Here is a 40,374-nt window from a genome sequence, read left to right on the forward strand (position 1 = left end):
GAGACGAGCCGGCCGGGATCTCTCCCGGCCGGCTCGTGCGGTCGCGACGGCGGGCACATCGGGACCATGATCAGGGCGTGCGCCTCGCCACGTTCAACATCCAGCACGGCCTCGGCCCTGACGGCCGCGTCGACAACCAGCGGCTCGCCGGTGCCGTCGCGGCGCTCGACGCCGACGTCGTCGGGCTGCAAGAGGTCGACCTGCGGCAGGCCCGGTCCGGGGGAGCCGACCAGGCACGGCTCTGCGCGGCGGCCATGGGCGCGGTCGACCACCGGTTCCGACCCGCGCTCGCAGGCCCGTTCCGCTACCCCGGCGTCCGACGCCGAGCCCGCCGCGCGGAACGGCTCGACGCCCCCGGCTACGGCATAGCACTGCTCTCCCGCTACCCCGTGCGGAGCTGGCACACGGTGCTCCTGCCGCCCGCGACCCCGTGGGTGTGGGGCAGGATCCAGCTCGGCACCGACGAGCCACGGGTGGCGCTCGCGGCCGAGGTCGACGCACCCTCGGGTCCGCTCACGGTCGTGTGCACCCACCTCAGCGTGTACCGGTTCCCGTCGGCCACCTGGGCGGGAGGCCTGACCCGGCGCGCTGTCGGATACCGCCGTGGCACGCCGGGCGAGCGGCACGCGGAACGCCAGGTCGACCACCTGCGGAGCCGGCTCGCAGGGTTACCCCGGCCGCTGGTGCTGCTGGGGGACTTCAACCTTCGCGGTTCGGTGCCGGCCGACCGCACCGGCTGGCGTCCGCTCGCGACGGGCGACACCTTCCCCCGGCACGACCCGCGGTTCCAGATCGACCACGTCCTGTGGGACGGCGGGACCGCCCTGCCCGACGGCGCAGGGTCTACCTCGAGCGGGACGCCGATCGCAGAGGGCAGGGTGGTGGACACGGGCGTCTCGGACCACCGTGCCCTGGTCGTGGACGTCGACTGGTGAAAGCCGTGGCCGGGTGAGCGGCGCTCGGCCGGTCCTGACGTCCCGGTCGGTCAGTGAGTGCTCGGGTCAGCCCACGAAGATGCAGAAGGTGTGGCCTGCCGGGTCGGCGAGTGCGTAGAGCGGTTCCTCCGGGTCGTCCGACCGGTCGTAGCGCAGGGTCGCACCGAGCGCGAGGGCGCGGTCGCGCGCCTCGGCGAGGGCGGTGACGTCGGGCACGGTGGTGTCCAGATGGAGCTGCTGCGGTACGCCGGGTTCCGGCCACGTCGACCTCGGTAGCTCGTCGACCTGCTGGAACGCGAGGGGAACGCCGTCGTCGTTCCGCAGGACGAGCCAGTCGCGGCCCTTCGGGTCCGGCGCGCCGGACGGCGGCGGCTCGTCACCGGGACGGTAGGAGAGCTCGAAGAGCTGCCGGTAGAACTCGGCGAGGGCACGTGCGTCGGTGGTGTCGAGCACCACCTGTTGGATGCGCGGGTTCATCTGGACAGCGCACCACATGCGGCGCCACCCGCAAATGCTGCCCGGCCGCACAGACCGCGCGAGGCCCGGCGCCGCGGCGCCGGACCTCGCGAGGACCCCAGGAGACGGGAAACCGTCAGGCGGCCTCGGCGTAGGCGCGGTGGCCGACGGCGGCCTGTGCGGCCGGCTCCTGGTCGTCCTGCTCGATGTCCTCGACGACGGTCAGCGTGGGCGCGCTCTCCGTCCGCCGCTTCTTCGCGCGGACCACCGTGGCGACGGCGTTCGCGCCGATCAGGATCGCGGCGATGTTCGCGGCGGCGGACGGCCAGACGCCGTTCGACGCGGCGACCGTCAGCATGGTCACGGCGGCAAGCATGTTGGTGCCCTGGAACGCGAGGGAGTCGGCGTTCCAGCGCCCACGGCTGACCATGGCGTAGGCCACGAGGCCGGCGAGCGCGCCGACCCAGCCGAGAGCGGTGGCAACCATCATGAGGGACATGGCAATACTCCTGGGAAACTGGAATCGAAACGATTCGAGGATGTGCTGGAGACCGGGAGCCGGAATCCATGTGGGGGTGGTGGCGTGTGGTCCGGGAGGAGCATGCTCCGACCGCCGCCAGGATCAAGCATGGGGCAGATTCGCGTTCAGCACAATCGAATGTTCGTGACTCCGGCATGTAGCATTGCTACATGCCGACGGACCCGCGAAGACTCGCTTTTCTCCTCGCCGTGCACCGCGCCGGCGGAGTGCTCGCAGCCGCTGATCTCCTGCACGTGACGCCCTCCGCCGTCTCCCAGCAGATCGCCCGCCTGGAGGCCGAGGAGGGCATCGACGTGCTCGACCGCGGACCTCGTGGAGTGACCCTCACGCCGGCCGGCCGGGTGCTCGCCGACGCGGCCGAGAGCATCGAGGCTGAGCTGGTCCAGGCGCGCCAGGCCGTCGCCGCTCTGGGCGGGGAGCTGACGGGGCGGGTGTCGGTCGGGTCGATCCAGACCGCCATCCGTACGGTCGTCGCACCGATGCTCGTCTCGCTCGCCGAGCGCCACCCGCACATCGAGGTGGACGTGCAGGAGTACGACCCGCCGGAGGCGACCCGCCGGCTGCGCGCCGGCGACCTCGACGCGATCGTGCTGGAGCGGGATGTCGACGTCGATGCCCCGGCACCGCGCGGCGCCCACGACGTCCCGCTGCTCGACGAGCCCTGGCGCATCGTCGTCCCGACCAGCCTGCCCGAGCCGGAGCGCATCGACGACCTCGCGGGTCTCATGTGGGTCGGTCCGCAGGCAGGCTCGGCCGCGGACCGCGCGCTCGGCCGCCTGGCCGCCCAGCTCGGCACGACCTTCGAGACCCGGCACGCCTACAACGACTTCGACACCGCCATCTCCCTGGTCGCCGCCGGCCAGGGGGTGGCGATGCTGCCCGCCCTGGCCCTGCAGCAGGAGGTGCCCGACGGCGTCGCCGTGGTCGCGCTCGCGGGTCTCGGTTCGCGGCGCATGGTGGTGCGGCACCGAAAGAACAGGCACGAGCCAGGGCCCGCGGTCCGGGCGGTCGTGGACGAGATGGTCGCCGCGGCGCGCGAGATCGACCTCGGATAGTCGCCGAAGCGATCGGGAGCGACTGTCAGTACGGCGGGGCCAGGTCGGGAAACATCGGGAAGTGCTTGATGTTTCTCGTCCAAAGATCTGCGCCAGTGGTGAGCGTCGAGGCCGCTATGACGTAGTCGGCGATGTCGATCCCCGAGTGGGACGTGCGGTAGGAGCGCGCGAGCCGACCTGCCTCGTCGGCGATCGTCTGGTCGACGTCCACCCACTCGATGACGTCCAGCAGCTTGCGGGTGCGGGTCTTCTCCGGTGCTCGCATCCCGCCCAGGATCTCGGTACGGGTCAGCACGGATCCGGTTACAGACCGCCCGAACTGGCGGGCGCCGGCCAATACGTCACGGGACATCTCATTGCCGCGCAGCAGGTCGATGAGCACCGAGGTGTCGACCAGGATCGGGGACCCGGTCACCATTCACCGAACCGGTCGGCGCGTGCCGTACGGATTCGTTCCACGTACGCCTCACCGTCGGCATCTCGCTCGGACCACGCGCCGAAGGCCTGGTCAACGGCGTCGCGAAACTCTTCCGTCCCGGACCGGCCGTAGGTCTTGTCCACTGCGCGGCGCACCAATTCGGCGAGGCCCAAACCAGTCTGGCGCGCCTCGGCCAGGAGGCGCTCGTACTGCGCATCCTCCAGCGTGATCTGCGTGCGATGGCTCATGATGTAAGGCTACATCACCTTGGCGAGAGGCTCCAGCGGGGGTGCCACGCCGCTACGATGTGCGCATAACTGAAGATCTTCAACGGTCCCGGGTGACGACAGCTCGATCACCAGGACCGTGCCGCCAGAACCGTGACGGGAGAGTCCGGCCGGGTGCGCACCACCGCCGTCGGGCGAGGCGCCTCCGGAGCACCCGGCGCCGAAGGAGCAATTTCCTCCCCGGGAATCTCTCAGGCCCCCGTACCGTCACAGCGAGGCAACTCTGGAAAGCGAGCCGCCGCCGCGGGCAACCGGGCGCGGAGGCTCCACCGACGGTGCAAGTCGGCGCGTCCCGTCCTCCTCCCGGACCTCCGGGCAGGGACACGACGGACCGGCAAAACTCTCAGGTAGACGTACGCCCGCGAGCCGGGCAGCGCGTCCGATGACAGAGCGGGGAGGGACCGCAGTCGTCCCCACGCCCTCGGACAGCCAGGAGCCCGCCGTGCGCACGCCCCACAACCCCGACGTCTTTGCCGACCGGCATCTCGGCCCCCGCGGCCGCGAGGTCAGCACCATGCTGGACCAGCTGGGCATCGACACCATGGACGCCCTCGTCGACCGGGCGGTGCCCAAGGCGATCCGTAGCCAGGCGCCGCTGAACCTGCCGGCTGCCCGCACGGAGCCCGAGGTGCTCGCCCACCTGCGTGAGCTCGCGGGCAAGAACCAGGTCAAGACCCAGATGATCGGCCAGGGCTTCTACGGCACGCACACACCCGCCGTCATCCGCCGCAACGTGCTCGAGTCTCCCGCCTGGTACACGGCCTACACGCCGTACCAGCCGGAGATCAGCCAGGGCAGGCTCGAGGCGCTCCTCAACTTCCAGACCGCCGTCGAGGACCTCACCGGGCTGGAGATCGCGAACGCCTCCCTGCTCGACGAGGCCAGTGCCGTCGCCGAGGCCGTCGCCCTCATGTGGCGGGCGTCGCGGGCCAAGGAGGGGTACGTCGTCCTGGACGCCGACCTGTTCGGGCAGTCGCTCGCGGTGGCGAGGGGGCGTGCCGAGGCGATCGGCCTCCCCGTGGTGGTCGCCGACCTCAGCCAGGGGCTGCAGGCGGGCCTGCCCACCGAGCTCCCCCCGGGCCAGCTCGTCGGCCTCGTGGTCCAGCAGGTCGGCGCGTCCGGCCGGGTGCTCGACGCCCGCGGCGTGGTCGCCGAGGCCAAGGAGGCCGGGGCGCTCGTCACCGTCGCCACCGACCTGCTCGCCCTCACGCTCCTGGTCAGCCCGGGCGAGCTCGGCGCCGACATCTCGGTCGGGTCCGCGCAGCGCTTCGGCGTCCCGCTCTTCTACGGCGGCCCCCACGCCGCCTACATGGCGGTGAGGAAGGGACTGGAGCGGCAGCTCCCCGGCCGCCTGGTCGGTGTCTCGATCGACGTCGACGGCGCTGCCGGCTACCGTCTCGCCCTGGCCACCCGTGAGCAGCACATCCGCCGCGAGAAGGCCACGAGCAACATCTGCACCGCGCAGGCGCTCCTGGCCATCGTGGCCAGCATGTACGCGGTCTACCACGGCCCGGACGGTCTCAAGGCGATAGCCGCCCGCGTCCACCAGCACGCGGCAGACCTCGCCGACACGCTGCGCACAGCGGGCGCCACGGTCGAGCACGACGTCTTCTTCGACACGATCCGCGCCGTCGTCCCCGGCAAGGCCCAGGCCGTAGCGGCCGCGGCAGCCGACGCGGGCTACAACCTCTTCGTCCCGGACGCCGACCACATCCAGATCACCACGGACGAGACGACGACGGCTCAGGACGTCGCAACAGTCGCCACCGCCCTCCTCACCACCCTGGGTCTGGAGACGAAGCCCACTGCAGAAGCCAACGAGGTGCAGGGAGCGTTCGCCGACTTCCCCGCGGACCTGACCAGGAAGACGGAGTACCTCACCCACCCGATCTTCCACACCCACCGCTCCGAGACCAGCATGCTCCGCTACCTGCGCAAGCTCTCCGACAAGGACCTCGCGCTCGACCGCACGATGATCCCGCTGGGCTCCTGCACCATGAAGCTCAACGCCACCGCCGAGATGGAGGCCATCTCCTGGCCCGGCTTCGCGGACATCCACCCGTACGCGCCCGTCGACCAGACGCAGGGCTACATCGAGCTCGTCTCCGCGCTGGAGGACCAGCTCGCCGAGATCACCGGCTACGCGGCGGTCTCGCTCCAGCCCAACGCGGGCAGCCAGGGCGAGTTCGCGGGCCTGCTGGCGATCAAGGGGTACCACGCGTCGCGTGGCGACGAGGGGCGCGACATCGTGCTGATCCCGGCGTCGGCCCACGGCACCAACGCGGCGTCGGCGGCGCTGGCGGGCCTGCGGGTCGTGGTGGTGGCGACGGCGGACGACGGCGAGATCCTGCTGGACGACCTGCGGGCCAAGCTGGACCAGCACGGCCCCCAGGTGGCGGGCATCATGATCACCTACCCGTCCACGCACGGCGTGTACGAGGAGCACGTGCGCGAGGTCTGTGACCTGGTGCACGACGCCGGTGGCCAGGTGTACATCGACGGCGCCAACCTGAACGCGCTCGTGGGTCTGGCACGCCCGGGCGAGTTCGGCGGCGACGTCTCGCACCTGAACCTGCACAAGACCTTCTGCATCCCGCACGGCGGCGGTGGTCCCGGCGTCGGGCCGGTCGCGGTGGCCGAGCACCTCGTGCCCTTCCTTCCCGGTGACCCGACGCCGGGTGTCGCGACCGGTGCGACCGACGGCTCGGCGGGCATCCCCGTGGCGTCGACGCGGTACGGGTCCGCCGGCATCCTTCCGATCTCGTACGCCTACGTGGCGCTGATGGGACCGGACGGGCTGACCGAGGCGACCAAGGCCGCCGTCCTCACGGCGAACTACGTGGCCTCACGTCTCGACCCGTACTTCCCCGTGCTCTACACGGGCCCGAACGGGCTGGTGGCGCACGAGTGCATCCTCGACCTGCGCAAGATCACCGCCGAGACCGGCGTGACCGCGGAGGACGTTTCGAAGCGGCTCATGGACTACGGCTTCCACGCGCCCACGCTGGCGTTCCCGGTGCCGGGCACGCTCATGGTGGAGCCCACCGAGTCGGAGGACCTGGCGGAGCTCGACCGGTTCATCGACGCCATGATCGCCATCCGCGGTGAGATCGACGCCGTCGCGGCCGGCCGCTGGAGCGCCGCGGACTCGCCGCTGCGCGGGGCGCCGCACACGGCGGCGTCGCTCATGACGGACGTGTGGGACAAGCCCTACTCGCGCGAGCTCGCCGCGTTCCCCGTGGCGAGCCTCCGGGCCACCAAGTACTGGCCGCCGGTGCGCCGCATCGACGGTGCCAAGGGTGACCGCAACCTGGTCTGCTCCTGCCCTCCCGTCGAGGCCTACGCGGAGTAGTTCTCTGTTGTGGGCGTGATCGTTGCGCCCAAAAGGACAGGTAGTCGCACGAAACACGCCCACAACCAAGGAGAGTCTGTGGCTGACAAGACCACCCCGCTGCACGACGAGCACGTCGCGCTCGGAGCTTCGATGACGCCGTTCGGCGGCTGGCTGATGCCGCTGCGGTACACGTCCGACCTGGCCGAGCACCGCGCGGTGCGCGAGGCCGCCGGCCTGTTCGACCTGTCGCACATGGGCAACATCAACGTGACCGGGCCTGACGCCGCCGCGTTCCTCGACCACGCGCTCGTCGGGTACATCTCCAAGGTCCGGGAGATGGGCGCGCGCTACTCGATGATCTGCGCCGAGGACGGCAGCGTGCTGGACGACCTGATCGTCTACCACGTCGCTCCCGGTGAGTACTCGGTCATCGCGAACGCCGCGAACGCGGAGCTCGTGCTCGCGAAGCTGCAGGAGCGCGCCACCGGGTTCGACGTGGCGCTCAAGGACGTGCAGGCCGGCCAGGCGCTGATCGCGGTGCAGGGTCCGCGGGCCGCGGAGATCATGCTCGCCACCGCCGGTCTGGCGGAGGACGCCGAGATCTCCGGCGGCACGGCGTTCGCCGACCTCAAGTACTACGCGTGCCTGCGCATGCGCTTCGAGGGCGAGCCCCTGCTCGTGGGCCGCACCGGGTACACCGGCGAGGACGGGTTCGAGATCTGGGTCTCGGCGGGACAGGCCGTCGCGCTGTGGCGTGCGCTGCTCGCTGCGGGCGAGCCGGTGGGCCTCGTCCCGGCGGGACTGTCGGCGCGTGACTCGCTGCGCCTCGAGGCCGGCATGCCGCTCTACGGCCACGAGCTCGACACCACCACCACGCCCTTCGAGGCGGGGATGGGACGGGTCGTGCGCCTCGACAAGGCGACCGACGACGGCACACCGGTTCCCTTCGTGGGCCGTGACGCCCTGGCCGCACGCAAGCAGTCGCCGCCGGCGCGCGTGCTGGTGGGCCTTCGAGGCGAGGGCCGGCGTCCGGCGCGGGCGGGGTACGACGTCGTGCAGCGTGGCGTCGACGGCGAGCTGGGAGCGGTGGTCGGCCAGGTGACGTCCGGCGCGCCGTCGCCCACCCTGGGCTACCCGATCGCCATGGCCTACGTGACGCCCGAGGTGTCGGCGGAGGGCACGGAGCTCGCGGTCGACGTCCGCGGGCGGGCGGAACCGTTCGTGGTCGTGCCGATGCCGTTCTACCGTCGTCCCCAGAGCTGAACCTCAGGTGGTCGAGCCGACGTGGGCCGACCGCCGGTACCCCTCAACCCGAAGCGCGCAAGGAGCTGTCATGGCCGATTTTCCCGAGAACCTCAAGTACACCACCGAGCACGAGTGGCTCGACGGATCCACACCCGCCGTCATCGGCGTGACCGACGTCGCGGCCGAAGCACTCGGTGACGTGGTCTACCTGGAGCTCCCCGAGGTGGGCGCGACCGTCGAGGCGGGCGCCGTGGTGGGTGAGATCGAGTCCACCAAGTCCGTGTCCGAGCTGTACTCACCGGTCAGCGGCACCATCACCGAGGTAAACACCGAGGCTGTGGACAACCCCGAGATCGTGAACCAGGACCCGTACGGCAAGGGCTGGCTCTTCAAGGTCGAGGTCACCGGAGCAGGCGAGCTGCTCACCGCCGCGGAGTACGCGGCGCACACCGGCAGCTGACGCCCGCGGCTCCGCCGAGCCGAGTCGAACCGCCCCTCAGGTCGCCCTGCGCGCATCTGGGGGGCGGATTCGGTATCGGAACGGTAACAGTCAGAAACTTCGTCCAGAACCGCGTCATGAACTTCATGCGGAGGGCTCTACCTCGTAGCAGCAACCGTAGGTCGGAACCCCAGAACCGGCCGCTGTGTGGAGGAAAACGACCATGACTGTGATGACCCTTGACCACCGTGTGCCCACCCTTACCCGTCGTGAGCGGGTAATTCTGGCGAACCTCACCGAGGACGCCACGCTCGAGCAGATTGCTCGACGCCTGTACGTCACCCGTAACACGGTGAAGACGCAGGTCCGTAGCGTCTACCGCAAGCTCGGCGTGTCCTCGCGTGCGGAAGCGATCGCCAAGGCGAACGAGTTCCAGCTCGCTGACTGACACACAGCACAGCACCACACGACGACGGCGCCATTCCCCAGAGGTGCCGTCGTCGTGCTGTGTCCGCTGAACCCAGGGGTGGCCGGCGCGTTCGGATGGAAGACTGCTCGGCATGCAGGAGACCCTCATCGACGTGGTCGCGGCCGCGATCGTGGACGACCTGGACCACCCCACCCGGCTGCTCGCCGCCCGTCGCTCGGCTCCGGCGGCGCTCGCCGGCCGCTGGGAGTTCCCCGGCGGCAAGGTGGAGCCGGGTGAGGGGCACCTCGCCGCGCTGCACCGCGAGCTCGACGAGGAGCTCGGCGTGACGGTGGCCGTCGGCGACGAGCTTCCGGGACCGGACGACGGCGGGTGGGCGATCACCAGCAAGCACCGGATGCGGGTCTGGTTCGCGCGGCTGCAGGACGGCGCGCCCGAACCGCTGGAGGACCACGACGAGCTGCGCTGGCTGACGGCGGCCGAGCTGGACGACGTCCCCTGGCTGGACGGCGACATCCAGATCGTCGAGGCCCTGGCCGAACACCTCTCGCCGAGGTAGTCGTCTGGCGCAGTAGTACTACCTCGCCAGGCGACTACCTCGGCGGGGTGGTCAGCGTGCCCCGGCCGTGACGTTCCTGCGGCTGCGGGCCGCTGCGACCCGGTGCCCGAGGGGCACGAAGGCGCCGTCCATCAGCACCGGCACCACATCGGTGGCGTCGACCTCGGTGGCGATCGTGACGTCGTCGGCGAACCCGGAGTCGAGCAGCTCGCGACCGCTCGCGGTGCCGCCCACCGAGTCCATGGTGTCCTGGGTGCCCTTCCAGAGGGTCACCGTCGCCGCGGTCTCCGGCGAGACGCTGACCTTGGGCAGCATGGAGGTGAGCCGCGCCGCGATGGCACCGACGGCGAGGTAGTCCTCCAGCGCGGGGCGCAGCGTGTCGTCGGGCCACCGCTCGCCCACGGGGACGAGCACCACGTCGTGCTTCTCGGAAGCGTCCAGGTGCGCGGCCGCGAGGCCGGCCACAGCCTTTGCGTTGCGCAGGCTGCCCGCGACGATGAGGGCGCCCCGGTTGGCGATCGTGTGGCAGATCTGGGCGGCGCTGGGCGACGGGATGACGAGGCGCTCGGCGTCCAGGTCCTGCAGGGACGCGGGGGAGATGCTGATGCCGTCCTCCCACCGCGGACCGGCGAGGGCGGCGCGCATCGTGCGCGCGAGCCGGGCGGCGCCGGCGGGATCGTGGTACGGGAACGGATACACCCCGGCGCCCTGTTCACAGGCGACGGTGACCGTCGTCGAGAAGGAGAGCACGTCCACGACGACCACGAGCGACGAGCGCGCATCCGTGGCGGTCAGGGCGAGAGCGCCGGAGATACCCCAATCCGTGCGCACACGGGCAGGACGCTGGTCGAAGGCGGGGGACGTGTTTGCCACGAACGCATCGTAGTGTCACCCGAACTCGCCCATGTTTCGCGCTCAGCGAACACCGTTGCGGTTCGGGCGCTATTCACACTCCCGCCGCCGGGTCATAACCTCGCCGCGCAACGCTGCCGCTGAACGCTCCCCCCGACCCCCCAGAAGGATCGAGCATGCGACGAGTCGCGCCCGCAGTGTCCCCGGTAACACCGCACAAAACCTTGACCAACGCGCTGACCTGCACCATCGCGGCAGCCCTCGTGGTGGTTCCGGGAATCGGCGCCGCTGCCGCGCCGTCGCCCTCGCCCGAGGACGTCCCGCGCAGCAGCGCCGCGCTGATGGCTCCGGAGCCCTTCGCGAGCGTTCCGTCCCGCTCCGGCAAGCCTGTCGAAATTTCCGCAGATGTCACCCATCTCGCTCTGGACGACAACGGCGACGCCATCGTCACGCGCCGCGACGAGCAGCGCATCGCGCCCGGCCTGGAGCTCACGCGGTTCGCGCGCATGGGCGAGGACGGCTGGCTCAGCGGTGAGGTGCTGGTCGCGGAGCTCGGCACGTCGGCAGCCGGAGCGGGGCAGCGCGGGAAGGTGCAGGTCGGCTACGTCGGCCCGGACCACGTGGCCGGCAACGCAACGGTCTCCGAGATGGCGGCCTCCCGGGGCGCGATCGCCGCGATCAACGGCGACTACTTCGACATCAACAACTCCGGTGCCGCGCTCGGCGTGGCCGTCGACGACGGCACGCTGGTCAAGTCCGCGTCCCCCGGTCGAGAGCGTTCGGTGGCGTTCGGGTCGGACGGCGCGGGCAGGCTCGCGCAGATCTTCCTCGAGGGCTCGGTGACCTGGGAACCGGGCGGCGACGTCCCCGTCAGCGGCCTCAACGTGACCGCCCTGCCCGCCGGCGGCGTCGCCGTGTACGACGCCGGCTGGGGCACCTTCACCCGTGCGCGCCCGCTGGCAGCGGGGGAGCAGGGTGTCGAGGTGATCGTCGACACCGACGGCACCGTCACCGCCGTCGGCCGGCCTGGCGGCGGGCAGCTGCCGGACGGGACGCGCGCCCTCGTGGCGCGGCCCGGGGCCGCGGCAGACGCGCTCGCGGGCCTGCGGCCGGGCGATCAGGTCGACGTGGCCTACGGCCTGCGCGAGGACGCGGGCGACGTCGCCGTGGCGATCGGCGGCGGGGCCGAGGACCCGCTGCTGGAGGACGGTGAGGTCACGTCTGCCACCGGCGACCACGTCGAGCTGCGGCACCCGCGGACCGCCGTCGGCTTCGACGAGACCGGTACCCGCGCGTACTTCGTGGTGGTCGACGGCCGGCAGAGCCACAGCACCGGGATGAACCTCTACGAGCTGGGCGAGCTGATGGCCCAGCTCGGCGCCGACGACGCGATCAACCTCGACGGGGGCGGCTCCTCCGAGATGGTCGCCCGCATGCCCGGTGACACCGGCACCACGATCCTGAACAGCCCGTCGGACGGCTACGAGCGCTCCGACGCGAACGGCCTCGGCCTGTTCGTGGCGGCCGGCTCGGGCCGCGTCGCGGCCTTCGACGTGCGCACCGCCGTCCCGGCCGCCGACGCCGACCGTGTCTTCCCCGGCCTGCACCGCACGCTGGTCGGCAAGGGCTACGACGAGACGATGTCCCCCGTCGCCACCGAACCGTCGTGGCGGACGCGCAACGGGTCCGTCGCTTCGGTGCGGGACGGCGTGGTGACCGGGCGCAGGCCGGGCAGCACCGTCGTGACCGCCGCGTCCCTGGGCCGGTCCGGGCTCGCGACCGGGACGACCGAGGTCGAGGTGCTCGGCCCCCTGGTCCGGACCAGCGTGGCCACCCCGGTCATCGGGCTGGACGACGCCGACGCGACGGCGCCGCTGGTCCTGACCGGCTACGACGCGCAGGGCTTCGCCGCGCCGATCGAGGCGCGGGACGTGACCGTATCGGTGGTCGAGCCCGCCGACGCCCCGGTCGTCGAGCTCGTTGCTGCGGCCGACGGGTCCTTCGAGGTCCGCGCGCTGGCCCCGGTGGGCGGCACCACCTTCGAGCTGTCCGTGCCGGGACCCGACGGCGAGGAGCTGACGACAGAGGTCGCGGTGACCGTCAGCCTGGAGGAGGACGTCGTCGCGGACTTCGCCGACGCCGCCTCCTGGACATCGGCGAACGACCGGGCACCCGGAGGCTCCCTGGCGTCCGCGGACGGGCACGACGGCGCGGCGGGCCTGCGCATGACCTACGACTTCACCAGGTCCACGGCGACGCGTGGCCAGTACGCGGTGCTGCCGGAGGCAGCAGCCGGCGGGCGGGAGCTCCCCGGCTCACCGCGTGCGGTGAGCATGTGGGTCGACGGCGACGGCAAGGGCGCCTGGCTGCGCCTGCAGGTGCGGCAGGGTGACGGCGTCGTCACGCAGCTCAACGGCCCCGACGTCACCTGGACCGGCTGGCGGCAGGTCACGTTCCCGGTGCCCGACGGCGTCGCGTTCCCCCTGAAGCTGCAGCGGATCCGCGCCCTGGAGACGGCCGCCGGCGACCAGTACTCCGGTGCGCTGACGTTCTCCCGGATCACGGCACAGGTCCCGCCCGCCGTGGACGTGCCGGAGCCTCCCCGGGTCGAGGACGGGACGGTGACCGCGGACGGCGCCACCGACGACGCGCCCCTGCGCGTGGCGGTGCTGTCCGACGCCCAGTTCGTCGCGCGGGACCCCGGGTCGGGCGCGGTGGCCGGCGCACGCGACGCCCTCCGCGAGATCGTCGCCGACGACCCGGACCTCCTGGTCATCAATGGTGACCTGGTCGACGAGGCCGCGCCGGAGGACTTCGACCTCGCCCGCCGGGTCCTGACCGAGGAGCTCGGCGACGCGGACTTCCCCTGGTACTACCTGCCCGGCAACCACGAGGTCATGGGTGGCTCGATCACGAACTTCGAGGAGGAGTTCGGTGAGCGGACCCGGGTGCTCGACGTACCGACGCCTGGCCGGGCCGGCGGAACGACGCGCCTCGTCATGCTCGACTCGTCGGCCGGCCGCCTGGGTGCGGACTTCGACCAGGTGCGGATGCTGCGCGACGCGCTCGACGAGGCCACGACCGATCGCTCGGTCACGGGAGTCGTGGTGTTCGCGCACCACCCGCTGGACGACCCGCTGCCGACCAAGGCCAGCCAGCTCACCGACCGTCTCGAGGCCGACACGCTGCGTGGCTGGTTCGAGGACTTCGAGGAGAGGTCGGGCAAGTCGATCGCCTCGGTGGGTTCGCACGTCGGCGTGTTCCACGCGAGCACGCAGGACGGCGTCCCGTACCTGGTCAACGGCAACTCCGGCAAGGGTCCGGCGAGCACCCCGGCCGACGGCGGCTTCACCGGCTGGTCGATGCTGGGTATCCGTCCGGCGTCGGGCGCCGGCGGCAAGGGACAGTGGCTGGGCTGGGAGGTCAACACGCGTGCCGAGGCGGTCACCGTCTCCGGTCCCGAGTCGCTGATGGTGGGCGAGTCCGCCGCGGTGCGCGCCGTCGTCGTGCAGGACGGGACGCGGGAGGTGCCGGTCGCGTGGCCGGTCTCGTCGGCCTGGGGTGGCGAGCGGGTGTGCACCACGGACCGGACCGGACGCGCCGCCCTGCGCGACTGCGCCCGCGGTGCCGTGCTCGCCCTCCACCCGGACACCCACGAGCTGACCGCCTTGCGGACCGGCCGGGCCACGGTGACGGTCACCGTCAACGGGCTGGTCGGCGAGCTGGCCGTGAGCACGAGCTGAGAGGGCGGTAGATTTGCCTCATGAGTGACTTCGAGGTGGCCCGCAGGCAGAAGCAGGAGCCCACGGCGACCCTGCTGGTTCGCGCGATCATGTGCTTCGTGCTGTTCGCAGCGGGGCTCGCGCTGATCGCCATCGGCGGGGCAGACCAGGGCCCGTCCGCGCCGTACCTGTTCGTCGCCGGCATCCTCGCCGTCGGGCTGTCGTTCGGGCTGCCGATGATCGGCGCCACCGAGCGGTAGGCAGCGCCGGCACCACGATCGCCTGGCCGGTTCCGACCGGCCAGGCGATCGTGTGCGTGGACGGCTACAACGTTTCTGCTCTCCCGTCCGTACGTGGTGGTGAGAGCCCGACGGCGAGGCGATGGGCGCCCCGCCGGGACAGGTCTCGTCGAAGAGACAGGAACCCAGATGTCATTCCCCAGCGCACACCGCACCACCCTCTTCCGCCGCGGCCTCGTGGCACTGGCCACCTCTGCGACCCTCCTGGCCGGGGGCCTGGTCGCGGCCCCGTCGGCGCAGTCGTCGACGCCGCCGGTCGTCGATGTCCACCGGTCCGGCGGCACCACCGTCACCACGTCGATGTCCGCGTGGGGCTCCACGGTCGGCGGCTCCGTGCCCGAGCAGGAGCTCGACCCCGCGACGGTCAGGTACTCCGTCGCGCTCGATGCGTCCGGCGGCACCATGCTGGGCGCGCGGGCCGAGGTCACGGTGAAGAAGATCAGCCACCGGCAGGTGCGCGTGCGCACGATCGAGATGGAGCGCAGCTCCACCGGGTTCCGGAGCCGGGGCACCCTGGTCTTCAACGGGGCGGTCATCCACCCGGGGACGTACCACGTGGGCGTCGAGGTGTTCACGGTGGTGCTCAAGCCTGACGGCACCCGGGTTCGGCACCTCGTCGACGTGGACCAGGGCAGCACGGTGCGGATCCGCCGCGCGACCCAGACCGACGGCGCCATCACCACGCAGGCGACCGACGGACGTCCTGCACGGATCGACGCCACCGTGCGGCAGCTGACCGTCGGCGGCGGGGTGCTCGCGTGGGACCTGGTCCCACGGGGTACGGCACACCTGTCGTTCGACGCGGACGGCCCGCGGGGCGAGAAGAAGGCTGTGTTCGTACGGAGCCTGAGGATCGGGTCCGACGCCCGGGTCTCCACGGTCGTGGAGTCCCGCAAGGGATGGTGGAAGGTCACCTACCCGGGTACCTCCCGCCTCGCCAACTCCGTGGCGTGGATCGGACAGGGCGTCCCGGGCGGTTGCGGCTGCTGATCGCACAGGCGGGTCGCCAGGCCGCCGGCGCCAGCCCGGAGGCACACCGAAGGAGGGTCGCAGCATCGTGCTGCGGCCCTCCTTTCTGGCTTCCTCGCTGGGCTCGTGGGCCTTCCTGGGTCACCGTGTCACCTGTGTGTCACAGGTTTGTTAGAACCATTGACAGATTATGGGTCAAGTGAAAACGTGACCTGCACCACCACGAAGGAGAGGGACGGCAATGGCCCAGTACAAGAGGCTCGGCGGGATCATGGCGATCACGCTGGCCGCGACAACCGGACTGACAGCCTGCGGGTTCGGCGGCTCCGGCGGCGGAGAAGAGAGTGGTGACGGAACCACGCTCGACCTGCTCGTCCCCAGCTACTCCGATGCCACGCAGGGGCTGTGGAACGACGTGATCGCCGGGTTCGAGGAAGAGAACCCCGACGTCCAGGTCAACCTCCAGGTCGAGTCCTGGGACAACCTCGAATCGGTCATCGCCACCCGCATCCAGGGCGGCGACGCACCCGACATCTACAACGGTGGTCCGTTCGCCGGCTTTGCCGAGGACGAGCTGCTGTACCCGGTGGACGAGGTCACGTCCGACGAGACCTACGCCAGCTTCCAGCCCTCGTTCCTGGACAACGCCCAGGTCGACGGCACCACTTACGGCCTGCCGTGGATCGCTTCCTCGCGTGCGCTGTTCGTCAACGACGCGCTCCTCGAGGAGGCGGGCGCCGAGGTGCCCGCCACCTGGGACGAGCTGCTCGAGTCCGCCAAGAAGGTCTCGGAGCTCGGTGGTGGCGTGGCCGGCTACGGCATGCCGCTCGGTTCCGAGGAGGCCCAGGCCGAGGCAGCGGTGTGGCTGTGGGGCGGCGGCGGATCCTTCGGGGACGCCGAGGCGATCACCATCGACACCCCGGAGAACCTCGAGGGCGCCGAGTTCATCAAGAAGATGATCGACGAGGGCGCCACGCAGGCCGACGCCGGCGCGACCGACCGCAGCCCGCTCTTCGACATCTTCGTCCAGGGCAAGATCGGCATGCAGATCGGCCTGCCGCCGAGCGTCGGCCAGATCGAGAGCGACAACCCGGACCTCGAGTACTCGATCCACCCGATCCCGACCAAGGACGGCGAGCCGTTCACGCTGGGCGTGGCCGACCACCTCATGGCCTTCAAGAACGACGGCGACAAGCAGGAGGCCATCACCTCCTTCTTCGACTACCTGTACACCGCCGACGTCTACGTCCCGTGGGTCCAGGCCGAGGGCTTCCTGCCCACCACCCTGTCGGCCTCGGAGCAGCTCGCCGACGACGAGGCGCTCGCCCCGTTCCTCGAGGGGCTGCCGGACGCGCAGTTCTACCCGAGCACCAACCCGGACTGGAACGCCGCGGACTCCGCGTTCAAGGCGCTGTTCGGCCAGCTCGGCGGCGACAAGTCGGCGCAGGACGTCCTGACCGAGATCCAGGCGCGGGTCGACGAGGGCTGACGCCTCGGAAGACCGCCGTGCGGGGCGTGCGAAGGACCGCACACCCCGCACGGGACCACAGACGAACTAGCACGGAAAGCACGGGGAACCTGGTGAAGGACCTGTTGAAGGCCCTGCCGTGGATCGGGCCCGCGGTCGCACTCATTGCGGCAGTGGTCCTGTTCCCGATCGGCCTGATGCTCTGGAACTCGACACGCGACATCACGCAGAGCGGCCTGGACGACGGAGGTGTCGGCCTCGCGAACTTCGCGGCGGTGGTCGGCTTCCAGTACTTCTGGCCGATTCTCGGGCGGACGGTCGTCTGGGTGGTCGTCGTCGTGGCCTGCACGCTGTTCGGGTCGCTCGCGCTCGCGGCGCTGCTGAACAAGGCGTTCCCGGGTCGCCGTCTCGTACGGATGGCCGTGATCGTGCCCTGGGCCGCCAGCGTGGTCATGACGACGCTGGTGGTGCACTACGGCCTCGAGCCGTACTTCGGCATCATCAACTCGTTCCTCGTGGACATCGGCCTGATCGACACGCCCGAGGGCTACGGCTGGACCCGGCACGCGGGCACCGCGTTCGCGTGGGCCATGGCGGTCGCCGTCTTCGTGTCGCTGCCGTTCACCACCTACACGATCCTGGCCGGGCTGCAGACCGTTCCCGGCGAGACCGTCGAGGCCGCGCGCATCGACGGCGCGAGCGGGGTGCGGACGTACTTCAGCGTCGTGCTGCCGCAGCTGCGGAGCGCGGTGTCGGTGGCGGTGCTGATCAACATCATCAACGTGTTCAACTCGCTGCCGATCCTGCGCGTCATGACGGGCTCCATACCCGGGTACGACGCCGACACCGTCATGACCATGATCTTCAAGTACATGCAGAACCAGCGGCAGATCGACCTGGCCAGCGCGCTGTCCGTCATCGCGTTCCTGGTGGTCATCGGGATCGTCGCCATCTACGTGCGGGTCGTCCGCCCCCTGGAGGAGGTCTGATGGCCGCGATCACCGAGCCGGGTACGGCCCCGCGCAAGGCGGCCCGCCCGACGTCGGGCGACCGGACGCGCGTGCGGAAGTACACCGCGGACCAGGTGCCCCTGGGGTCCCTGCTCCTGCGCATGCTCGCCGGGCTCGTCGTGCTGGTGGTGTTCCTGCTCCCGTACCTGATCATGTTCTTCGGCTCGGTGAAGACGAAGGCCGAGATCAGGTCCGTCGACCCCACCTACTTCCCCACGGAGTGGCACTGGGAGAACTACGCCACGATGTGGTCCACCCCCGAGACGCCGCTGCTGCAGAACCTGATCTCCACCCTGGTGATCTCGCTGTGCGCCACGCTCCTCGTGCTCGCCGTCGCGTTGCCCGCGTCCTACTACACGGCGCGGTTCCGGTTCCCGGGGCGACTCGTCTTCCTGTTCCTCGTGATCGTGACCCAGATGGTGCAGCCGGCCGTCCTGACCTCGGGCCTCTTCCGGCAGTTCATCGCGTGGGGGATCCTCGATACCTGGGCGGCGATGATCCTGGTCAACGCCGCGTTCAACCTGTCGTTCGCGGTCTGGATCATGCACAGCTTCTTCGCGGGCATCCCGAAGGAGGTCGACGAGGCGGCGCAGCTGGACGGCGCCGGCACCTTCACCGTCCTGACGAAGATCAACCTGCCGCTCGTGTGGCCCGGGATCGTGACCGCCGTCGTGTTCACGTTCGTCGCGTCCTGGAACGAGTTCGCGGCCTCGCTCGTGCTGCTGACGACGGCGGGGAACCAGCCGTTGTCGGTGGCGCTGACCAAGTTCGTGGGCCAGTACGAGACGTCGTGGCACTACGTCTTCGGGGTGTCCGTCGTGGCGATCGTGCCCGTCGTGATCCTGTTCATGGCCATCGAGAAGCGGCTGGTGGGCGGCCTGGTCTCGGGGTCGGTGAAGTAGCCGCGCGGAGGAGCGAGCAGTCGGTGGACCAGGCCGTCTCGATCACCGGACGAAATCTGTCCCAGTGGTGGACATGCGCTTAGCATGGTGGCGAACCCATCCAGAGCGGTCGAGAGTCCTGGCTCCCTGACACCGCAGCAACCTGCAGACTTCCTGCCCGCAGCCGTGGCGCGTGGACGTAAGGTGCTCACGCCAGGTTCGATGGAGCAGCCATGGTCGTCGAGGGATATCCGCACCGCCCCACAGTGTCGTTCGAGCTGATGCCTCCGCGTCGGCCCGAGGCCGCGCCCAACTTCTGGGAGACGGCGCAGCGGCTCGTGGCGGCACGCCCGGACTTCGTGTCCGTCACCTACGGTGCGGCCGGGGGTGACCGGGCGACCTCGCGCGAGGTGCTCGCCACCCTCCTCCGGGGTACGCCGGTGCTGCCGGTGGCCCACCTGACCTGCGTCGGCGCGTCCCGTGAGGACGTCTCCGAGGTGATCGACGAGTTCCTCGAGGCCGGCGTGCGCTCCTTCCTCGCCCTGCGGGGGGACCCGCCGCGCGACGAGCCGAACTGGAACCCGCCGGCCGACGGTGTGCGGTCCAGTGTCGACCTGGTCCGCCTGCTCACCCAGGTGGACCAGCGCCGGGTCGCCGCTGACGCGAGCGCTGCCCTGCGGGCCGCCACCCGGCCGCTCACCATCGCCGTGGCGACGTTCCCGGACGGCAACCCCGGCGCCGGCACCACCCGCGACCAGGAGGTCCGGCGGCTGCTGGAGAAGCAGGAGGCGGGCGCGAGCTTCGCGATCACCCAGTTCTTCTACCGGGCCGAGTCCTACACCGGGTTCCTCGAGGCGGCGCGCTCGGCGGGCGTGACCATACCGATCCTCGCCGGGATCCTGCCCGCCACGGAGGCACGCCGGCTGCGTCGCGTCGAGGAGCTCACGGGCGTCGCGGCCCCTTCCGACCTCCTACGGGACCTCGACCGGCTCACCGCGCCCGACGGCGCCGTCGACCCCGAGGCGCAGCACGAGCACGGCCTGCAGTACTCCACCGCGCTCGCGCGCGAGGTGCTCGACGCCGGGGCGCCCGGTGTGCACGTGTACACGTTCAACAAGCACCGGCCGGCTCTTGACCTGCTCGAACGCGTGGGGCTGACGGGCCGCGCCGCGGCCTGACGGCGGTGGCCCGCCGGAGGCGTTCGCCGGAAGTGATCGACCGGGTTCCCTCTTGGCACTCTCGGGGTGAGAGTGCCAGAATTGGTGGCGTAGCCGGACGGCGGACAGCCCGCCGTCGAGCGCTGCGGCCCTGGAAGGGCCAGGGCCGCATCGTCGTAGGAGGTGATGCGCGATGGCTACCTACTGGGACCCGTTCCAGGAGATGGACCGGCTGTTCGGCACCGTCGCCGGCAACGCACGGCAGTCCGGCGGCATGCCGATGGACCTGTTCCGCACGGGTGACCACTACGTCCTGTCGATGGACCTGCCCGGCGTCGACCCCGGCACCATCGACGTGTCGGTCGAGGACCGGACGCTCACGGTCCGCGCCGAGCGCACGCAACGGTCCGACGGCGACGCCCAGTGGCTGGTTCGCGAGCGGCCCGCGGGAACGTTCGCACGGCAGCTCACGGTCGGTCGCGGGCTCGCTCTCGACAGCATCTCCGCCTCGTACGCCGACGGCGTGCTGTCCCTGACGATCCCCGTCAGCGAGGAGGCGAAGCCGCGCAAGGTCGAGGTGGCGCACACCGCCGGCGCGACCCCGATCGGTCAGGGCGCGACGGAGAGCCAGCAGACCATCGAGTCCTGATCCCCTGCGGGCGACGCCCGCCGTCGGACCCACAGGCCACGCGCGTGGCCTGTGGGTCCGACGGGTGTGCGGCGAGGTGAGCAGAGGCCGACCGGGTGCGGTGTCTGGTGCGGCGCGGTGTGCCCATCGCACCGCGGACATCCCCCAGATGTGATGTACCGGGCGGTGACCGCCGGGCTGGATACTCCACATGACCTGGATCGACCCCAGCGTGACCAGATCGTGGAGGACACCCGTGCACACACACGACCACTCGCACGACCACAGCCCTGCCGACCGGACCCTGCCCCACCCGACCTCGCCCGACAGGACCGCGCTCGGCCGGCGTGACCTGTTGCGCAGCGCCGTCGTCCTCGGCATCGGTGCCGCGGGTGCGACGATCGCGGCTCCCGCCGTCGCCGCTCCGGCCGGTGCGGCGCCGGCGAGTGCCGCTCCGGCCCGTGACGGGGACGCCCCGCCGTCGCTCGCGCCGGACCCGGAGGCCCCTGCCGACGCGCCCAGAGGCGCGCTGGCCGGCGTGGAGGTCGCGGCGCCGACCATCGCGAGCTGCGCCACCTGGGGCGCCGCAGCCGCGCGGGGCACCATCGACACGGTCTCGACCAACCCGAACAAGATCCTGATCCACCACACGGCGTCGGCGAACGTCACCGACTACTCGCAGGCCGCCGGGTACCGGATCGCGCGGGACATCCAGCAGTGGCACTTCGCCAATGGCTGGGTGGACACCGGCCAGCACCTCACGCTGAGCCGCGGCGGGTACGTCATGGAGGGACGGCACGGATCGCTGTCCCGGCTGCGGAACGGCAGCGGCACGGTGGTGGGCGCACACGCCCCCGGCCAGAACAGCCAGGCCATCGGCATCGAGAACCAGGGCACCTACACGAGCGCGACGCCGCCCGCGCAGCTCTGGAGCCGCCTCGTCGAGCTGTGCGCGTACATCTGCGACCAGTACGGGATCGCGCCGACGCAGATCTACGGGCACCGGGACTACACCGCGACCGCCTGCCCCGGGGACGTCCTGTACGCGATGCTGCCCCAGCTGCGCTCCGAGGTGGCGGCCGCCCTGGCGGGCTCGAGCTGGTCCGTCATCGTGGACAACACAGCAGCCGGCTTCGCGGCGGGACCGTCGTGGCAGACGTCGTCCTTCTCGGCCGAGCGGTACGGCACCAGCTACCGCTACGCGACGCCCGCGGAGGTCAGCGACCTGGCGACGTACTCGGCGACCATCCCGTCCAACGGCTCGTACCGGGTGGAGGCGTGGTTCCCCGGGATCGCCGGCTACAACACGTCGACCCCGTTCATCGTCCACACCGGTACCGGCTCGTCGACGATCCGCGTCGACCAGTCCACGGGCGGCGGCGCCTGGCTCTCGCTCGGCACGTACGCCATGACGGCGGGCACCCGGACGGTGGTGGCGGTCAGCCGCTGGACCCAGGGCACGGCGTACGTCATCGCGGACGCCATCCGGATCACCCGCCTGTAGCTCTCCTCGCCCAAGTGACTACCTTGCGGGAGGTGAGTGAGGGGCCTCGTCAGTCGTCGGCGCGCTCCTGGCCGCTCATGGCCTGGATGGACTGCATGACCTGCTCGGTCAGCTCGCGCCGGGCCTGGGCGGGCTTGGTGCCCGCGGCGATCTGGCGGGACGGGTCGATCGGCACCCCGAAGTGCAGCTCGACGCGTGCGAACCGCGGCATCTTGCCGATCGGCTTCACCTTGTCCGTCCCGAGCAGCGCGACGGGCACGACGGGCGCCTTGCCGGTCAGCGCGAGCCAGGCGACGCCGGTGTGCCCCTTGTGCAGCTTGCCGTCGCGCGAGCGGGTGCCCTCCGGGTAGATGCCGAACGCTCCACCGCGCTGCAGCACGGCCAGCGCGTCCTCGAGGGAACGCTGGCCGGCACGGGGGTCGTCCCGCTGCACCGGGATGTCGCCCATCTTGGTGAAGAACCAGCGCGAGAAGCGCCCCTTGATCCCCTTGCCGGTCCAGTACTCGGCCTTGGCCAGGAACGCGACATGGCGCGGCGCCATGATCGGGATGAGCAGCGAGTCGATGAACGACAGGTGGTTGCTCGCCAGGATCACGGCGCCGTGCTTCGGGATGTTGTGCAGGCCGGTGACGCGCGGGCGCAGAAGCACGAGCACGAGGATCGAGAGGATGAGCTTGAGGAACCGGTACGTCACCGGCCTATTGTGCACCCCTCAAGCGACCCTGTGGACGGGGTGATATGTGGTGAAAAAGGCTAAAGAGACCTACAAGGTCCTGTCGACCGGTCAGGATGCCTGGTCAGCGGCGTCGCGGTCCGCCACCTCGATGGCCGCGACCTGGACCTGGACCTCCCGCACGCGAGCGACGTCGAGCTTCTCGCTGCGGTCGAACCGGTAGACCCCGTTCTCCTCCTGGAACACGTCGGTGAGCTGCGTGTAGCAGTAGCCGAACATGCGCGGGTCGCCGAGCAGTGCGTCGGTCAGGCCGCGGAACCGGGCGTGGAACTCCTCCTCGTCCGCGACGCGCTGGCCGTAACCCCACGAGTCGGGCGAGTTTCCCGTGGCGGTGGCCGCCACCTCCGGGTTCCACCAGATCCCGCCGTACTCGCTGACGAAGTACGGCTGGCCGCGGTAGGGCACCGACATCGTGGTGCCGTTCTCGCGGGCGTTCTCGTACGGCGCGCCCTCGGCGAGGCCGCCCACCAGCTTCGCGAACTGCGCGGGCTCCTGCTCATACAGGTGGGAGTCCCAGATGTCGGTCTCGAGGACGCGGTGCGAGTAGCCGCTGGCGTCGAGCACCGGCCGCGACGGGTCCGCCACCTTGGTGGCGAGCCACATGGCCCGGGTGACGTCGTCCAGCTGCGTGATGCGGTCGTGCAGGTCCTGGTGCGTCTCGTTGAGTGGGCACCAGCCGATGATCGACGGGTGCGAGTGGTCGCGCTGCAGCGCCTCCATCCACTCGGCCACGTACGACGTCGTCGGGCGCTGGCCGTCGGCGGGGGTGCCGTAGCCGCTGACACCCCAGTCGCCGAACTCGCCCCACACGAGGTAGCCCAGCCGGTCCGCGTGGAACAGGTAGCGCTCCTCGAAGACCTTCTGGTGCAGCCGGGCGCCGTTGAACCCGGCTGCGAGTCCCAGCTCGATGTCGCGCGCGAGCGCGTCGTCGGACGGCGCGGTCATCAGTGACTCGGGCCAGTAGCCCTGGTCCAGGACGAGCCGCTGGAACACCGCCTCGCCGTTGATCCGCACGACCTGGCCGTCGATGGACACGGAGCGCAGGCCCGCGTACGAGCGCACGGCGTCGACGACGGCGCCGTCGGCGTCATGCAGCTCGATGTCCACGCCGTACAGGTGCGGGTCGCCGGGCCCCCAGGTGCGCACGCGTTCCGCGGGGACGACGGCGCGCAGCGCGGGCGCCAGGTCCAGGTCGGCGCGGGCGGTGGCGGTGGCCACCACGCCGTCGGCGTCGGACACGGTGACCGTCACCGTGTGGCCGCGCCGGTTCGCGGAGAGCGGCACGACGACGTCGAACGCCGAGCTGGACAGGTCCGGCGTGATCCGCGGTCGGCGCAGGTGCGCGGCGGGCACGGGCTCCAGCCACACGGTCTGCCAGATCCCTGTGGTGCGGGTGTAGTTGCACTCGAAGTTCGCGTAGCGGTTGCTCTGCTTGCCCCGCGCCTGCGGCCCGTGCCGGGTGTCCCGGGCCCGCACGACGACGGTGACCGTGTCGCCGGGGCTCGCGATGCCGTGCAGGTCGGCGGTGAACGGGGTGAACCCGCCGCGGTGGCGCACGACCTCGGTTCCCTCCACCCACACCGTGGTGTCGTGGTCGACGGCGCCGAAGTGCAGCAGGACGTGCGGGTCGTCGCCGACGGCGGACCACTCGGCGGGCACGGTGACCTCGCGGCGGTACCAGACGGCCTCAAGGAAGTCGGTGTTCTCGACGCCGGAGAGCTGCGACTCGGGCGCGAACGGCACGACGATCTCGCTCTGGAGCGGCCGCTCGACGAGGCCGCGCTCCAGGCCGGAGTCGCCCGAGTCGATCTCGAACTGCCAGGTGCCGTTGAGGTTGAGCCAGCGGTCGCGGGCCATCTGCGGGCGGGGGTACTCGGGGCGCGGGACGGCGGTGGCCGTTGGTTCGCCGGCGGGCGAGAAGCGGTCGAGGAAGGTCATCAGCTGCTCCGTTGCGTCTACGACAGGTGCGCGGCGATTCAACACGGCTTCGATCAGGAATGCAACGTTGTATCACGGGGAGGCGCCGCTGAGCCGTCTCTGCAGCGCGTCAACGGCGCTCCCGCGGCGGAACCGTATGGATCGCCTCGTCGGGCCCGCTCCCTGCTCACGGGCTCAGTCGCGACTGCTCTCCCGGACCAGCAGGCGATGGGGCACGAGCGCGTCCACCGGCTCGACGGAAGGCTTCTCGAGCTGGGCGATGATCCGGTCCACGGCGGTCTCGGCGATCGCGCGCAGGTCCGGCGCCACGGTGGTCAGAGAAGGGTTCGAGTACCGGCCGTCGTCCGTGTTGTCCCAGCCCGTCACGGCGAGGTCGGCGGGGACCCGCACACCGTTGCGGCGCAGCGCGTACAGCGCCCCGAGGGCGAGCTCGTCGTTCGCGCACACCAGCCCGTCGATCTGGCCGATCCGGGGCAGCACCTGCTCGACGGCGTCGGCTCCCGACGGGCGCGAGAACTGGGGGACCTGGAGCACCCAGCGCTCGTCGACGTCGATGCCGGCGGCGGCGTGGGCGTCGAGGAATCCCTGGACACGCTGCGCGCCGGTGCGGCCGGCGCCGGGCGGCTCGGCGCCCAGGAAGCCGAGTCTGCTTCGTCCTGACTCCAGCAGGTGGGTGGTGACCTGTGCCGCCGCGTCGACGTTGTCGATGCTGACATGGTCCGTCCGCCGCTCGCGGCCGGGGTCCGGGTCGGCCCGCTCGCCCAGCAGCACGAGGGGAACCGGGCCCCTGACCTCGTCGATCTCGGCGGGGGCCAGCTCCAGGGGCGAGAAGATGATGCCGTCGATCGCCTGGACGTCGAAGCCGCGCGCCACCTCGAGCTCGGTGTCGCGGGAGGACCGCGTCTCCTCGATCAGTACGCGGTACCCGCGGGAGCTGCCGACGTCGATCACCTCGTGGGCCAGCACCGAGAAGTACGGCGCGTGCACCCACGGCACCGCGAGGGCGAGCGTGTTGGTCCGTCCTCGCCGTAGCTGGCGTCCCGCGAGGTTGGGCCGGTAGCCCAGCTCGGCGATCACCGCCTCGACCCGCGCCCTGGTCGCGTCCCCGACGCGGCCCGTGTCGTTCACAACGTTGGAGACGGTTTTCCAGGAGACGCCCGCCGCAGCGGCGACCTCCTTGATGCCGACGCGGCGGCCCGCTTGTTCCGACAACCCATCACTTCCTTCCGCACCGTTGCCCCTTGACGGGACGCCGTGCCTAGTCCATCGTGATCCAACGTTGGAGCGCAACGTTGCACCATTGGAGGTCGACGATGACCCTGCTAAGTGGACGTGCCGTCCCGGGGCAAGGAAGCCCTGGGACCGCGTCAAGAACCCGTGGTCGGGCAGAGAGCTCCGGCGGCCTGAGTCGCCGGGACGTGCTGCGCGCAGCTCTGGTGGGCGCCGGCGGTGTCGCGCTCGGCGGGGCGCTCGCCGGCTGCGCCGCACCCGGCGCCGCCACTGCGGGCAAGACGCCTGTCAGGATCTGGGACCTGTTCTCGGGCGGTGACGGCGCGCTCATGCAGGAGATGGTGGGAAGCGTCGCGTCGGCCAACCCGGGTATCGCGGTCGAGTCGACGACGCTCGAGTGGGGGCCGCCGTACTACACGAAGCTCGCCATGGCGTCGTCCGGTGGACGGCCGCCCGAGGCCGCCGTCATGCACCTGTCGCGGCTGGCCGGGTACGCACCGGGTGGGCTGCTGGAGCCGTTCGACCTGGACGTGCTCGCCCAGCTCGGCGTGCGCGAGGAGCACTTCGCACCCGCCGTGTGGCAGAAGGCGCAGTACGACGGACAGCTCTATGCCCTGCCGCTGGACACCCACCCGTACATCACGTTCCACAACCCGACGATCATCAAGGACGCCGGCCTCGCGCGAGCGGACGGCAAGCTCGACCTGGACGCCGTCGCGGGGGCGGACGCCTTCCTCGAGGCAGGCCGCGCGATGGCCGAGGTCACGGGTGAGACGGGCGTCGGCTGGGGCTATCAGCGGGACCCCGCCGGATGCTGGCGCATGTTCTGGGGCCTCTACTCACAGAACGGCGGAGACTACGAGCTCACGCCGGGCCGCCCGGCGGCGCTCGACGAGGAGGCCGCCGCAGAGGTCTTCGAGTTCCTGCAGGCCATGGTCGACGGCACGGTCGCCGCGCGGAACCAGGACGGCAACGCGGCTGCCGCTCGCTTCATGTCGCAGCGCACGGGCATGATGTTCGCCGGGGAGTGGGACCTGCCGATGTTCCGTGGCGCGCTGCCCGACGTCGGGGCCACGCAGTTCCCGGCGATCTTCGACACGCCGGCCAACTACGCCGACTCCCACGCGTTCGTGCTGCCGCGGCAGGTGACGCCGGACCCCGCCGGGCGCGAGGCGACGTACCGCGTGCTCGCCGGCCTCCTCAAGGAGAGCCTCACCTGGGCCTCGGCGGGGCACGTCCCCGCCTACCAGCCCATCGTCGAGGACCCCGCCTACCAGGAGCTCACGCCGCAGCGCGACTACGCGCCCGCCGCCGAGATCGCCGTCTTCGACCCCGATGCCTGGTTCACGGGCGGCGGCAGCGACTTCCAGACGCGCATGGCCGACGCGATGACGGACACCCTGGCGGGCACCGCGCCTCCCCGTACCGCCGTGACCCGAATGCTGAGCGTCATGGACCGGTTCCTCGCCCAGCCCAACCCCGCCTGATCGAGAGGACGACGATGACTGTCTCGAAAACCGGCGTCACCGCGCCCGCGGGGCCGGCGCTGTCCGACCGGCGGTCCGCCGAGGGGCGCCGCCCCACGCGTGCTGCCACGCCCCGCAAGCCCATGCGCGAACGTGACAGGTCCGGTTATCTGTTCGTCGCGCCGTTCGCCCTCGCCACCGGGCTCTTCCTGGTCGTGCCCACGCTCTACGGCCTGTGGATGAGCTTCACGAACCAGAGCCTCACGGGTACCGGCAGCGAGTTCATCGGGTTCGCCAACTACCTCGAGGCCTTCAGCGACCCGCAGGTCTGGCAGACCCTCTGGCACACCGTCTGGTTCACCATCCTCAGCACCATCCCCCTGGTGGTGGTGGCCCTCGTCATGGCGCTGCTGGTGCACACCGGCCTGCCGGGCCAGTGGGTGTGGCGCATGTCGTTCTTCGCGCCCTACCTGCTGACCAGTGCCGTCGTCTGGCACCTGAGCAACTGGATGTTCCAGCCCGACATCGGCCTGCTCGACACCTGGATGACCGGCCTGGGCCTCCAGCCGCTGGGCTGGCTCACCGACGAGAACGTCGCGATGTTCTCCATCGCCGGCGTCACCGTGTGGTGGACCGTCGGCTTCAACTTCCTGCTGTACCTCGCCGCGCTGCAGAGCATCCCGGCCCAGCAGTACGAGGCGGCGACCATCGACGGCGCGGGCGGCTGGCGGCGGCTGTTCTCCATCACGCTGCCCCAGCTACGCACGATCACCGGCGTCATCGTGGTGCTGCAGCTCCTGGCCTCGCTCAAGGTCTTCGACCAGATCTACCTGCTGACCAAGGGCGGCCCGAACGGCAGCACGCGGCCGATCCTGGAGTACATCTACGACACCGGCTTCACCAACTACCGGCTCGGCTACGCCTCAGCGATCTCCTACGTGTTCTTCGCCCTGATCCTCATATTCACCCTGGTGCGGCTCCTGCCGGCCCGGAAGGAGGCCTGAGATGGCTGTCGCCGACATCGCTGAGGTCCGCCGGACGAAGGCACTGCAGGAGCGGGCCGAGAACCAGGCGCTCACCAGGCTGACCATCGGCCCGTCCCCGTGGGCGCGAGCCGGGGCGCTCGCGGCGCTCGCCGTACTGGCCGGCATCTGGCTCGTGCCGCTCGTGTGGGGCGCCGTCACCAGCTTCAAGCACGAGGCCGAGGCCGCGCTCCCCGCGTCGTTGCTGCCCACCATGGGCTGGACGCTGGACGCCTACCAGAAGGTGCTCGGCAGCAGCGACCTGGTGCTGTGGATGTGGAACAGCCTGGTGGTGGCCGTGCTGGTCACGGCGATCACCGTGCTGATCTCCGCGATGGCGGCCTTCGCGTTCTCGCAGACCCTCTTCAAGGGCCGGGCCCTGATGCAGTGGCTCACGCTCGCGGCGATCATGATGCCGGGGCAGATCCTCATCGTGCCGCTGTTCCGGGAGATGCAGGTGCTGGGGCTCGTGGACACGTTCGCGGGCATCGTGCTGCCGCAGGTCGTGGCGCCCGTGATGGTGTTCATCCTCAAGCGGTTCTTCGACGCGATCCCGCAGGAGCTGCTCGACGCCGCCCGGATCGACGGTGCCGGATCGTGGCGGCTGTTCTGGACCATCGTGCTGCCGTTGTCGAGGTCGATCCTCGTGGCGGTCGCGATCTTCGTGTTCATCGGCGCGTGGAACAACTTCCTGTGGCCGTTCATCATCACCACCGACCCGCAGTTCATGACCCTGCCCGTCGGCCTGTCCACGGTGAAGGACGCCTACGGCGTGCAGTACGCGCAGAACATGGCCTCCGCGATGATCGCGGCACTGCCCCTGCTGATCGTGTTCATGCTGTTCCAGCGCCGCATCGTGCAGGGCGTCGCGACGACCGGTATGGGCGGGCAGTAGGTGAGTGGGCGGTAGCAGGCGACAATCGGGTGTGGCTACTCCGACCCCGCACCCCTCACAGCGCCCGCACCTCGCCGCGGTGGTGGAGGACCACTTCTACGCCGCGGCGGGGTGGGTGCTCCGCCGCGCCGGCTGGCGCCCGCGCCTCGAGACCTACAGCGGATACGGCACACCGGACAAGGTGCGGGTGCTCGCTCGCGTGCTGCTCTCGCGGCCGCGTCCGCCCGCCCCGGACCTGGAGGCCCACCGCGCAGGCCGGCGCGGGTTCCGCCACTTCCTCACGGTCCCGGTGCCCCACCGTCGTGTCCTGCTCGAGGTGGGCGGCCGCACCGCCGTCGTAGCGAGCGACCGTGCCGGTTACGTCGACGTCGAGATCCCCACCGGCTCCGCGCTGGCGGCGGGCTGGCAGTCCGCCGTCCTGACGGTGCTCGACGAGCCTTATCCGTGGGAGGCCGAGGCGGCCATCCGGGTGCTCGACGAGCACACGCGGTTCGGCGTCATCAGCGACATGGACGACACGACCATGGTGACCGCGGTGCCGCGGCCGCTGCTCGCGGCGTGGAACACGTTCGTCCGGCACTCCAGCGGACGGCGGGCGGTACCGGGCATGCCCGAGCTGTACCGGACGCTGCAGGAGGTCCACCCGGACGCCGGCTTCTTCTACCTGTCGACCGGGGCCTGGAACACCGCGAACACCCTGCGTGCCTTCCTCGCGCGGCACGCCTACCCGCGGGGGCCGCTGCTCCTCACGGACTGGGGTCCCACCCTCACCGGGTGGTTCCGCAGCGGACCGGCGCACAAGGAGGCGAGCCTGGAGCACCTGATGTCCTGGTTCCCCCACGTGTGCTGGCTGCTCATCGGTGACGACGGCCAGCACGACCCGGAGATCTACGCGCAGGCCGTGGACCGGCGCCCCGACCACGTGCGTGCGGTGGCGATCAGGCAGCTCACCGGCGGGCAGCGGGTGCTCGCCGGGAACATGCCGAACGCCGACCCGACGGAGCCCGGCATCGACCCGCCGCAGGTGCCGACGGTCGCCGGCAGGGACGGCGCGGAGCTCACCCGCCGACTCGCCGGGGTGCCCGGTGTGCTCAGGCGGTGACGAGGTAGTCGTCGGCGTCGTCGTCCCAGGCCAGGGAGACCGCGCCCGCCACTTCCGCCGCCTTCGCGAACTGCAGGAACCCGCGGAAACCGAGCGCCTTCTCCGAGAAGTCGGGGCGCTTTTTGCGCACCGCGTTCTTGAGGCCGGACAGGGCAGCCGATCCGTTCGACTCCTGCACCACGGTCCGCAGCAGCACGAAGGCCGAGTCGGTGTTGCCCTGCTCCGGCAGCGACACCTCCGGGTCGCCCGCCGAGGGACCCGTCGCGAGCTCGACGAAGCCACGGTCCGCGAGGAACCGCAGGAACTCGCCGAACGTGCGGAAGCCGTAGTCCGACTCGCTGAACGTGGCGTCCTTGCGCAGCAGCGTCCGCTTGAGGGCGGAGGCCGTCACCGGGCCGCTCGTGGAGGACTGCAGGTCCGCGAGGGTCTGCGCCACCCGAACCTCCATGGGGGCGTCGCTCGACGCCGGAGCCTCCTCCTCCTGCTCGTTCGCGTCGATCTCGGCCTCGGGCGCGACATCGACCGGCGCGGGGGCAGGCTCGGCCTTCTTGCGGCGCCGGGTGGCGGGCTTCGCCTCGGGCTCGACGGCGGCGTCGGGCGCGGGAGCCTCGGCGACAGCCTCCGCCACCGCTTCGGCGGCCTTGGTGCGGCGCGACGCGGTGGGGGCCTTCTGGGCTGCGGCACGCTCGGGTGCCGCAGCCGGCCTGCGTGAACGGGTGCCGCGCTTCGGGGCGGGGGTACTCAGGTCGTCGTCGGGCACCTCGACGCCTTCGAGGCGGTCGTAGAAGAGGAACTCGTCGCACGCGGCGGGCAGCAGTCGCGACGTCGACTTCTCGACACCGACGCCGATGACGCGCTTGTTCAGCTCACGCAGCTTGTGGACGAGCGGCGAGAAGTCGCTGTCGCCCGTGCACATCACGAACGTCGAGATGTAGTCGCGCTCGAAGGCCATCTCGATGGCGTCGACCACCATCTTGATGTCGGCGGCGTTCTTGCGGGAGGCGCCCATCCGCTGTGTCATCTCGATCAGCTCGACCTGGTGCCGGGTCAGCATGCGACGGTCCTCGTCGAAGTACGACCAGTCCGCGTAGGCCCGGCGCGCGACGACCCGGCCGCGCACGGCGAGGGCGTCGGCGATCGGGCCGAAGTCGAACTGCATCCCGCCGAGGTGCTCCCGGGCGCCCAGCGCCAGGTTCTCGTAGTCGATGAAGACAGCAAGGCGTTCTTCGAGGTCCATGCTCGCCACCCTATGGGGTTTCCTGGCCACAGGTTTCGTCTGCGCCGAGGCTCCGGGCGACCGGACGCGTCCGTACCGGTCGCGGCGCCGCGACCGTCGTCGAGCACGCGGCGGCCGGGCGAAGGGGTGAAATCTGCCGTGTCGAGCCGCTCTCTCCGGGCCCAGGAGCCGCTTGTTCCCTACTATCGCCCTATGGCTGAGGTGACCAGCGGGCACGACGACCCGATCTCCAGCCGGAGTCGGATCATCGCGGCTGCGGCGCGTCTCACCTGCGCCGACGGCTGGTCCAAGGTGACCATGGGGCGTCTCGCCCAGGAGGCGGGGGTGAGCAGGCAGACCGTCTACAACGCCGTGGGCAGTCGCGAGGACCTCGCCGAGGCGATGGTGCTGACGGAGTCGGCCCAGTTCATCTTCACGATCGTCGAGGGCTTCGAGAAGCATCCCGAGGACCTGCTGCCGGCGATTCACGAAGCCCTGGAGAACACGCTCGTGCTCGCCGAGGGGAACGCGCTGCTGCGCGCGGTCGTCTCCGCGACCCACGGTGCGGACACGGAGCTGCTGCCTTTGCTCACCACACACTCGGAGTCGCTGCTCGGCACGCTGATGGTCGTGGTGCAGGACCGGGTGGACCGGTACGAGATCGACCTGGAGCCGGAGCGGATCACGGCGGTCATCGACATCGTCGTCCGGTCGGTGCTGAGCCACGTCATGCAGCCGACGGCGACACCGCGCGAGACCGCGGCCTCGATCACGTGGCTCGTCGCACGGGTCCTCGGCCGCACCGAGGAGCTCGCAGCCTTCCGCGCTTGACGCCACGCGTCGGAGTAGGAGGATCGAGGCATGCGAATCGGCACCCACTTCATGCGTTTCGACTCGATCGAGCCCGCCGCGATGCGTACCGAGCTGGCGGACGCCGCCCGGTACGCGGACGACGGCGGCGTCGCGTGGGTCTCCGTGATGGACCACTACTTCCAGATGGAGCACCAGGGCTTTCCGGCGTCGGACCCGATGCTGGAGGCATACACGACCCTGGGCTACCTCGCCGGGGTGACCGAGAACGTGCAGCTCGGCGCACTGGTCACGGGCGTGACGTATCGCTACCCCGGCCTCCTCGCGAAGATCGTCGCCTCGCTCGACGTCGTCTCGGGCGGGCGCGCCACGTACGGCATCGGCGCCGCGTGGTACGACAAGGAGCACGCGGCCCTCGGCGTGCCGTTCCCGCCGCTCAAGGACCGCTTCGAGATGCTCGAGGAGACGGTCCGGATCGCGCGCCAGATGTACGACCTGGACAACGACGGCCCGTTCGAGGGCAAGCACTACCAGCTCGCCGAGACCATCTGCTCGCCGCCGCCGCTGTCCGGCCCGGAGATCATGATCGGTGGGTCGGGGGAGAAGGTGACCCTCCGGCTGGTGGCCCGCTACGCGGACGCGTGCAACCTGTTCGCGGAGACGCCCGAACGGCTGCGGCACCTGCTGGACGTGCTGCACCGGCACTGTGACGACGTCGGGCGCGATCCCGCTGACATCCGCATCACGATGCTGCACCGCGGCGCGCCGATCGGCCCCGGTGACACGGCAGCCTTCGTCGAGGAGATGCGCGGCTTCGCCCGGCACGGGGTGGACACGGTCATCCTGCGCCCGCCGGCCACGTCGCTCGCCGAGTGGGTCCGCGACGCCGTCCTCCCGGTGGTGGAGCCGTGCGCGGAGCTGTGACGGTCAGGCGCCGGACCCCGGTGTGACCGCCGGGGTGCTGGCCGCCCGGGTGCGCCCCAGCACCACGGGGCAGGTCGCGACGTGGTCGTCCACGAGGCCGCAGGCCTGCATCGCCGCGTAGGCCGTGGTGGGGCCGATGAACCGGAACCCGTCCTTCTTCATCGCCTTGCTCATGGCCTTCGACTCGGGGGTCCAGCCCGGTACGTCACCGAAGGCGGCGGGGCGCTCGCGCGTACCCGGTTCGGGCGCGAAGGACCAGAACAGCTCGTCGAGCGTGCGCCCGGAGTCGTGCAGTGCGACCACCGCCCGCGCGTTGTCGATGGTGGCCTCGATCTTCATGCGGTTCCGGATGATGCGGGCGTCGGTGAGCAGCCGCTCGACGTCGTCCGGTCCGAAGGCCGCCACCTTCTCCGGGTCGAACCCCTCGAAGACCTCGCGGAACGCCGGGCGCTTGCGCAGCACCGTGATCCAGGAGAGCCCGGACTGGAAGCCCTCCAGCGCTATGCGTTCGAGCAGGGCCCCCTCACCGTGGACGGGTACGCCCCACTCCTCGTCGTGGTACGCCTCGTAGAGCGGGTCGCCGTCGCCGAAGCAGCGCAGCGCCGCGGCCGGCGCCGCCGTCGTGTCGTCTGTCCTGGGATCACGTGTCACGGCACCACTCTGACGCACACCGCTGACGCTCCACGGGTTCCGGCCGCTCACCTGTGCACAACGTCCGAAAACCGCTGCCTGTGGTCGCGCCCGGACTCGGTGAACCTGCTGTTCGCGGAGTGGTGGCTGCACCGCAAGCCGAACAAGCGAGCCCGGTGCAAAGAGGTCGTCGAATGTCGGTGCCCGGGGACACACTGTCCCCATGGCACAGACGACTGACGGCACCACCGGCTCGGGTGAGCCGGCACAGAAGCAGATCCTGAAGAAGTACCTGAACGAGTCCCGTGAGGCCCTCCTGTGGAAGCTGGAGGGCCTCACGGAGAAGCAGGCCCGCTGGCCCCTGGTGCCCTCCGGCAACAACCTGCTCGGCCTGGTGAAGCACTGCGCCAACACCGAGATCGGCTACCTCGGCACCACCTTCGGCCGGGAGTGGCCCGACCCCGAGGAGCTCGTGTCCGACCAGGCGCTGGACGAGGACCCCCAGGCGGACTGGTACGCGACGGCGAACGAGTCGATCGCCTCGGTGTCGGACCTCTACCGCAGGTCCTGGGCGTTCTGCGACGAGACCATCGACCTGCTGCCCCTCGACACCGTCGGTCGCGTGCCCTGGTGGGGGGACCGCGAGGTCACGCTCTTCCAGATCATCGTTCACGTGACCAACGAGAACGCGCGGCACGCCGGGCATGCCGACATCCTGCGTGAGCTCACGGACAAGTCCGTGGGCCTCGTCGCCGGCAACACCAACATCCCGGACTGGCAGGCGGGCGAGGCTGCCGTCTACATCGACAAGCTCAAGAACCTCGCGGAACGGGCAGGCAACTAGCGTCCGGGCTCCGGATTCGCCACACTTCGGCCCATGCCCCTCAACGCGGAGCCGCCCGCACCCGCTGGACCCCCCCTCGACGGCGCCCCGGACACGCAGAGCCCGTCCCCCGGCACCGCCGAGTCGTCGCATGACACGCAGCCCGCGGTCGCGGCACCCGGCTGGGCGGGTACGCCGTCCGACGGCGGGACGATGCGACCGCTGGTCGTCTTCCTGGTCGCCGCGGCCGTCGCACTGGTCGGCAGCATCGTGTTCGCGCTCGTGCACGTCGGCAACCAGCGCGAGCAGGAGCAGCTGGCCGACGCCCGCGCCGTCGTCGTGCAGGCCGTGGACGAAGGGCGCACGGCGCAGGAGAGCCTGGCCGAGCAGATCACGGCCGCGGAAAAGGTCCTCACGGTCTCCGAAGGCAAGGTGGTCGACGCCGCCGTCCGCACCGACCTGGCCGACCACGTCGCCGCGGCCAAGAAGCTCGGCGTGACGCAGCCGCCGTCCGTCCCCGAGCCCGGCACCCCCGGGCTCGAGACGGCGGAGGACATCGACGCGCTGGAGGCCCGGGCGACCGAGTGGGCGATCACCCTACGTGACACCTCGACGACCCTCGTCGCGGCCACCGAGGACGTGCGGGCGTCGCACCAGCAGTGGCAGCAGAAGCGCAAGGACGCACAGGCCAGGGCCGCCACGGCAGCAGAACGGGCGAGGAAGGAAGCCGCACAGCTCCCGACGGCGCAGGCGAAGCTGACGTCGGTCACCGCCCAGCTCAAGATCTCCGTGCGCGACTCCGGGTACACCCTGAGCTGGACCGCCGATGCCGGAGCTCCTGGTGCCGTCCGCAGCGCCCTCGAGACCCATCGTGCCGAAGGCCAGGCGGCGCTCGCGGCGAGCGGGAACATGAACGACCTGCGGTCGGTGCGGACGATCAGCCAGCGTCGGGAGGCGGCGCGGGCGGCGATCGAGGCGGCGGCCTGGGAAGCGCGCGCGACGGTGGCCGACGGCTCGAACGGTCGGCTCGAGCTGGACGCCCTCTGCAAGGTAGGGGTCGGGCCCGAGGGGCAGGACCAGTACCTGCGGTGCGACGCGGCCGAGGCCTGGAAGGAGCTCGGGAAGCGGTTCGAGGCGGAGTTCGGCAAGCCGCTGCGTGTGGAGTACGGCTACCGCCCCTACGACTGGCAGCTGCAGGCGCTCGACGAGTTCGGCAGCGGCCTGGTGGCCGCACCGGGCACGTCGAACCACGGCTGGGCGCTGGCGGTGGACGTGCCCGTGGACGACGGCTTCCGGTTCGGGCATCCCGAGTACGAGTGGCTCGCCGCCAACGGTCCCGAGGCCGGCTGGCACCACCCCGAGTGGGCGCGGGCGGGCGGCGGCCGCGAGGAGCCGTGGCACTTCGAGTACCAGGACTGACGGCCGCGCTCGCCCCGGACGGCGTGACGGCGTCCGGGGCGGGGTTCCCGTCCGACGGAGCGTGACCAGGTCGTCATCGCGCTCGGGCGGCCCGGTGGCTGATACTGGTGGGGTGCAGTGCCCTCACTACGACGCCGGCCGCTGCCACTCCTGCACCCTCCTGGAGATCGACTACCCCACCCAGGTGCTCGACAAGGAGCGGCACGTCGCCGCGCTCCTCGCCCCGGTCTCGACGGTGTCGACGGTCTCGACCTCCGGGTCCGGGCCGACCCATGAGGTGACCGGCTCGGGCCTGACCTGGCTCCCCGCCGTCAAGAGCGTGGAGTCGGGCTTCCGGAACAAGGCGAAGATGGTGGTCAGCGGCACTGTCGCCGAGCCGGTGCTCGGCATCCTGGACGGTGTCGGCCGGGGGGTCGACCTGACGGACTGCGGGCTCTATCCCGACGTGCTCCAGGCGGCCTTCGCGCCCCTCGCGGCGTTCGTCACGCGGGCCGGGCTGGAGCCCTACCAGGTCTCCGGCCGGGGCAAGCGTGCGCAGCAGCGCGGCGAGCTCAAGTACATCCTGGTCACCCTGTCGCCCGACGGCGAGCTCATGGTCCGGTTCGTGCTGCGCTCCCAGGAGGCCATAGCGCGTCTCCGCAAGCACCTGGCCTCGCTGCAGGAGGAGCTTCCCGCCCTGGCGGTCGCGTCGGCGAACATCCAGCCCGTGCACGCCGCGGTGCTCGAGGGTGACCTCGAGATCCCGCTCACCGAGCGCACCACCCTGCCGATGCGCATCGACGACATCACTCTCGACCTGCGCCCGCAGAGCTTCTTCCAGACCAACACCGCGGTCGCCACCGAGCTCTACCGGCAGGCCCGCGACTGGGTGGACGAGGTGGGCCCGAGCAGCCTCTGGGACCTGTACTGCGGGGTGGGCGGCTTCGCGCTGCACTGCGCCGCTCCGGGCCGCGCCGTCACCGGCATCGAGATCAGCGCGGAGGCGGTGGCGGCGGCGTCGGGCACCGTGGCGACGCTGCGCGACGGCGCAGGCGCCGAGCGCTTCCGTGACGTCACGTTCGCCGCAGGTGACGCGACGGCGTTCGCGGTCGGGCCGGATGCCCCCGCTCTGCCTGAGATGGTGATCGTGAACCCGCCGCGGCGAGGCATCGGCGCGGACCTCGCACGATGGCTGGAGACCTCAGGGATCGAGCACGTCCTGTACTCGAGCTGCAACGCGACCACGCTCGCCAAGGATCTCGCCGCGATGCCGTCGCTGCGGCCGGTGCGCGGGCGCCTGCTCGACATGTTTCCCCAGACCTCGCACTACGAGGTGCTCGTGCTCCTGCACCGGGAGTGATCGAGAGCGCCCTGCCGGCGTCCTGCTCGTCCCCGCCCCCGTGGCCGCAGCGCGGACGGCCTGTTCCCGGACACGTCGCACGTCGAGCCGCCCGATCAGCCCCGGTGCGGGTTCCCTCGTCCCGGGTTCGACCGGGCGCTGCCGTCGTCGGAGCGCCCAGGGCTCGATGCCGAGCCTGACACGCCGGGCGAGCCCTCGTCCTTCGTGGCCTGGCCGGGCGGGATCCTGTCCTGTCTCGCCTGGCCGGGCGGTGTCCCGTCCTGCTTCGCCCGGCCGGGTGGCGTCCCGTCCTGCGCGGCACGGCCCGGTGGGGTCTTGTCCTGCTTCGCGAGGCCGGGCGGGGTCTTGTCGGTGCCGGTCCCGCCGGGCGTGGCGGTCCCGGGCGTGTCGGGCGGTCCCTGGTCGTCGGTCCTCTCCGACCGGCCGGGGGGCAGCTCGTCCTTCTCCTTCGCGAGGCCCGGAGGCACGTCGTCCTTCTTCGTCAGACCGGGCGGCAAGCCGTCCTGCTTCGCGAGCCCCGGTGGTACGCCGTCACCCTTCCCCGCGCCTGGCGTGACAGACCTCGTCGGCTCGGGGAGGTTCGTCGGGTCCTCCGCCCGGGAGGCCGGCGCAGCGCCTCGGGCGGCGGTCCTCGCGACGTCCGGCGTGGAGACGGAGACGACCCCGGTCTCGGGGAACGTCGGCAGGGCTCCCGCTCCGCCTGCCACGCCCGTCGTGACGGCGGTCGTGATGAAGAGGCCACCGGCGACCGTCGCCGTCAGGCTGACGGGATCGGTCAGCGCGCTGCGGATGGTCATGACCGCGCGGGTGCCCAGGGTGGTGAGACCGCCACCGAGCCCGACCCCGGTCACGCCCGCGCCGGCGGCGGCAGCGACCGCGGTGCTCGTCTTCGCGGCGGTGGCGGCGCCGAGGAGGAGGACCGGTGCGGCCGCGCGCAGCATCCAGTACGACTCACGCACGTCGACGAACGCCCTGGTGCAGCCCGGGCACTGAACCATGTGGTCCTCCACCTTCTGCCGACGTCCCGGCAGGAGGCGGTTTCGCACGAAGTCGTGCATCGACGCTCGGGTGGACTCGCACTCGACGTTGTCGGCCGTGCCGACGTGCGTCTCGGCGAAGCTGCTCGCGAGCCGGTTCTCGGCGCGACGCAGGCGCCGCTTGGCGGCGTAGGGCAGCACCCCGATCTCGTCGGCGATCGCGGCGACCGTGCGGGACCCCACATGGTGGTCCCACAGCAGCTGCTGGTCTCCGGCAGGCAGCCGCTCCATCGCGGTGGTCAGCACCTCGAAGTCCAGAGCACGCCGGACCGGCGCGCTGACGGCCTCGGTGTGCGAGGCCTGGTCGGCAGACGGGGGTTCTGCGTGCGCCATCTCCAGCGCCGCGTCCAGCGAAGCAGCGGTCCAGAACGCGACAGGGTCAGGCACGCCGCCGTGCTTGATGAGCTCGACGCACAACAGCTCCAGTCCGCGGCTCGCGGCCAGCTCGGGGTCGATGCCGGGCACACGCCGGGCGACCATGAGCACGACAGCGCGGCGGTACGCCGCCCACTGGCTGAGGTCCGCGCTGGTGACGGTCACGCCGCCCCCCTCCCACACACGGCAGGGCGCCGCGTGACCTCACGTTGCACAAGACCTCGGGCGTGCATGCTCGCAAAGAACGCAGGCGCAGGGAAGGTGCGGACGGGGTCGAGGGACGATCTTGGGCTGTCGCCCAGCAGTGCTGTGCGCTCGCACAGCGGCGAGGAGATGCGGGCCAGGTAGCGAGCCCGCATCACCATCAGCTCCCGGCCGCTGTTCGAGCGTCGTCGACGGCCTGTTCGGTGGTGCTGGTGACCGTGCCGAACAGCAGGTCCCAGATCTCGTCCAGCGTGGTCGTCGCCAGATCGATGCCGGGCAGGCCGGAGAGGCCCAGACCGGCGAGCAGGTCGCCCAGCGCCGTGCCGATCCCGGGCGTCTCCGGAACTTCCGGCTCGGGTGGCCTGGGCGGGCTCGGCGGCTCGACGGGTTCTTCCGGCGCGGGGTCGGTCGGAGGCTCCGGATCGGGTTCGTCCGTGCCGCCACCGGACCCCGGGGGCGAGTCGGAGCCGGGGTCGGACGCCGGTGGTCGGTCCTCGGGCGCCGGTCTTGGCGCCGGCGCCGGGTCCGGTGCCGGTGCCGGTGCCGGTGCGGGCGCCGGTGCGGGGGCGTCCTGCTCGGGAGCCGTCACCGGCGTCGGCACGGCGTCTTCCCTGGGCGTCGTGGCAGGGCGGGGCTCGGGGTCCGCGGGCGGGATCGACGGCGGCCGCTCCTGCGTGGTGTCCTCAGAAGTGCTCGGGGTGTCACCACCACCCGCGCCGCCACCAGCTTCTGCGCCGGTGCCTCCCGCACCGTCACCGCTGCCCCCCGCGGCTGCTCCAGCCTCCTCGATGGCCTGGACCGGTGGCTGGTCGTCCTGGTGGGCGATCAGGGCGGCAGCGCCTGCACCGACGGCCAGGACGGCGAGGACTCCGGCGGCGACGGCGGTCTGCTTCGTGCCGGACGAGCGCGGGCGGGTGCCGGTGGCGCCGACGGTTCCGGTACCGATCGCGGCGGTGCCGACCGCTGCGGTGGCCCAGCCGCCGGCGATGAGGTGCTGGCCGAGGTCGCGCAGCATCCAGGACACC

Annotated in this window: 37 protein-coding genes, 1 pseudogene and 1 riboswitch (1 of these 39 running past the window's edge); of the genes and pseudogenes, 26 read left to right on the top strand and 12 right to left on the bottom strand. The window is 71.2% G+C overall.

Annotation, left to right across the window (positions count from 1 at the left end; genetic code table 11):
* Positions 1-2: a 2-nt sliver of a PAS and ANTAR domain-containing protein gene (locus LUM46_RS14200; RefSeq protein ID WP_274994715.1), read on the top strand. Its footprint begins 685 nt before the window's first position; just 2 of its 687 coding nucleotides fall inside the window; its start codon lies off the left edge, out of view; its stop codon straddles the left edge of the window (only 2 of its three bases are visible, at positions 1-2).
* Positions 3-77: 75 nt separating this feature from the next.
* Complete coding sequence (locus LUM46_RS14205; RefSeq protein WP_274994716.1) at positions 78-935, top strand: endonuclease/exonuclease/phosphatase family protein; 858 nt, start codon at positions 78-80, stop codon at positions 933-935.
* A 66-nt stretch (positions 936-1,001) separates the two neighbouring features.
* On the opposite strand, the gene LUM46_RS14210 is transcribed toward LUM46_RS14205, so the two are convergent.
* Together LUM46_RS14210 and LUM46_RS14215 are read right to left on the bottom strand one after the other, a co-directional pair.
* A complete protein-coding gene (locus LUM46_RS14210) occupies positions 1,002-1,412 on the bottom strand; it encodes a VOC family protein (RefSeq protein ID WP_274994717.1) in 411 nt (136 codons plus the stop codon).
* 115 nt (positions 1,413-1,527) lie between these two features.
* A complete protein-coding gene (locus LUM46_RS14215; protein WP_274994718.1) occupies positions 1,528-1,890 on the bottom strand; it encodes a CBU_0592 family membrane protein in 363 nt (120 codons plus the stop codon).
* Between the two features lie 191 nt (positions 1,891-2,081).
* On the opposite strand from LUM46_RS14215, the gene LUM46_RS14220 reads away from it, so the two are divergent.
* Positions 2,082-2,987 carry a LysR family transcriptional regulator gene (locus tag LUM46_RS14220; RefSeq protein WP_274994719.1) on the top strand — a complete coding sequence of 302 codons (906 nt, stop codon included), beginning with the start codon at positions 2,082-2,084 and terminating at the stop codon, positions 2,985-2,987.
* A 25-nt stretch (positions 2,988-3,012) separates the two neighbouring features.
* On the opposite strand, the gene LUM46_RS14225 is transcribed toward LUM46_RS14220, so the two are convergent.
* Both LUM46_RS14225 and LUM46_RS14230 read right to left on the bottom strand, forming a co-directional pair.
* Positions 3,013-3,405 carry a type II toxin-antitoxin system VapC family toxin gene (locus tag LUM46_RS14225; RefSeq protein WP_274994720.1) on the bottom strand — a complete coding sequence of 131 codons (393 nt, stop codon included), beginning with the start codon at positions 3,403-3,405 and terminating at the stop codon, positions 3,013-3,015.
* Positions 3,399-3,653, bottom strand: coding sequence for a ribbon-helix-helix protein, CopG family (locus LUM46_RS14230; protein ID WP_274994721.1), 255 nt, complete (start codon positions 3,651-3,653; stop codon positions 3,399-3,401). Before LUM46_RS14230 ends, LUM46_RS14225 begins: the two co-directional genes overlap by 7 nt.
* A gap of 126 nt (positions 3,654-3,779) precedes the next feature.
* Positions 3,780-3,909: riboswitch (glycine riboswitch) on the top strand.
* 165 nt (positions 3,910-4,074) lie between these two features.
* Here LUM46_RS14230 and gcvP point away from each other — a divergent pair.
* The 5 genes from gcvP (at position 4,075) to LUM46_RS14255 (ending at position 9,696) form a co-directional block, all read left to right on the top strand.
* Entirely contained in the window at positions 4,075-7,044 is a 2,970-nt protein-coding gene (gene gcvP / locus LUM46_RS14235) for an aminomethyl-transferring glycine dehydrogenase (RefSeq protein WP_274994722.1), read from the top strand.
* A 78-nt stretch (positions 7,045-7,122) separates the two neighbouring features.
* Positions 7,123-8,289 carry a glycine cleavage system aminomethyltransferase GcvT gene (gene gcvT / locus LUM46_RS14240; protein ID WP_274994724.1) on the top strand — a complete coding sequence of 389 codons (1,167 nt, stop codon included), beginning with the start codon at positions 7,123-7,125 and terminating at the stop codon, positions 8,287-8,289.
* Positions 8,290-8,359: 70 nt separating this feature from the next.
* Positions 8,360-8,731: a glycine cleavage system protein GcvH gene (gcvH, locus tag LUM46_RS14245; RefSeq protein WP_274994725.1), complete on the top strand. Its 372-nt coding sequence runs from the start codon at positions 8,360-8,362 to the stop codon at positions 8,729-8,731.
* A 211-nt stretch (positions 8,732-8,942) separates the two neighbouring features.
* Positions 8,943-9,158 (top strand): LuxR C-terminal-related transcriptional regulator, encoded by a 216-nt coding sequence (locus LUM46_RS14250; protein WP_274994726.1) that lies wholly within the window; start codon positions 8,943-8,945, stop codon positions 9,156-9,158.
* 112 nt (positions 9,159-9,270) lie between these two features.
* Complete coding sequence (locus tag LUM46_RS14255) at positions 9,271-9,696, top strand: (deoxy)nucleoside triphosphate pyrophosphohydrolase (protein ID WP_274994727.1); 426 nt, start codon at positions 9,271-9,273, stop codon at positions 9,694-9,696.
* Between the two features lie 51 nt (positions 9,697-9,747).
* Here the strand turns inward: LUM46_RS14255 and LUM46_RS14260 are convergent, their stop codons facing one another.
* On the bottom strand, positions 9,748-10,569 hold the full coding sequence (locus LUM46_RS14260; protein WP_274994728.1) for a 2-phosphosulfolactate phosphatase: 822 nt from the start codon (positions 10,567-10,569) through the stop codon (positions 9,748-9,750).
* A gap of 203 nt (positions 10,570-10,772) precedes the next feature.
* Between LUM46_RS14260 and LUM46_RS14265 the strand changes: the two genes are divergently transcribed.
* The 9 genes from LUM46_RS14265 (at position 10,773) to LUM46_RS14305 (ending at position 22,186) form a co-directional block, all read left to right on the top strand.
* Positions 10,773-14,291, top strand: coding sequence for a phosphodiester glycosidase family protein (locus LUM46_RS14265; RefSeq protein ID WP_274994729.1), 3,519 nt, complete (start codon positions 10,773-10,775; stop codon positions 14,289-14,291).
* A 20-nt stretch (positions 14,292-14,311) separates the two neighbouring features.
* Positions 14,312-14,530, top strand: a complete 219-nt coding sequence (locus tag LUM46_RS14270; RefSeq protein WP_274994730.1) for a hypothetical protein — start codon at positions 14,312-14,314, stop codon at positions 14,528-14,530.
* A 168-nt stretch (positions 14,531-14,698) separates the two neighbouring features.
* Positions 14,699-15,559 (top strand): hypothetical protein, encoded by an 861-nt coding sequence (locus LUM46_RS14275; protein ID WP_274994731.1) that lies wholly within the window; start codon positions 14,699-14,701, stop codon positions 15,557-15,559.
* A gap of 220 nt (positions 15,560-15,779) precedes the next feature.
* Positions 15,780-17,027 (top strand): extracellular solute-binding protein, encoded by a 1,248-nt coding sequence (locus LUM46_RS14280; protein ID WP_274994732.1) that lies wholly within the window; start codon positions 15,780-15,782, stop codon positions 17,025-17,027.
* A 92-nt stretch (positions 17,028-17,119) separates the two neighbouring features.
* Positions 17,120-17,995 carry a carbohydrate ABC transporter permease gene (locus LUM46_RS14285; protein WP_274994733.1) on the top strand — a complete coding sequence of 292 codons (876 nt, stop codon included), beginning with the start codon at positions 17,120-17,122 and terminating at the stop codon, positions 17,993-17,995.
* Positions 17,995-18,918 (top strand): carbohydrate ABC transporter permease, encoded by a 924-nt coding sequence (locus tag LUM46_RS14290; RefSeq protein WP_274994734.1) that lies wholly within the window; start codon positions 17,995-17,997, stop codon positions 18,916-18,918. The genes LUM46_RS14285 and LUM46_RS14290 overlap by 1 nt, the downstream gene beginning before the upstream one ends.
* Before the next feature lie 212 nt (positions 18,919-19,130).
* Positions 19,131-20,075: a methylenetetrahydrofolate reductase gene (locus tag LUM46_RS14295; protein ID WP_274994735.1), complete on the top strand. Its 945-nt coding sequence runs from the start codon at positions 19,131-19,133 to the stop codon at positions 20,073-20,075.
* A 172-nt stretch (positions 20,076-20,247) separates the two neighbouring features.
* Positions 20,248-20,703 (top strand): Hsp20/alpha crystallin family protein, encoded by a 456-nt coding sequence (locus LUM46_RS14300; RefSeq protein WP_274994736.1) that lies wholly within the window; start codon positions 20,248-20,250, stop codon positions 20,701-20,703.
* Positions 20,704-20,938: 235 nt separating this feature from the next.
* Positions 20,939-22,186 carry a golvesin C-terminal-like domain-containing protein gene (locus LUM46_RS14305; RefSeq protein ID WP_274994739.1) on the top strand — a complete coding sequence of 416 codons (1,248 nt, stop codon included), beginning with the start codon at positions 20,939-20,941 and terminating at the stop codon, positions 22,184-22,186.
* A gap of 49 nt (positions 22,187-22,235) precedes the next feature.
* On the opposite strand, the gene LUM46_RS14310 is transcribed toward LUM46_RS14305, so the two are convergent.
* The 3 genes from LUM46_RS14310 to LUM46_RS14320 all read right to left on the bottom strand — a co-directional run bounded on the left by LUM46_RS14310 (position 22,236) and on the right by LUM46_RS14320 (position 26,069).
* A complete protein-coding gene (locus tag LUM46_RS14310; protein WP_274994740.1) occupies positions 22,236-22,880 on the bottom strand; it encodes a lysophospholipid acyltransferase family protein in 645 nt (214 codons plus the stop codon).
* A 90-nt stretch (positions 22,881-22,970) separates the two neighbouring features.
* The gene (locus tag LUM46_RS14315; protein WP_274994741.1) at positions 22,971-24,857 is read right to left on the bottom strand and encodes a glycoside hydrolase family 2 protein; all 1,887 of its coding nucleotides are present in this window, start codon (positions 24,855-24,857) and stop codon (positions 22,971-22,973) included.
* Between the two features lie 174 nt (positions 24,858-25,031).
* Entirely contained in the window at positions 25,032-26,069 is a 1,038-nt protein-coding gene (locus LUM46_RS14320; protein WP_274994742.1) for a LacI family DNA-binding transcriptional regulator, read from the bottom strand.
* Positions 26,070-26,275: 206 nt separating this feature from the next.
* Here LUM46_RS14320 and LUM46_RS14325 point away from each other — a divergent pair, with 206 nt between their 5' ends.
* Genes LUM46_RS14325 through LUM46_RS14340 form a run of 4 tightly spaced genes read left to right on the top strand, consistent with a single transcriptional unit; the run spans position 26,276 to position 30,572 of the window.
* The gene (locus LUM46_RS14325; RefSeq protein WP_274994743.1) at positions 26,276-27,574 is read left to right on the top strand and encodes an extracellular solute-binding protein; all 1,299 of its coding nucleotides are present in this window, start codon (positions 26,276-26,278) and stop codon (positions 27,572-27,574) included.
* 14 nt (positions 27,575-27,588) lie between these two features.
* Complete coding sequence (locus LUM46_RS14330) at positions 27,589-28,557, top strand: carbohydrate ABC transporter permease (RefSeq protein WP_274994744.1); 969 nt, start codon at positions 27,589-27,591, stop codon at positions 28,555-28,557.
* Between the two features lies 1 nt (position 28,558).
* Positions 28,559-29,470: a carbohydrate ABC transporter permease gene (locus tag LUM46_RS14335; protein WP_274994745.1), complete on the top strand. Its 912-nt coding sequence runs from the start codon at positions 28,559-28,561 to the stop codon at positions 29,468-29,470.
* 31 nt (positions 29,471-29,501) lie between these two features.
* Positions 29,502-30,572 (top strand): App1 family protein, encoded by a 1,071-nt coding sequence (locus LUM46_RS14340; protein ID WP_274994746.1) that lies wholly within the window; start codon positions 29,502-29,504, stop codon positions 30,570-30,572.
* On the opposite strand, the gene LUM46_RS14345 is transcribed toward LUM46_RS14340, so the two are convergent.
* Positions 30,562-31,809 (bottom strand): NYN domain-containing protein, encoded by a 1,248-nt coding sequence (locus LUM46_RS14345; RefSeq protein ID WP_274994747.1) that lies wholly within the window; start codon positions 31,807-31,809, stop codon positions 30,562-30,564. The two genes, LUM46_RS14340 and LUM46_RS14345, sit on opposite strands and share 11 nt — an antisense overlap.
* Positions 31,810-32,001: 192 nt before the next feature.
* Between LUM46_RS14345 and LUM46_RS14350 the strand changes: the two genes are divergently transcribed.
* Together LUM46_RS14350 and LUM46_RS14355 are read left to right on the top strand one after the other, a co-directional pair.
* Positions 32,002-32,619, top strand: coding sequence for a TetR/AcrR family transcriptional regulator (locus tag LUM46_RS14350; RefSeq protein WP_274994748.1), 618 nt, complete (start codon positions 32,002-32,004; stop codon positions 32,617-32,619).
* A gap of 30 nt (positions 32,620-32,649) precedes the next feature.
* Entirely contained in the window at positions 32,650-33,522 is an 873-nt protein-coding gene (locus LUM46_RS14355) for an LLM class F420-dependent oxidoreductase (protein WP_274994750.1), read from the top strand.
* 3 nt (positions 33,523-33,525) lie between these two features.
* Here LUM46_RS14355 and LUM46_RS14360 read toward each other — a convergent pair whose 3' ends face one another.
* Positions 33,526-34,173: a DNA-3-methyladenine glycosylase I gene (locus LUM46_RS14360; RefSeq protein ID WP_274994751.1), complete on the bottom strand. Its 648-nt coding sequence runs from the start codon at positions 34,171-34,173 to the stop codon at positions 33,526-33,528.
* Positions 34,174-34,375: 202 nt separating this feature from the next.
* Here LUM46_RS14360 and LUM46_RS14365 point away from each other — a divergent pair, with 202 nt between their 5' ends.
* The 3 genes from LUM46_RS14365 to rlmC all read left to right on the top strand — a co-directional run bounded on the left by LUM46_RS14365 (position 34,376) and on the right by rlmC (position 37,733).
* Positions 34,376-34,996: a DinB family protein gene (locus tag LUM46_RS14365; RefSeq protein WP_274994752.1), complete on the top strand. Its 621-nt coding sequence runs from the start codon at positions 34,376-34,378 to the stop codon at positions 34,994-34,996.
* 33 nt (positions 34,997-35,029) lie between these two features.
* Positions 35,030-36,394, top strand: a complete 1,365-nt coding sequence (locus LUM46_RS14370) for a M15 family metallopeptidase (RefSeq protein WP_274994754.1) — start codon at positions 35,030-35,032, stop codon at positions 36,392-36,394.
* 112 nt (positions 36,395-36,506) lie between these two features.
* Positions 36,507-37,733 carry a 23S rRNA (uracil(747)-C(5))-methyltransferase RlmC gene (gene rlmC, locus LUM46_RS14375; RefSeq protein WP_274994755.1) on the top strand — a complete coding sequence of 409 codons (1,227 nt, stop codon included), beginning with the start codon at positions 36,507-36,509 and terminating at the stop codon, positions 37,731-37,733.
* A gap of 95 nt (positions 37,734-37,828) precedes the next feature.
* Here rlmC and LUM46_RS14380 read toward each other — a convergent pair whose 3' ends face one another.
* Complete coding sequence (locus LUM46_RS14380) at positions 37,829-39,310, bottom strand: zf-HC2 domain-containing protein (RefSeq protein ID WP_274994756.1); 1,482 nt, start codon at positions 39,308-39,310, stop codon at positions 37,829-37,831.
* A 199-nt stretch (positions 39,311-39,509) separates the two neighbouring features.
* A pseudogene (locus tag LUM46_RS14385) lies at positions 39,510-40,374 on the bottom strand (hypothetical protein); the annotation flags it as partial.

Source organism: Promicromonospora iranensis (genome assembly GCF_028994805.1).
Taxonomy (GTDB): domain Bacteria; phylum Actinomycetota; class Actinomycetes; order Actinomycetales; family Cellulomonadaceae; genus Promicromonospora; species Promicromonospora iranensis.

What these genes read in the sequence shown, in the direction of transcription:
- LUM46_RS14220 (WP_274994719.1), top strand. Translation starts at nt 2,082, where the DNA reads ATGCCGACGGACCCGCGAAGACTCGCTTTTCTCCTCGCCGTGCACCGC.
- LUM46_RS14210 (WP_274994717.1), bottom strand. Translation starts at nt 1,412, where the DNA reads ATGAACCCGCGCATCCAACAGGTGGTGCTCGACACCACCGACGCACGT.
- LUM46_RS14290 (WP_274994734.1), top strand. Translation starts at nt 17,995, where the DNA reads ATGGCCGCGATCACCGAGCCGGGTACGGCCCCGCGCAAGGCGGCCCGC.
- LUM46_RS14315 (WP_274994741.1), bottom strand. Translation starts at nt 24,857, where the DNA reads ATGACCTTCCTCGACCGCTTCTCGCCCGCCGGCGAACCAACGGCCACC.
- LUM46_RS14225 (WP_274994720.1), bottom strand. Translation starts at nt 3,405, where the DNA reads ATGGTGACCGGGTCCCCGATCCTGGTCGACACCTCGGTGCTCATCGAC.
- LUM46_RS14350 (WP_274994748.1), top strand. Translation starts at nt 32,002, where the DNA reads ATGGCTGAGGTGACCAGCGGGCACGACGACCCGATCTCCAGCCGGAGT.
- LUM46_RS14215 (WP_274994718.1), bottom strand. Translation starts at nt 1,890, where the DNA reads ATGTCCCTCATGATGGTTGCCACCGCTCTCGGCTGGGTCGGCGCGCTC.
- gcvP (WP_274994722.1), top strand. Translation starts at nt 4,075, where the DNA reads ATGACAGAGCGGGGAGGGACCGCAGTCGTCCCCACGCCCTCGGACAGC.
- LUM46_RS14300 (WP_274994736.1), top strand. Translation starts at nt 20,248, where the DNA reads ATGGCTACCTACTGGGACCCGTTCCAGGAGATGGACCGGCTGTTCGGC.
- LUM46_RS14230 (WP_274994721.1), bottom strand. Translation starts at nt 3,653, where the DNA reads ATGAGCCATCGCACGCAGATCACGCTGGAGGATGCGCAGTACGAGCGC.
- gcvH (WP_274994725.1), top strand. Translation starts at nt 8,360, where the DNA reads ATGGCCGATTTTCCCGAGAACCTCAAGTACACCACCGAGCACGAGTGG.
- LUM46_RS14370 (WP_274994754.1), top strand. Translation starts at nt 35,030, where the DNA reads ATGCCCCTCAACGCGGAGCCGCCCGCACCCGCTGGACCCCCCCTCGAC.
- LUM46_RS14295 (WP_274994735.1), top strand. Translation starts at nt 19,131, where the DNA reads ATGGTCGTCGAGGGATATCCGCACCGCCCCACAGTGTCGTTCGAGCTG.
- LUM46_RS14345 (WP_274994747.1), bottom strand. Translation starts at nt 31,809, where the DNA reads ATGGACCTCGAAGAACGCCTTGCTGTCTTCATCGACTACGAGAACCTG.
- LUM46_RS14270 (WP_274994730.1), top strand. Translation starts at nt 14,312, where the DNA reads ATGAGTGACTTCGAGGTGGCCCGCAGGCAGAAGCAGGAGCCCACGGCG.
- LUM46_RS14275 (WP_274994731.1), top strand. Translation starts at nt 14,699, where the DNA reads ATGTCATTCCCCAGCGCACACCGCACCACCCTCTTCCGCCGCGGCCTC.
- LUM46_RS14280 (WP_274994732.1), top strand. Translation starts at nt 15,780, where the DNA reads ATGGCCCAGTACAAGAGGCTCGGCGGGATCATGGCGATCACGCTGGCC.
- LUM46_RS14335 (WP_274994745.1), top strand. Translation starts at nt 28,559, where the DNA reads ATGGCTGTCGCCGACATCGCTGAGGTCCGCCGGACGAAGGCACTGCAG.
- LUM46_RS14250 (WP_274994726.1), top strand. Translation starts at nt 8,943, where the DNA reads ATGACCCTTGACCACCGTGTGCCCACCCTTACCCGTCGTGAGCGGGTA.
- LUM46_RS14255 (WP_274994727.1), top strand. Translation starts at nt 9,271, where the DNA reads ATGCAGGAGACCCTCATCGACGTGGTCGCGGCCGCGATCGTGGACGAC.
- LUM46_RS14365 (WP_274994752.1), top strand. Translation starts at nt 34,376, where the DNA reads ATGGCACAGACGACTGACGGCACCACCGGCTCGGGTGAGCCGGCACAG.
- LUM46_RS14330 (WP_274994744.1), top strand. Translation starts at nt 27,589, where the DNA reads ATGACTGTCTCGAAAACCGGCGTCACCGCGCCCGCGGGGCCGGCGCTG.
- LUM46_RS14355 (WP_274994750.1), top strand. Translation starts at nt 32,650, where the DNA reads ATGCGAATCGGCACCCACTTCATGCGTTTCGACTCGATCGAGCCCGCC.